This is a genomic window from Massilia sp. TWP1-3-3 (assembly GCF_049897805.1).
In the GTDB taxonomy this organism is placed as follows: Bacteria; Pseudomonadota; Gammaproteobacteria; order Burkholderiales; family Burkholderiaceae_D; genus Telluria_A.
In genome coordinates, this window is record NZ_JAFCWX010000025.1 from 1 (window position 1) to 55,807 (window position 55,807).

64 protein-coding genes and 2 pseudogenes (1 of these 66 cut by a window edge) are annotated in these 55,807 nt (G+C 56.9%); 28 read left to right on the forward strand and 38 right to left on the reverse strand.

The window, feature by feature from the left end; translation table 11 throughout:
* Positions 1-497: 497 nt before the first annotated feature.
* From ACP7D4_RS20685 to ACP7D4_RS20700, 4 genes are all read left to right on the forward strand, one after another.
* Positions 498-1,574, forward strand: a complete 1,077-nt coding sequence (locus ACP7D4_RS20685) for a PDDEXK nuclease domain-containing protein (RefSeq protein ID WP_426211048.1) — start codon at positions 498-500, stop codon at positions 1,572-1,574.
* Between the two features lie 76 nt (positions 1,575-1,650).
* Positions 1,651-2,613, forward strand: a complete 963-nt coding sequence (locus tag ACP7D4_RS20690; RefSeq protein WP_426211050.1) for a UPF0149 family protein — start codon at positions 1,651-1,653, stop codon at positions 2,611-2,613.
* A 12-nt stretch (positions 2,614-2,625) separates the two neighbouring features.
* Positions 2,626-2,811 carry a DUF7685 domain-containing protein gene (locus tag ACP7D4_RS20695; RefSeq protein WP_426211052.1) on the forward strand — a complete coding sequence of 62 codons (186 nt, stop codon included), beginning with the start codon at positions 2,626-2,628 and terminating at the stop codon, positions 2,809-2,811.
* Between the two features lie 9 nt (positions 2,812-2,820).
* Positions 2,821-3,207 (forward strand): DUF7713 domain-containing protein, encoded by a 387-nt coding sequence (locus ACP7D4_RS20700; protein WP_426211054.1) that lies wholly within the window; start codon positions 2,821-2,823, stop codon positions 3,205-3,207.
* Positions 3,208-3,351: 144 nt separating this feature from the next.
* On the opposite strand, the gene ACP7D4_RS20705 is transcribed toward ACP7D4_RS20700, so the two are convergent.
* The 6 genes and pseudogenes from ACP7D4_RS20705 to ACP7D4_RS20730 all read right to left on the reverse strand — a co-directional run bounded on the left by ACP7D4_RS20705 (position 3,352) and on the right by ACP7D4_RS20730 (position 8,351).
* Positions 3,352-3,918 (reverse strand): hypothetical protein, encoded by a 567-nt coding sequence (locus ACP7D4_RS20705; protein WP_426211056.1) that lies wholly within the window; start codon positions 3,916-3,918, stop codon positions 3,352-3,354.
* The gene (locus ACP7D4_RS20710; protein ID WP_426211058.1) at positions 3,878-4,201 is read right to left on the reverse strand and encodes a hypothetical protein; all 324 of its coding nucleotides are present in this window, start codon (positions 4,199-4,201) and stop codon (positions 3,878-3,880) included. The genes ACP7D4_RS20705 and ACP7D4_RS20710 overlap by 41 nt, the downstream gene beginning before the upstream one ends.
* Positions 4,198-5,346, reverse strand: coding sequence for a DUF2345 domain-containing protein (locus tag ACP7D4_RS20715; protein ID WP_426211060.1), 1,149 nt, complete (start codon positions 5,344-5,346; stop codon positions 4,198-4,200). Before ACP7D4_RS20715 ends, ACP7D4_RS20710 begins: the two co-directional genes overlap by 4 nt.
* Positions 5,347-5,544, reverse strand: coding sequence for a hypothetical protein (locus ACP7D4_RS20720; RefSeq protein WP_426105950.1), 198 nt, complete (start codon positions 5,542-5,544; stop codon positions 5,347-5,349). It abuts the gene before it with no gap.
* Positions 5,545-5,638: 94 nt separating this feature from the next.
* Positions 5,639-6,475: pseudogene (locus ACP7D4_RS20725) on the reverse strand (contractile injection system protein, VgrG/Pvc8 family); the annotation flags it as partial.
* 172 nt (positions 6,476-6,647) lie between these two features.
* Positions 6,648-8,351 (reverse strand): MFS transporter, encoded by a 1,704-nt coding sequence (locus ACP7D4_RS20730; RefSeq protein ID WP_426105953.1) that lies wholly within the window; start codon positions 8,349-8,351, stop codon positions 6,648-6,650.
* 285 nt (positions 8,352-8,636) lie between these two features.
* Between ACP7D4_RS20730 and ACP7D4_RS20735 the strand changes: the two genes are divergently transcribed.
* The 6 genes from ACP7D4_RS20735 to ACP7D4_RS20760 all read left to right on the forward strand — a co-directional run bounded on the left by ACP7D4_RS20735 (position 8,637) and on the right by ACP7D4_RS20760 (position 14,829).
* Entirely contained in the window at positions 8,637-9,815 is a 1,179-nt protein-coding gene (locus tag ACP7D4_RS20735) for an acetyl-CoA C-acyltransferase (RefSeq protein ID WP_426211061.1), read from the forward strand.
* A gap of 137 nt (positions 9,816-9,952) precedes the next feature.
* Positions 9,953-11,806, forward strand: a complete 1,854-nt coding sequence (locus ACP7D4_RS20740; RefSeq protein WP_426211063.1) for an acyl-CoA dehydrogenase — start codon at positions 9,953-9,955, stop codon at positions 11,804-11,806.
* Between the two features lie 9 nt (positions 11,807-11,815).
* Positions 11,816-12,118 carry a Dabb family protein gene (locus ACP7D4_RS20745; protein WP_426211064.1) on the forward strand — a complete coding sequence of 101 codons (303 nt, stop codon included), beginning with the start codon at positions 11,816-11,818 and terminating at the stop codon, positions 12,116-12,118.
* A gap of 15 nt (positions 12,119-12,133) precedes the next feature.
* Positions 12,134-12,916, forward strand: coding sequence for an SDR family oxidoreductase (locus ACP7D4_RS20750; protein ID WP_426105957.1), 783 nt, complete (start codon positions 12,134-12,136; stop codon positions 12,914-12,916).
* A gap of 2 nt (positions 12,917-12,918) precedes the next feature.
* Positions 12,919-13,914: an NADP-dependent oxidoreductase gene (locus ACP7D4_RS20755; RefSeq protein ID WP_426211066.1), complete on the forward strand. Its 996-nt coding sequence runs from the start codon at positions 12,919-12,921 to the stop codon at positions 13,912-13,914.
* A complete protein-coding gene (locus ACP7D4_RS20760; protein WP_426211067.1) occupies positions 13,915-14,829 on the forward strand; it encodes an SDR family oxidoreductase in 915 nt (304 codons plus the stop codon).
* Between the two features lie 23 nt (positions 14,830-14,852).
* Here the strand turns inward: ACP7D4_RS20760 and lspA are convergent, their stop codons facing one another.
* From lspA to ACP7D4_RS20780, 4 genes are all read right to left on the reverse strand, one after another.
* Entirely contained in the window at positions 14,853-15,356 is a 504-nt protein-coding gene (lspA, locus tag ACP7D4_RS20765) for a signal peptidase II (RefSeq protein WP_426211069.1), read from the reverse strand.
* Between the two features lie 118 nt (positions 15,357-15,474).
* A complete protein-coding gene (locus tag ACP7D4_RS20770; protein ID WP_426105963.1) occupies positions 15,475-16,212 on the reverse strand; it encodes an NRDE family protein in 738 nt (245 codons plus the stop codon).
* Positions 16,203-16,493: a DUF4936 family protein gene (locus ACP7D4_RS20775; protein ID WP_426211071.1), complete on the reverse strand. Its 291-nt coding sequence runs from the start codon at positions 16,491-16,493 to the stop codon at positions 16,203-16,205. The genes ACP7D4_RS20770 and ACP7D4_RS20775 overlap by 10 nt, the downstream gene beginning before the upstream one ends.
* A 3-nt stretch (positions 16,494-16,496) precedes the next feature.
* Entirely contained in the window at positions 16,497-17,555 is a 1,059-nt protein-coding gene (locus ACP7D4_RS20780; protein WP_426211073.1) for a YgfZ/GcvT domain-containing protein, read from the reverse strand.
* Positions 17,556-17,656: 101 nt separating this feature from the next.
* Between ACP7D4_RS20780 and mltG the strand changes: the two genes are divergently transcribed.
* From mltG to ACP7D4_RS20835, 11 genes are all read left to right on the forward strand, one after another.
* The gene (gene mltG, locus ACP7D4_RS20785; RefSeq protein WP_426105967.1) at positions 17,657-18,643 is read left to right on the forward strand and encodes an endolytic transglycosylase MltG; all 987 of its coding nucleotides are present in this window, start codon (positions 17,657-17,659) and stop codon (positions 18,641-18,643) included.
* Positions 18,644-18,684: 41 nt separating this feature from the next.
* The gene (tmk, locus tag ACP7D4_RS20790) at positions 18,685-19,320 is read left to right on the forward strand and encodes a dTMP kinase (protein ID WP_426105968.1); all 636 of its coding nucleotides are present in this window, start codon (positions 18,685-18,687) and stop codon (positions 19,318-19,320) included.
* Between the two features lie 48 nt (positions 19,321-19,368).
* On the forward strand, positions 19,369-20,403 hold the full coding sequence (locus tag ACP7D4_RS20795) for a DNA polymerase III subunit delta' (RefSeq protein WP_426105969.1): 1,035 nt from the start codon (positions 19,369-19,371) through the stop codon (positions 20,401-20,403).
* 10 nt (positions 20,404-20,413) lie between these two features.
* Entirely contained in the window at positions 20,414-20,791 is a 378-nt protein-coding gene (locus ACP7D4_RS20800; protein ID WP_426105970.1) for a PilZ domain-containing protein, read from the forward strand.
* Positions 20,792-20,807: 16 nt separating this feature from the next.
* The gene (locus ACP7D4_RS20805; protein ID WP_426211075.1) at positions 20,808-21,326 is read left to right on the forward strand and encodes a GNAT family N-acetyltransferase; all 519 of its coding nucleotides are present in this window, start codon (positions 20,808-20,810) and stop codon (positions 21,324-21,326) included.
* Positions 21,327-21,342: 16 nt separating this feature from the next.
* Complete coding sequence (locus ACP7D4_RS20810; protein WP_426211077.1) at positions 21,343-22,125, forward strand: TatD family hydrolase; 783 nt, start codon at positions 21,343-21,345, stop codon at positions 22,123-22,125.
* Between the two features lie 4 nt (positions 22,126-22,129).
* Complete coding sequence (locus tag ACP7D4_RS20815) at positions 22,130-22,783, forward strand: ankyrin repeat domain-containing protein (RefSeq protein ID WP_426105972.1); 654 nt, start codon at positions 22,130-22,132, stop codon at positions 22,781-22,783.
* Positions 22,784-22,900: 117 nt separating this feature from the next.
* Positions 22,901-23,824, forward strand: coding sequence for a methyltransferase domain-containing protein (locus ACP7D4_RS20820; RefSeq protein WP_426105974.1), 924 nt, complete (start codon positions 22,901-22,903; stop codon positions 23,822-23,824).
* A gap of 68 nt (positions 23,825-23,892) precedes the next feature.
* Positions 23,893-24,141, forward strand: a complete 249-nt coding sequence (locus ACP7D4_RS20825; protein WP_426211079.1) for a hypothetical protein — start codon at positions 23,893-23,895, stop codon at positions 24,139-24,141.
* A gap of 153 nt (positions 24,142-24,294) precedes the next feature.
* Positions 24,295-24,495, forward strand: coding sequence for a hypothetical protein (locus ACP7D4_RS20830; RefSeq protein ID WP_426106030.1), 201 nt, complete (start codon positions 24,295-24,297; stop codon positions 24,493-24,495).
* A gap of 120 nt (positions 24,496-24,615) precedes the next feature.
* Positions 24,616-24,840, forward strand: a complete 225-nt coding sequence (locus ACP7D4_RS20835) for a DUF6139 family protein (RefSeq protein WP_426105976.1) — start codon at positions 24,616-24,618, stop codon at positions 24,838-24,840.
* Here the strand turns inward: ACP7D4_RS20835 and ACP7D4_RS20840 are convergent.
* The 7 genes from ACP7D4_RS20840 to ACP7D4_RS20870 form a co-directional block, all read right to left on the reverse strand.
* Positions 24,824-25,339: an arsinothricin resistance N-acetyltransferase ArsN1 family B gene (locus tag ACP7D4_RS20840; RefSeq protein WP_426211081.1), complete on the reverse strand. Its 516-nt coding sequence runs from the start codon at positions 25,337-25,339 to the stop codon at positions 24,824-24,826. The two genes, ACP7D4_RS20835 and ACP7D4_RS20840, sit on opposite strands and share 17 nt — an antisense overlap.
* An 82-nt stretch (positions 25,340-25,421) precedes the next feature.
* A complete protein-coding gene (locus ACP7D4_RS20845) occupies positions 25,422-26,306 on the reverse strand; it encodes a pre-peptidase C-terminal domain-containing protein (protein WP_426105979.1) in 885 nt (294 codons plus the stop codon).
* Positions 26,307-26,771: 465 nt separating this feature from the next.
* Complete coding sequence (locus ACP7D4_RS20850) at positions 26,772-26,948, reverse strand: hypothetical protein (RefSeq protein WP_426105981.1); 177 nt, start codon at positions 26,946-26,948, stop codon at positions 26,772-26,774.
* Between the two features lie 641 nt (positions 26,949-27,589).
* On the reverse strand, positions 27,590-28,645 hold the full coding sequence (locus ACP7D4_RS20855) for a DNA-binding protein (RefSeq protein ID WP_426211083.1): 1,056 nt from the start codon (positions 28,643-28,645) through the stop codon (positions 27,590-27,592).
* Positions 28,646-29,012: 367 nt separating this feature from the next.
* Complete coding sequence (locus ACP7D4_RS20860) at positions 29,013-29,198, reverse strand: hypothetical protein (RefSeq protein WP_426211085.1); 186 nt, start codon at positions 29,196-29,198, stop codon at positions 29,013-29,015.
* Between the two features lie 18 nt (positions 29,199-29,216).
* The gene (locus ACP7D4_RS20865) at positions 29,217-29,480 is read right to left on the reverse strand and encodes a hypothetical protein (RefSeq protein WP_426211086.1); all 264 of its coding nucleotides are present in this window, start codon (positions 29,478-29,480) and stop codon (positions 29,217-29,219) included.
* Between the two features lie 264 nt (positions 29,481-29,744).
* A complete protein-coding gene (locus ACP7D4_RS20870; RefSeq protein ID WP_426211087.1) occupies positions 29,745-32,777 on the reverse strand; it encodes an SIR2 family protein in 3,033 nt (1,010 codons plus the stop codon).
* Positions 32,778-33,133: 356 nt separating this feature from the next.
* Here ACP7D4_RS20870 and tnpA point away from each other — a divergent pair, with 356 nt between their 5' ends.
* From tnpA to istB, 5 genes and pseudogenes are all read left to right on the forward strand, one after another.
* Positions 33,134-33,439, forward strand: coding sequence for an IS66 family insertion sequence element accessory protein TnpA (gene tnpA, locus ACP7D4_RS20875; RefSeq protein WP_426211089.1), 306 nt, complete (start codon positions 33,134-33,136; stop codon positions 33,437-33,439).
* Positions 33,439-33,780, forward strand: coding sequence for an IS66 family insertion sequence element accessory protein TnpB (gene tnpB, locus ACP7D4_RS20880; RefSeq protein ID WP_426211091.1), 342 nt, complete (start codon positions 33,439-33,441; stop codon positions 33,778-33,780). The genes tnpA and tnpB overlap by 1 nt, the downstream gene beginning before the upstream one ends.
* Positions 33,781-33,833: 53 nt before the next feature.
* Positions 33,834-34,889, forward strand: a pseudogene (gene tnpC / locus ACP7D4_RS20885) (IS66 family transposase); the annotation flags it as partial.
* Between the two features lie 237 nt (positions 34,890-35,126).
* Positions 35,127-36,647 (forward strand): IS21 family transposase, encoded by a 1,521-nt coding sequence (istA, locus tag ACP7D4_RS20890; protein WP_426211092.1) that lies wholly within the window; start codon positions 35,127-35,129, stop codon positions 36,645-36,647.
* An 8-nt stretch (positions 36,648-36,655) separates the two neighbouring features.
* The gene (gene istB / locus ACP7D4_RS20895; RefSeq protein WP_426211093.1) at positions 36,656-37,444 is read left to right on the forward strand and encodes an IS21-like element helper ATPase IstB; all 789 of its coding nucleotides are present in this window, start codon (positions 36,656-36,658) and stop codon (positions 37,442-37,444) included.
* Positions 37,445-37,690: 246 nt separating this feature from the next.
* On the opposite strand, the gene ACP7D4_RS20900 is transcribed toward istB, so the two are convergent.
* The 9 genes from ACP7D4_RS20900 to ACP7D4_RS20940 all read right to left on the reverse strand — a co-directional run bounded on the left by ACP7D4_RS20900 (position 37,691) and on the right by ACP7D4_RS20940 (position 43,411).
* On the reverse strand, positions 37,691-38,413 hold the full coding sequence (locus ACP7D4_RS20900; RefSeq protein WP_426211094.1) for a YwqG family protein: 723 nt from the start codon (positions 38,411-38,413) through the stop codon (positions 37,691-37,693).
* A 462-nt stretch (positions 38,414-38,875) separates the two neighbouring features.
* Positions 38,876-39,268 (reverse strand): hypothetical protein, encoded by a 393-nt coding sequence (locus ACP7D4_RS20905; RefSeq protein WP_426211096.1) that lies wholly within the window; start codon positions 39,266-39,268, stop codon positions 38,876-38,878.
* Positions 39,269-39,360: 92 nt separating this feature from the next.
* Positions 39,361-39,540 carry a hypothetical protein gene (locus ACP7D4_RS20910; protein WP_426211098.1) on the reverse strand — a complete coding sequence of 60 codons (180 nt, stop codon included), beginning with the start codon at positions 39,538-39,540 and terminating at the stop codon, positions 39,361-39,363.
* Positions 39,541-39,748: 208 nt separating this feature from the next.
* Positions 39,749-41,319, reverse strand: a protein-coding gene (locus tag ACP7D4_RS20915; protein WP_426211099.1) for an IS3 family transposase whose coding sequence is annotated in 2 segments (ribosomal slippage) — positions 39,749-40,863 and positions 40,863-41,319 — 1,572 coding nt in all. Because the reading frame shifts where the segments join, the coding sequence is not laid out codon by codon here.
* Between the two features lie 240 nt (positions 41,320-41,559).
* On the reverse strand, positions 41,560-42,018 hold the full coding sequence (locus tag ACP7D4_RS20920) for a helix-turn-helix domain-containing protein (protein WP_426211100.1): 459 nt from the start codon (positions 42,016-42,018) through the stop codon (positions 41,560-41,562).
* A gap of 16 nt (positions 42,019-42,034) precedes the next feature.
* The gene (locus tag ACP7D4_RS20925) at positions 42,035-42,223 is read right to left on the reverse strand and encodes a hypothetical protein (RefSeq protein ID WP_426211101.1); all 189 of its coding nucleotides are present in this window, start codon (positions 42,221-42,223) and stop codon (positions 42,035-42,037) included.
* Between the two features lie 29 nt (positions 42,224-42,252).
* Positions 42,253-42,909 carry a YkgJ family cysteine cluster protein gene (locus ACP7D4_RS20930; protein ID WP_426211103.1) on the reverse strand — a complete coding sequence of 219 codons (657 nt, stop codon included), beginning with the start codon at positions 42,907-42,909 and terminating at the stop codon, positions 42,253-42,255.
* A 15-nt stretch (positions 42,910-42,924) separates the two neighbouring features.
* On the reverse strand, positions 42,925-43,134 hold the full coding sequence (locus ACP7D4_RS20935; protein ID WP_426211105.1) for a hypothetical protein: 210 nt from the start codon (positions 43,132-43,134) through the stop codon (positions 42,925-42,927).
* Positions 43,135-43,141: 7 nt separating this feature from the next.
* Positions 43,142-43,411: a hypothetical protein gene (locus ACP7D4_RS20940; protein ID WP_426211106.1), complete on the reverse strand. Its 270-nt coding sequence runs from the start codon at positions 43,409-43,411 to the stop codon at positions 43,142-43,144.
* 74 nt (positions 43,412-43,485) lie between these two features.
* On the opposite strand from ACP7D4_RS20940, the gene ACP7D4_RS20945 reads away from it, so the two are divergent.
* A protein-coding gene (locus ACP7D4_RS20945; RefSeq protein ID WP_426211108.1) for an IS3 family transposase occupies positions 43,486-44,666 on the forward strand; the annotation gives its coding sequence in 2 pieces (ribosomal slippage) (positions 43,486-43,738 and positions 43,738-44,666; 1,182 coding nt in all).
* A 48-nt stretch (positions 44,667-44,714) separates the two neighbouring features.
* Here ACP7D4_RS20945 and ACP7D4_RS20950 read toward each other — a convergent pair.
* From ACP7D4_RS20950 to ACP7D4_RS20990, 9 genes are all read right to left on the reverse strand, one after another.
* Entirely contained in the window at positions 44,715-45,122 is a 408-nt protein-coding gene (locus ACP7D4_RS20950; protein WP_426211109.1) for a hypothetical protein, read from the reverse strand.
* Positions 45,123-45,186: 64 nt separating this feature from the next.
* Positions 45,187-45,612 (reverse strand): hypothetical protein, encoded by a 426-nt coding sequence (locus ACP7D4_RS20955; protein WP_426211110.1) that lies wholly within the window; start codon positions 45,610-45,612, stop codon positions 45,187-45,189.
* A 12-nt stretch (positions 45,613-45,624) separates the two neighbouring features.
* On the reverse strand, positions 45,625-45,912 hold the full coding sequence (locus ACP7D4_RS20960) for a hypothetical protein (RefSeq protein ID WP_426211111.1): 288 nt from the start codon (positions 45,910-45,912) through the stop codon (positions 45,625-45,627).
* 47 nt (positions 45,913-45,959) lie between these two features.
* Complete coding sequence (locus ACP7D4_RS20965; RefSeq protein WP_426211113.1) at positions 45,960-46,646, reverse strand: helix-turn-helix domain-containing protein; 687 nt, start codon at positions 46,644-46,646, stop codon at positions 45,960-45,962.
* Positions 46,647-47,043: 397 nt separating this feature from the next.
* A complete protein-coding gene (locus ACP7D4_RS20970) occupies positions 47,044-47,271 on the reverse strand; it encodes a hypothetical protein (RefSeq protein WP_426211115.1) in 228 nt (75 codons plus the stop codon).
* A 25-nt stretch (positions 47,272-47,296) separates the two neighbouring features.
* Positions 47,297-47,479 (reverse strand): hypothetical protein, encoded by a 183-nt coding sequence (locus ACP7D4_RS20975; RefSeq protein WP_426211117.1) that lies wholly within the window; start codon positions 47,477-47,479, stop codon positions 47,297-47,299.
* Between the two features lie 239 nt (positions 47,480-47,718).
* On the reverse strand, positions 47,719-48,891 hold the full coding sequence (locus tag ACP7D4_RS20980) for a hypothetical protein (RefSeq protein WP_426211119.1): 1,173 nt from the start codon (positions 48,889-48,891) through the stop codon (positions 47,719-47,721).
* A 544-nt stretch (positions 48,892-49,435) separates the two neighbouring features.
* Positions 49,436-49,603 carry a contractile injection system protein, VgrG/Pvc8 family gene (locus tag ACP7D4_RS20985; RefSeq protein ID WP_426211121.1) on the reverse strand — a complete coding sequence of 56 codons (168 nt, stop codon included), beginning with the start codon at positions 49,601-49,603 and terminating at the stop codon, positions 49,436-49,438.
* Entirely contained in the window at positions 49,600-49,839 is a 240-nt protein-coding gene (locus ACP7D4_RS20990) for a hypothetical protein (protein WP_426211123.1), read from the reverse strand. The genes ACP7D4_RS20985 and ACP7D4_RS20990 overlap by 4 nt, the downstream gene beginning before the upstream one ends.
* Positions 49,840-50,023: 184 nt before the next feature.
* Between ACP7D4_RS20990 and ACP7D4_RS20995 the strand changes: the two genes are divergently transcribed.
* Positions 50,024-51,208 (forward strand): tyrosine-type recombinase/integrase, encoded by a 1,185-nt coding sequence (locus ACP7D4_RS20995; protein WP_426211124.1) that lies wholly within the window; start codon positions 50,024-50,026, stop codon positions 51,206-51,208.
* Positions 51,209-51,354: 146 nt separating this feature from the next.
* Here the strand turns inward: ACP7D4_RS20995 and ACP7D4_RS21000 are convergent, their stop codons facing one another.
* The 3 genes in view from ACP7D4_RS21000 to ACP7D4_RS21010 are tightly spaced (at most 9 nt apart) and all read right to left on the reverse strand, a layout consistent with a single transcriptional unit that may run on beyond the window.
* Entirely contained in the window at positions 51,355-52,881 is a 1,527-nt protein-coding gene (locus tag ACP7D4_RS21000; RefSeq protein WP_426211126.1) for a hypothetical protein, read from the reverse strand.
* Positions 52,878-53,873, reverse strand: a complete 996-nt coding sequence (locus ACP7D4_RS21005; RefSeq protein WP_426211127.1) for an ATP-binding protein — start codon at positions 53,871-53,873, stop codon at positions 52,878-52,880. The genes ACP7D4_RS21000 and ACP7D4_RS21005 overlap by 4 nt, the downstream gene beginning before the upstream one ends.
* A gap of 9 nt (positions 53,874-53,882) precedes the next feature.
* A protein-coding gene (locus ACP7D4_RS21010) for a hypothetical protein (RefSeq protein WP_426211128.1) crosses the window boundary here: on the reverse strand, positions 53,883-55,807 show its 3' portion. The gene runs 46 nt beyond the window's last position; only the last 1,925 of its 1,971 coding nucleotides appear in the window; its start codon lies off the right edge, out of view — the gene reads right to left on this strand; its stop codon occupies positions 53,883-53,885.

Here is a 55,807-nt window from a genome sequence, read left to right on the forward strand (position 1 = left end):
CATTGGTCGGCGCGCATGGTCATGACGACGGCGCGCTCTTGAGTAGTCAGATGTTTGTAGATTTTTGCCATGGCGGCACCTTACAGCAGAAGGTGTTGCACTTGGTCTTTGAGAACGCCACAGATAGGAAAATATGAGACATCCCGCCGACGTCCCGCCCTCTCCGCTGGCTGGCAGCAAGCAAGCGCTCCGAGATTCACTGCAAGAGCTGCAACAGGAACTGGATAAGCTTTCGCCGACGGCCAAAAAGCATAGCGCAATGAGGAACAACTATGAAAGGACGATTCGATTGACGCAACAACTGCTGGACGAACATGAGGCGCGAGAATTGGCCTGTACTTCTCCCCCCCCAGCGTTCGGTTGGAATTTTCTGAAGCTACTCGGCATCTCCGCGCTTGGCGGGATAGCAACGCTGTGCATACTGTGGCTTACGCAGCATTAAGCTCGGTCCCCGACCTTTCAATCACGACATTCGAACACCTAGGAAAACCACGCAAATGACTGAATCGAATCTTATGCCCGGTTCGGAACCAGATATCCCTGCACTGCTAGCTGAACTTGGGGAGCTGATCCGCGCGGCACGACAGCGCGCGCTACGCGCTGTCGATGTCATCCAAGTGCAAACTTGTTGGGAGCTGGGCCGGCATATCGTTGAGTTCGAGCAGGGCGGCGCGGCGCGCGCAGCCTACGGCAAGCGCCTACTGTCTGAACTGGCCACGGCATTGACTGCCGAATTCGGTAAGGGTTTTGATGCGTCCAACCTTCGGTACATGCGCCAGTTTTATCAGGCATTTCCAAAGTGTGACGCACTGCGTCACGAATTGAGCTGGACCCACTATCGGACGCTATTGCGGGTAGACAGTGACACGGCCCGGCAGTGGTACATGAGCGAAGCGGCAGCGCAGAACTGGAGTTCGCGCGCGTTAGGGTGTCAGATCGGCACACTGTACTACGAACGCCTGCTGGCCAGCCAGGACCGCGCCGCTGTCGAACGGGAAGCCAGCGGCCAACTGACGGCGCTGAGCGAGAGTCCACGCGAATTCGTACGCGATCCAGTGCTGCTGGAGTTCCTCGGCCTGCCGGGTGCCGGCGCGCTGTTGGAGAGCGAACTCGAACAGGCATTGATGGGCCAACTGCAGGCCTTCCTGCTGGAACTGGGCAAGGGCTTCGCCTTTGTCGCCCGCCAGCAGCGCATCAGTACCGAAAGCCGCGATTTTTATATCGACTTGGTGTTTTACAACTACTTGCTCAAGTGCTTCGTCATTTTCGATCTCAAGCGGAGCGAGCTGAGTCATCAGGACATCGGCCAAATGGACATGTATGTCCGCATGTACGACGAACTCAAGCGCGGCCCGGACGACAACCCAACCGTCGGCATCATCCTGTGCACGCACAAGAATGCCTCGGTGGTGCGCTATTCCGTCTTGCACGGCAACGAGCAACTGTTGGCCAGCAAATACAAACTAGTCCTGCCCAGCGAAGACGAACTGCGCGCCGAGCTCGACCGCGGGCGCGCCCAGCTTCAACAAGCACAACAACACACCTGGGAAGATAAACAATGGAAAAAACCTTAAGGTACCCTTTCCAGAGTTTCTCCTGTTTTCCCCTTTTAGCACGCACCAACAAGCAGCACGATCAGGATTGAAAAAAGTGACAAATATCGACGAAGACACGCCCATTATCTATTCCTCTCTGAATCAGACCGTAAGCCGTAGCGGAAGGAGCGTGCAGGTGGAAATTTATCGCGCGGAGAATGAGGATTGGATACTCGAGGTGGTCGACGAGCACGGTAACTCGACCGTTTGGGATGATCTGTTCCCGACCGACCACGCGGCGCTAGACGAGGCTATGCGTACTATTGATGAACAAGGCATCGATGCGGTGATCGGCCCGCCGTCCGGTCAGGACAATCGCAACGCAATGCACGGCTTGTCCGATGCCGAACTTTGCCAACTTGATGATTATCTTGCCCACGAATCGATAGAATCGACGTCGATGGATCTTGCGATGTTCGATGGCTACCTTGCCGCGATCGCCATCGGTCCCGAGCTGATTCCCCCGTCCGCATGGTTGCCATGGGTATGGGACCATGTCGATGGCCGGGCCGAGCCCGTGTTCGACAAGAGCTCGGATGCGAACCGTGTCCTCTTGCTGCTAATGCGGCATTACAACGCGGTCGTCGAGGCTTTCAACACCGACCCGGCCGGTTTCGAGCCCATGTTCTTGCGCGGCGCAGACTACGGCGCCGCTGAATGGTCAGACGGTTTCCTCTGCGGTTTCCAGTTCGACGAGCGCGCATGGAGCCTGCTCGCCGTCGGACGACCGACCTGGTTCGCGCCATTCATGCGCTTGGGGACCGAAGACGGCATGGCGATCACCGACAAGCAAGGCGATGCTGCCCGATGGATCGATGCCGTAGTGCCGTCGTTGGTGGAGATTGCCACCTACTGGAAATCGCGGCGAGCAATGCGCGGCCACGCCCCCATGCCGGCGATGCCCATCGTCCGGGCGACACCGAAGGTCGGGCGCAACGATCCTTGTCCTTGTGGCAGCGGTAAGAAAGTCAAAAAATGCTGTGGCGGTACGCCGACGGCGCCATCAACACTGCATTGAGGAGGGAGCAGCGTGTCTGAAATCGTCTGTGCAGGGTGTGGCGCCGTCACGGCGGGCTACGACACCGTCAACTACGGGTCAATCGATGTGGGCTATCGGGTGCTGTGTTCCCGTTGTTTCAACAGCGAGGTAGCCACGCGTGTTGGTCTCGATAAGTTCGAGCATGTCCGTCTTGAACCAGTCAAGCTATCCGATTGAAACGGAGTGATGCACGAGTTTCACCTGCGTACCCATCTGCTCGGTGACATCGTCTCGCTGGAGGCATTCGAGCTTCGCGACGGCGCGCCGGGCGGCTACGAATTCCAGATCATCGGCGATCCGCGCGAAGACTTATTTGCCCTGTGTGGGCGTCTCGTGGAAAAAATGCGCTGCGCCTTGGCGGTGATGCACGTTAGACGCGGAAGGCTCGGTCTGGAAATCATCGAGGAGACCGTCCGAGGGCGCATCGGCTCTGACGATGCCGCCGAGGACCGCTTGCCGCTCGTTACGATCGATGGGCAAGAGTTCTCCTGGGACGAGCTTGGACATGCGTTGATGTGTTTCGAGGGATGGCAGTTCAAGCTTGAGGTTGCCGACCGCAGCGATGAGGTCTGATGTCGGCCGCAGCCGCCAACGTCGAAGTGACCTTGGCCGGCCGTGGTACCAGGCCGTGGTTCAATCGGTGGCTCCATGGCGGCACTTTTGCAGGAGAGGGTGCTGCACTTGGTCTATGAGATTGTCCACTAACGAATGTTGGTGCTATGTCCCGGAGCTCGATATCCAAAGGTATAGAAGCACCTTCCCTTGAGCCGCGCAAATAAATCCTTCCACGGGGTTTTTCGTTTTCGTAAAGGTCGTGGAGTAGTCCTTGCACGCAATAGCTGGCCGATAATCGTTTCTCGGCATGGACTTTTTCATCTCGGCTTTAAACGGTTCGGACAACCAGGGACGCGCAGATTCCGGTACCACCCGCATGATGAATTCACTCGTCGGCTCAGGCTTAAACCAGTTGGACTCGCTAGTCTGCATCTCTGCAACAAGGATGACGTTATCGGTTGGGCCTAGTGCCCCCGCGCCGAGGTATTCGGGTGATCCGAATTCCTGCCATTGCACGCTCTTGATCGGAATCTGAATATCTATCCGCTTGCGAAGCTCGGCGATGCTGGTCTCGATCGGCGGCGCAGGATCGGTGGGCGCAGGTGTTCGTGTCAGCAGATACATGATCGACAGAGCGAGCAGCGCCACGAAAATCAAAAATGCCCATTTCCCGATCCGGACTGCTTTTTCAAGGAGCGATCGGGAATTTGTTGCCTGTTGTGTTTTCATGAGCGCCTTGGTCGCGTTGTTGACAGAGTGCCGTCGGTTTTCGCAGCGGCTGCTTTGGCATGCCACGATCCCCCAGGTGCCCGTTGTCGTGTTCGAATACGGGGCGCTGCGCCGGTCCTAATTTATACGTGTCGGTTTCTTGCCTTCGGAATAGTTTTCCCTTGGCCAGTTTGTCCTTTTCCTGAGCCGGTGTCAGCTTCAGCCGCTCAGGGTTGCCCACGGCGCGCTTGCCGAGCGCGACGCCATTAACATCAGTCTTCAGTATGTTAAATGGCGAGCTCATGCTTTTGCCTTAAAATTTGCGATTAGTTTCATTGCCTCATGGCCGAAATCGACCTTCCCTTGGAGCGCGGCCTGGTCTTGGGCCAGGTCGGTAAGCCCATCCGAATCGGTTCGGCCGTGGTACACAACGCCATCGTCCAATCGAATGAAATAAGGAGTCTCAGCCAGGATTTCGCCAGTGTCCAGCGCACTGAGCTGCATTTGGCGATTGAACAGGCTCAATTTTGAAGATGGGAGCGGTGCCGACGACGCTTCGGCGCGCGCGCCCCCGTCAAACACATGTTGTCCGCCCTTGACAGAAAAGTTACCGGGACATGCAAACGTAATATTCCCGCCTTCCAACGTGATCGATGACTGTCCTGCTTGCAACGTAATTCGTTCGCTGCCCTTGATCTCGATACTGCCGTTCACCGAAACAATCGTGATGGCCTTGTCCGCCAAAATCTCCAGTTGGTCGGTATGCGCCTGCAGCGACACCGGTCCGTTGCCGGCGATGGCCTGAATGCCCCCGGCATGCGTGAACAGGTTGACCGCGTTCGCAGCCACCGACGACACCGTGTGCGCCGCAGCAAGGTGCAGGTCGGACTGCGTGGTCCACTGCATGTGCTGTCCCGCGAAGATGACGGTCGAGGCGGGCGTCGCCCAGTTGATATTGGTCGGCGACTCCATCAACACGAGCGGCGCCGCAAATTTCTCCACTGGTTGCTCGGTGTCGAGTTCGCGCTCGCCGGCTTGCGCCTTGGCCGCTTCCTGACCGTTGACCGGTCCGGCGTGCTTGCCTTTCGCCTTTGGATCGATCTGGGCGATGAAGTCCTGCTGCGCGTTGTCCGCGTCCTTGCTGAATAAGGCCTTTTGCTGCACGGCCGCGTCGCCCAGGTGCTTGCCCAGGTCGGCAGCCCCGGTGGACCGCGAAACCGCCTCGGCTACATCGAGCTGGGTCGAGGCCACGCCGCTGCCTTGCTGGTAGCGGCCAGTGGTCGAGAGCAGCACGCCTTCGCCGCCGCGCACCACGCCCCAGGCATCGGTGCGCAGCTCGAAGCCTCTGCCGCGATACTCGCCGCGCTGCGCGGAGGAGGGCGCCTGCGCGATCAGGTAGCCCAGACTGAGTTGCGTGGCCGCTGTGCTGGTTGCCAGGCGCGTGCGCACCTAGCCCGGCGTGTCGTCCAGCTGCCACTGGTTAAAGCCGCTGCCGTCGAAGTTATGGCTGTGGATCCCGGACAGCACGCCGGCATGGTTGACACCGGAATCGATGCCGGCCGCGAAGGGCGGCGCATCCGATCCGGTGTACAGCTGCGCGACGACGACGGGGCGGTCCATGTCGCCTTCGATGAAATCGACCAGCACTTCCGTGCCGATGCGCGGTGTGAACTGCGAGCCCCCGCCGGACAGCGCCGGCGCCGACAAAGACTTTGTTATCCAGTTCCAGTGCCTGCAGCATCAATGCGCTGTGCGAATCGGCCACACCGCTGTCGCTGGCGATGCGCTCGCCGCTGCCGTCGTAAATGGCCAGCGCCGGCAGTTCGCCCGCCTCCAGGCTGGACTCGTGCTCGGCCGCAGGCGCAACGAGTTGAAACGGATCCCAGCTGCTGATGCTGACCGCGTTGGCCTGCACTTGGCGCCGCGCGCGAAATTCGTCGATCGCGTCGTCCGTATCGGTGGCGCGTACGCCGTGGAAACGGATTGTGTCGCCGCCCGGCATTGCGGGCGCTTGCGCCTTGCTGTCGAATAGGACCAGCTTGTGCTTGGGCTGCAGCAGTGCAACGGTCAGCTCTTCGCCAATGAACAGGTCCACGTCGAGGTCGGTCGACACGCTCAAAGCATCGACATCGAAGGCAAACAATTCGTTGACGGCCTCGCGGCCGCTGAATTTTTCAGCCATCAGCGACTCGGGCAAAGCCCGGTCTTCGGCGCTGGCCAGGGCTACGAGTCGTGAATGCTGGCTGAGCCCGGTGCCGAACAGGCCCAGGGCAGATACTTCGGCGAGGATGCCCATCTGTTCGGTGTGGACTGTGCGGTGGGTCACGGTTGGCGCGCGCTTGACCATAGTGCGGCGGCGACCAGGCGCAGGCCGCGCCAACGCGGCACAAAGCCATCCTGCTCGGCGCGTGCAATCGGCCAGTCGTTGAGTCCCGCAATAGTAACCAGGGACAGTTTGGCGCGCGCCTGCGCGAAGGCCTGTTCGGATACCTCGTGGACCAGATGCGCCTGCAGACGCAGATGCGCAAAAAAAAGTGTCCAGTTCGGCCTGAACGCGCATGCGCATGCCGGTCAGCATGATAGCGACCAAGGTCACCAGCAGCAGTTTGCGGCAGCGGGAGAACGCATAATTTACTGAAGTGCACGCCCATCGCTAACTTGGGTGGATTGCGAACTGACCCCGGGAGTGGGGTGCACTGACGAAAAAAATGCCGCTATTGCTAGCGGCATTTATGGGGAGTGCTGCCGGCTTAGTCGGCGGCGTAGATGTCGTTGTCCTTGGTTTCCTTGACGAAGATGGCGCCAATCACGAAGGTGATCAGGGCAATGATGATCGGATACCACAGGCCGTAGTAGATGTCGCCCTTCAATGCCACCAGTGCGAATGCAGTGGTTGGCAGCAAGCCGCCGAACCAGCCGTTACCGATGTGGTAAGGCAGTGACATCGAGGTGTAGCGGATCTTGGTCGGGAACATTTCAACCAGCATCGCAGCGATCGGGCCATATACCATCGTGACGTACAGCACCAGGATGAACAGCAGTACAACGGTCATCGGCTTGTTGATCTGCTCAGGATCGGCCTTGGATGGGTAGCCGGCTGCCTTGATGATGCCGCCAACTTCCTTCTTCATGGCCGCTTCCTTGGCCTTGCTGTCGGCATCGAAATTCAAGCCGTCAGCCGTCATGACGGCGTCAAACGAGCTTACTTCCTTGTCGCCCACTTTGATCCGGGCAACCGAACCCGGTGCGCCGGCTTCAGCCGTGTAGCTGACCGATGCACCAGTCAAGATGCCTTTGGCAACGTCGCACGACGATGGGAATTTCTCGGTGCCGGTCAGCTTGAACTGGAAGTGGCAGGTGGCTGGATCGGCAATCACCGTCACTGGCGAATTGGTCAACGCCGTTTCGAGCGCCGGGTTGGCGAAGTGCGTTAAGCCCTTGAAGATCGGGAAGAACGTCAGCGCTGCAATCAGGCAGCCGCCCAAAATGATCCACTTGCGTCCGATACGATCCGACAGGATGCCGAAGACGATGAAGAACGGCGTTGCCAGCAGCAGTGCCACACCAACCAGGATGTTGGCCGTGAGCAGGTCCACCTTCAGCGTTTGCGTCAGGAAGAACAGCGCGTAAAACTGGCCCGTGTACCATACCACTGCCTGGCCCATCGTCAAGCCGATCAGCGCCAGCAGGACGATCTTGGCGTTCTTGCCTTTCAGGAAGGACTCGGTCAGCGGCGCCTTCGACGTCTTGCCTTCGGCTTTCATTTTGGCGAAAGCCGGCGACTCGTGCATCGACATGCGAATCCATACCGACACGCCCAGCAACAGCACCGACACCAGGAACGGCACGCGCCAGCCCCAGGCTTCAAATTCGGCTTCGCCCAGCGCAGTGCGGGTGCCGGTGATCACCAGCAGCGACAGGAACAAGCCCATCGTGGCCGTGGTCTGGATCCATGAGGTGAAGTAGCCGCGCTTGCCTTCCGGAGCGTGCTCAGCCACGTAGGTAGCCGCGCCGCCGTATTCGCCGCCCAGCGCCAGGCCCTGCAAAATGCGCAGCGTGACCAGGATGATTGGGGCAGCAATGCCGATCGTCGCGTAATTCGGCAATAGGCCGACGACGAAGGTCGAGGCGCCCATGATCAGGATGGTGATCAGGAAGGTGTATTTACGCCCGATCATGTCGCCCAGGCGACCGAACACGAGCGCGCCGAAAGGACGCACGATGAAGCCGGCCGCAAAGGCGAGCAGCGCGAAAATAAAGGTGGTGGTTGGGTCGCCGACAAAAAACTGCTTGGCGATAATAGCTGCGAGCGAGCCGTACAGGTAGAAATCGTACCATTCGAAGACGGTACCAAGTGAAGAAGCGAAAATGACTTTCTTTTCTTCCTTGGTCAGGTTCTTGGACGCAGGAACCGCCTTCATTCCGTTGGCCGTGGTGCCAGAGGATATTGCCATAATGTGTCTCCGTCTATTTGAGTTATGTGCTTCATCGGATCAGCCGGTAATTGTTCAGCTGCATGCAGTTTGTTCCGATAACCTTACGTCATCCTTGCTTGAAACTTACGCGAAACTGACGCCACCGCGACCCTACTTCGCCGGACGTTTTCAAGCGCACGCCGCGCGCCGAAATTTGAATCGCAAAATTTGCGAACGACCGTACTAAAATGTGCTATTCTCGTATCAATCAACAGGGCCCAGCGCCTCACTAACTAACATGTCCACATACATCAGGAGACACAAATGATAGATGCCGTCATCGTATCGACCGCCCGCACCGGTTTGGCCAAATCATGGAAGGGCGCCTTCAACATGACCCATGGCGCCACGCTAGGCGGCCACGCGCTGCAGGCGGCCATTGCGCGCGCCGGCATCGAAGCGGGCGAGATCGAAGACGTCATCATCGGCTGCGCCAATCCCGAAGGCGCCACGGGTGCCAACATCGCGCGCCAGATCGCCTTGCGCGGCGGCTGCCCGGTCACCACCGGCGGCATGACCATCAACCGCTTTTGCTCGTCCGGGCTACAAACCATTGCCACCGCGGCCCAGCGCATTTTGGCCGGCGAAGGCGATATTTACGCGGCCGGCGGCGTCGAGTCGATTTCCTGCGTACAGCAGGAAATGAATACCCACATGCTGGCCGATCCATGGCTCAAGGAACACAAGCCGGCACTGTACTGGCCGATGCTGCAAACGGCCGAAACGGTCGCCAAGCGCTACAACATCGGACGCGACCGCCAGGATGAATACGGCGTGCAAAGCCAGCAGCGCGCCGCCAATGCCCAGGCCGCAGGCAAGTTCGACGCCGAAATCGCGCCGATGACCACGGTCATGGGCGTGGCCGACAAGGAATCTGGCTTGTTGACAACGCGCGAAGTGACCATTTCAGCGGACGAAGGCATTCGCGCCGACACCACCATCGAGGCGGTGTCCAAGATCCGCAGCGCGCTGCCGGGCGGCGTGATCAGCGCCGGCAATGCCAGCCAGTTTTCGGACGGCGCCTCGGTCGCCGTGGTCATGAGCAGCCGCATGGCCCAGGTCAAGGGCCTCACGCCTTTGGGCATTTTCCGCGGCTTTGCCGTGGCCGGCTGCGAACCGGACGAAATGGGCATTGGCCCCGTGTTCGCCATTCCCAAGCTGCTGAAAAAAGCGGGTCTGACGGTTGCCGACATTGGCCTGTGGGAACTGAACGAAGCGTTCGCCGTCCAAGTACTGTACTGCGCCGATGTGCTGGGCATCCCGATGGATCGCCTCAACGTCAATGGCGGCGCCATCGCCGTGGGCCACCCGTACGGCGTGTCCGGCGCGCGCCTGGTTGGGCATGCGCTGATCGAAGGCAAGCGCCGCGGCGTCAAGTACGTGGTTGCTACCATGTGCATTGGCGGCGGGCAGGGCGCCGCCGGCCTGTTCGAAGTCGTTTGAACCAAACCGGGGGGCAGGCAATTGGCGCCGTGTACCGCGCCCCTGCGTAGCGAGCCTGCCTTGCAAGGCAGGTTTCCTTAGCCCGTTATGACAGGGCACCGCCGGCCCGGTGGTGCCCGCACTCGCCAGGACACCCAATGCAATCGAAAATTCTGTCGCGCCGCGACATCGACTTCCTGTTGTATGAATGGCTGGATGTGGAAACGCTGACCAGCCGTCCCCGTTTCCAGGACCATAGCCGCGAAACCTTCAACGCCGCGCTCGATACGGCCGAACAGATCGCCACCGACCTGTTCGCGCCTCACAACAAAAAGAACGACAGCAACGAACCCCATTTCGATGGCGAAAAAGTCACCATCATTCCCGAAGTAAAGGTCGCGCTCGACGCCTTTTCCGCCGCCGGACTGATGGCGGCAAGCCAGGACTATGCATTTGACGGCATGCAGTTGCCGTGCGTGGTAGGCAAGGCGCTGTCGGCTTACTTTACGGCCGCCAACATCGCCACCTCGGCGTATATCTTTTTGACGGTCGGCAACGCTAACACCTTGCTCAAGTGCGCAACGGCGCAGCAAGTCGAACGCTTTGTGCGGCCTATGCTTGCCGGAAAATTCTTTGGCACCATGTGCCTGTCGGAACCACAGGCCGGCTCCAGCCTGTCCGACATCAGCACCCGCGCAGAACCGGATTTTACTGCGGCGCCGGAAGGCGAACGCCAGTACCGGCTAAGCGGCAACAAGATGTGGATTTCCGCTGGCGAACACGACTTGGGGGGCAACATTGTCCACCTGGTCCTGGCCAAGATTCCGGGGCCGGATGGGCGCGTGATTCCAGGCGTCAAGGGCATCTCGCTCTTCATCGTGCCCAAGTTCCTGGTGGGCGACGATGGCGCGATCGGCGAGCGCAACGACGTCGTGCTCGCCGGCCTGAACCACAAGATGGGCAACCGCGGCACCACCAATTGCCTGCTCAATTTTGGCGAAGGGCGCCACCGGCCAGGCGGGCGCGCAGGCGCGATCGGCTACCTGGTGGGCGAGCCGCACCAGGGCTTGATGAATATGTTCCACATGATGAATGAAGCGCGCATCGGCGTGGGCATGTGCGCGGCGGTGCTGGGCGTCACCGGCTACCTGCACGCGCTCGACTATGCGCGCAACCGGCCGCAAGGTCGCCCGCCCGCCGAAAAAGATCCGGTCAAGCCGCAGGTGCCGATCATTGAACACACCGATGTGCGGCGCATGCTGCTGGCACAAAAAGCGTACGCCGAAGGCGCAATGGCGCTGGTCATGTATTCGGCCCGGCTGGTGGATGAACAGCAGAGCGCCCCCGCGCCCGAAGCGCGCGCACGCGCCGGCATGCTGCTCGACTTCCTGACGCCGATTACCAAGTCGTGGCCATCGCAATGGTGCGTGGAAGCGAACAGCCTGGCAATTCAGGTGCACGGCGGCTACGGCTACACGCGTGAATACAATGTAGAACAGTTTTACCGCGACAATCGCTTAAATGCCATTCATGAAGGCACGCATGGCATTCACGGGCTCGATTTGCTGGGCCGTAAAGTGTCGATGCAGAATGGCGCTCTGTTCAAAGCCATCAGTGCCGAGCTTGCCGCCAGCATCGCCAAGGTGCGCGCGGCCGATGTGCCGGACGAGCTGCATGCCAGCGCCGACTTGCTGGAACAAGCGTGGGGACGCATCGGCCGCGTTACCACCACGCTGTATGGCGCTGGCGACATGAACAAGACCTTGGCCAACGCCAGCCTGTACCTGGAAGCGGTCGGCCATACGATCGTCGCCTGGATGTGGCTGGAGCAAGCCCTGGTGGCGGCGCATGCCTTGCCGGGGGCCAGTCGCGACGACACCAACTTTTACCTGGGCAAGCTGCAAGCGTGCCGCTATTTCTTCCATTGGGAGCTGCCGAAGGTTCAGCAACAGCTGGAGCTGCTGGCCAGCATCGACACGACCACGCTGGACATGCAGGATGCGTGGTTTTAAAAGGACAACATGATCAAACATATTGTGATGTGGAAGCTGAAAGACTTTGCCGAAGGGGCCGACCGCGCCGCCAATGCCGTCAAGATGAAGCAAAAGCTCGACGCCTGCGCCAAGCTCTCGCCAGGTACGCTCAAGTTCGAAGTGGCGCTGGCGCAACCCGGACTGGAAGCGACTTACGACGTGATTCTGTACGCTGAATTTGCCAACAAGGAAGCGCTGGCCGAATACGCCGCCCATCCAACCCACAAAGCCATCATTCCATTCATTGGCGCTGTGCGCGACGAGCGCCAATGCATGGACTACGACATTTGACCTGAAGGAAACCCTATGCGTACTACCCAAGAATTGTTTTCGCTGGTCGGCAAGACGGCCCTGATCACCGGCGGTTCGCGCGGGCTGGGCCTGCAAATGGCCGAAGCGCTTGGCGAAGCTGGCGCCACGCTGGTGCTGTCGTCGCGCAAGCAGGCCGACCTCGACGAAGCGGTCGCCCACCTGAAGGAAAAAGGCATCACGGCAACGGCAATCGCAGCCGACCTGTCGCAGGACGCGCACATCGGACCGATGGTCGACGAAGCCATCAAGCGCCTCGGCCACATCGATATCCTGATCAACAATGCCGGCGCCAGCTGGGGCGCGCCGGCCGAAGACCATCCCATTGAAGCGTGGGACAAGGTCATGAATTTGAACATCCGCAGCATTTTTCTGGTGTCGCAGGCGGTCGGCAAGCTGTCGATGATTCCCCGTAAGTACGGCCGCATCATCAATATTGCATCCATCGCGGGCCTGGCCGGTAACCCGCCGGGTACCATGAAAACCCTGGCCTACAACACCTCCAAGGGCGCCCTGATCAACTTTACGCGCACCTTGGCGGGCGAATGGGGCGAATACGGCATCACCGTCAACGCCATCGCGCCGGGCTTTTTCCCGTCCAGGATGACGCGCGGCGTGCTGGCCAGCATTGGCGAGGAAGCGCTGGCCAAGGATGCGCCGCTGGGGCGCATTGGCGACGACGAAGACATGAAGGGCGCCGCGCTGCTGTTCGCCTCCGACGCCAGCAAGCACATCACCGGCCAGACCCTCGCGGTCGACGGCGGCGTGACGGCGGTTTGAACATGACCACGTTTCAACGCATCGTCCTGGCTTCGCGCCCGCGCGGGGCAGTTAGGCTTGACAACTTCCGCTTGGAACAAGTGGAAGTGCCGCAAGTGGGCGATGGACAGGTGCTGGTTCGCAACGAGTACTTGTCGCTCGACCCTTACATGCGCGGGCGCATGAGCGAAGCGAAAAGCTATGCTGCGGCGCAAGCGCTGGACGAGACCATGCTCGGCGGCACCGCTGGCGTGGTGGTGGCGTCCAGGCATCCGCGCTTTGCGGTGGGCGAGAGCGTGGTGGGCATGCTCGGCTGGGCCGAGATGGGGGTGGCGCATGGCGACACGCTGCGCAAGGTCGATGCCAGCGGCGTTGCCCTGTCGGCTTACCTGGGCCTGCTTGGCATGCCGGGCATGACCGCATGGTACGGGCTGAACAAGATCATGCGGCCCATCAAGGGCGAGACGGTGCTGGTGTCGGCCGCCAGCGGCGCGGTAGGCAGCGCGGTGGGGCAACTTGCCAAACTACAAGGCTGCCGCGTTGTCGGCATTGCGGGCGGCCCTGAAAAGTGCGCCTACGTCGTCGGGCAACTGGGCTTTGATGCCTGCATCGATTACAAGGCCGGCAACCTGGCGGCCGACCTGGCTGCCGCAGTTCCGGACGGCATCGACGCCCTGTTCGAAAATGTGGGCGGGGCCGGCTTCGATGCGGCCTTGCCGCTGATGAACGCGTTTGGGCGCATCGCGCTGTGCGGCTTGATCGCCGGGTACAACGGCGACGACCTGGCGGTGCGCAATATGCGCTTCATGCTGACCAGCCGGCTGTCGGTGCGCGGCTTTATCGTCACCGAACATCTTGACCTATGGCCGCAGGGCTTGGGCGAACTGGGCGCGCTGGTTGCTGCCGGCAAGCTCACTTACCGCGAAACGGTGGCGCCGGGACTGGCTGCCGCTCCAGAAGCATTCATCGGCCTATTGCAAGGCCGCAATTTTGGCAAACAACTGGTAAAGCTGACTTAAATGAAAAATTTCCAAGACAAGGTCGCCGTCATCACCGGCGGCGCGAGCGGCCTCGGCCGTGAATTCGCGATCACCGCACACAAGCTCGGCATGAAACTGGTGCTGGCCGATGTGCAGCAAGATATGCTGGACCAAACCCGCGCCGAACTGGAAGGGCAGGGCGCCACGGTACTGGCGATGATCTGCGACGTGCGCAAGGGCGAGCAGGTGCAGGCGCTGGCGGATGCGACGATGGCAAAGTTTGGCGCCGTGCATTTGCTGTTCAATAACGCGGGCGTCGGTTCCGGCGGCCTGATCTGGGAGAACTCGGTCGCGGACTGGGAATGGGTGCTGGGCGTTAATGTCTGGGGCGTAGTGCATGGCGTGCGCATCTTTACCAAGCTGATGCTCGACTGCGCAAAAAAAGACCCTGCTTACGAAGGCCACATCGTCAATACGGCGTCCATGGCCGGCCTATTGAACGCGCCGACGATGGGCGTGTACAACGTTTCCAAGCATGCGGTGGTATCGCTGTCGGAAACGCTGTATCACGACTTGCAACTGATCGAGGCGCCCATCGGCGCGTCGGTGCTGTGCCCGTATTTTGTGCCGACCGGCATCAGCCAATCGCACCGCAACCGTCCGGCCGACGTGGCCATGACGGAAGGCGCCACGGCAAGCCAGAAGGCGGCGCAAGCCATGACGGTCAAGGCCGTGGAGTCGGGCAAGGTCACGGCGGCGGACGTGTCGCAAATCACTTTTGACGCCATTCGCGATGGACAGTTCTATATTTATTCGCACCCGGGCGCGCTGGCCGGCGTCGCCGCGCGCATGGATGAGATTGTCCACCAGAAAAATCCTGGTGATCCGTACAAGGCAACGCCGCATGTGCGGGACATGCTGCGCGCCAAGATGCAGGCTGAACAGAAGAACTGATCCGCCGAGGCGCCCCGCGAGGATTATTTTTCGGGACTCGGGGGTGACTCATTGCCGATGACAATGAACACCATGCCACAGGCGATCAATACATCAGCAATATTAAATGAGTATGGGTTGTTGATGCTGCAGCAGCTCATATTCAGAAAGTCCACCACGGCGCCGTAGAGGATGCGATCGGCAGCGTTGCCAAGCGCACCGCCGACAACGGCGCCGGTTGCCAGCGGCAGCAGCCATCCGCGCTTGTTGCTGACCCATGCTGTCAGTCCGATTGAGATCAGGACGCTGAACGCAACGAGCAGCCAGTGGGCGTCGTAGTTGCTCAGAAAGCCGAAATTGATGCCTGTATTCCAGGCCATCATCAAATTCAGATAGGGCGGCCATACATGGATCGTGTGCACCGACGCCAGATTGAGCCAGTCGAGAACGAAAAACTTGGAAAGCTGGTCGATTGCGAAGCCGAGAACTGCTGCGAAAGCCATCCGCAGCATGGGTGTGGCTAAAAGTGTCGTGCGCTGTATTGCCATCAAATTCGCAAGCCTGTCAGTTTAATCAAAGATTCCCGTTGCGATATTATAGGGGCAACTGCCGTGGCAACTGCCGCGGCAACTGTCGTGGCAACTGTCGTGGCAAATGCTGGCGGCGCTACTGCAGAACGCGCTCGTGCAGTTCTGCCGGCGCGTCGTTATACAGCTTGACGACGGTCGAGGTGCGCGTGCCGTAGCCAGCCGTTTCAATGCATACCGCCGACAATACCCGCTCCATTTCCAGCGCGATGCCGGTATCGGGCAAGCGCAGGTCCGGCGCGCGCGTGGTGTCGGCGAGCATTTCGAAAAACGCGTCTTCCGGTGCGCCCTGGCACAGCAGGCTGGCGAACTCGGCTTTTGCCCGCAACACTTTTGGCCACGGAGAATCCAGCAAGCTGTTGGAAATGCCATAAATGCCAGGCGCGAGTTCCTTGCCGTTGCGCGCATCTTCGCCGCCGCGGTTGGAATACCAGAACAGCCGCTCCCGGTCGCCGAGCACCAGGTTGAAACCATTGTAGGCGTCGCTGCCCCCGTCGATACTGGCGATATAGTGCTCGGCACTCATCTCGCCGGACAGAAAGTCCGCCACCAGCGCCCCGCGCGAAGGAGCGTCGACGCGCCGCTCTTGCGGGCCGCGAATGTTGGTCAGCGCCGCAAAACGGGGCCCGTGCACGCCGTCCTGGGTGATGCCCATCCAGCTGCCGCCGCCTTTCAGGTCGCGCCCGCCAAACACCTTGGGGTTGTTCGGCCAGGCGCCGGCGGCTGCGGCCGGGCGGTCATAGAATTCGTCGCGGTTGGCAGCGGCAATCAGTGGCGCGCCAGGAACAACCTGCCACGCAAAAACAATCAGGCACATGTGCTTAAGTCCATAAAAACTTCGGTATGGCGTTTGCCGTCGATTAATGCAGAGAGTGCGGCGTCCTGCGCGGCGGCGGCAAGCGCGGCGTCAAAGCCGGCTGCCGTATCGGGGTAGACTTCCATCCAGGTTTGCACGCCGTCTGGCGAGCCGGGCCGGCGTTTGAGCTGCCCGGCGACGCCGTGAGCGACGGCAAGCCGCTCTTGCATGGCGCGTACGCGTGGGGCCAGCAATGCGGCGTGCGCGTCAGGCACCCGGTAATAGATGTACAGGTCGGTCATTACTTACAGTACGAGCGCGTCCAGCGAATAGGGCATGGCCAGGAAACGCAGCGGCGCGCCGCCGGCCGAGCCAAGCCGCACTGCGCCGTCGTCGAGCGCGGCCAGCTTGATTTCGATCAGCGCATCGACGCCGCCCGCGCCGTTGTCCGCGGCATTGACCACCATGCCGCACGGCTGCTCGGGATCGGCGACGGAAAATACTTCATCGCCGGGGCTGGCGCTGGCATCGATGGTGGCCAGCACGGTGCGCCGCTTGAGCTTGCCAAGGTACTGGCTGCGCGCCACGATCTCCTGGCCCGGATAGCAGCCCTTCTTGAAATTGACGCCGCCGATCAGTTCAAAATTGACCATTTGCGGCACGAACTGTTCCTGCGTCTTGAGCGTCACTTGCGGCACGCCCGCGTGAATGTCGGCCAGGCGCCAGGCGTCATTGCCAGCTGCCGTCAAGGCAAGCGAGAGCGCCGGCCAGGCCGCCTGGGCCGCCTCGGTAGAGGCGATCCATTCATAGCGTGGTGCGCCGAACGCGTCGGCCAGTCTGATGAGCGTGCCCAGCGCGTGCTCTTGCTTGCCGTACGGCTGGTCGGGGATGCTGCCGAACATTTGCTCGAGCACTTGCTGCGCGCGCGCGCCGCCAAAGCCCAGCATGACCTGGTTGGCGCTTGCGCCCGAAGCATCGGATAATGTTGCCTTTGCGCGCATGACGAACATCGACAGGCGCTTTTGCAGCGGCATTTGTAGTTCGCGCGGCAATTGCAGCACGATGGCGGCGTCGTTGCGCCACATGAGAAACGTTGCCTGCAGACGGCCCTTGGGCGTGCAGTAGCCGGCCAGGCGCGCTTCGGTGGCGCCCAGATGGAGGACGTCGCTGGTGAGCTGGTTATGCAAAAACGTGGCGGCGTCGTCGCCGCTGACGGCGATCAAGCCCTGGTCGCCAATGACGGCGACAAAGCCTTCGGCCAACTCGGCACAGCTCAGTTCGCGACCAAAATCGCGCACATGGGCCGGCTCTGTGGCACTATGGCGCGCAGCTTGGGTCAGTAGATAGTCATTCCAGTCGGTCATAATATTTTATTGTTTCCTGATTAAAGCTTTATCATTACGGACTCATTATAGAGATGTCGAGAAAATCGCGCCGGACACCGCGCAAAACCAACCAGCCAAGTATGCGATCCATAAAAAAACTAATCAGCTTCGCGATCCTCTTTACGATCATCTCCACGGTCTATTTTTTCTATTGGGCAGGGCAGCCGATCACCAGCAGCGGCGAACCGATCGCCTTTGCCATCACGCCAGGCAGCGGGGTCGGTGTTGCCTCGCAGCAGATCGCCAAGGCGGGCGTGCCCGTCAACCCCTTCATGTTTTCGATGCTCGCGCGCATCACGCGCAATGCTTCCAAGATCAAGGCCGGCGCCTACGAACTGAAACCGGGCGCCACGCCGCGCTCGCTGATCGCTCAACTCGTGCGCGGCGAGTTTGCGCAAGAATCGCTGACGATCATTGAAGGCTGGACGTTTCGGCAAATGCGCGCCGCCGTTGCCGCCAACAAGAGCCTGAACCATGACACGGCAGAATTGTCTGACAAGGAATTGATGGCCAAGATTTCGACGGAGTACAAGGCACCCGAGGGCTTGTTTTTCCCAGATACTTATCTGTTTGCCAAAGGATCGAGCGACCTGAAAATTTACAAACAGTCGCATGCCCTGCTGATGGAGCGCCTGGCCGCTGCCTGGGCCAAGCGCGATGCCAGCCTGCCTTACAAGACACCGTATGAAGCGCTGATCATGGCGTCCATTGTCGAGAAGGAAACCGGACAAAAGTCGGAACGGGCGATGATCGCCGGCGTCTTCGTCAACCGCCTCAAGCAGGGCATGATGCTGCAGACCGACCCGACCGTCATCTATGGCATGGGCGAGAGCTATTCCGGCAATATCCGCAAAAAGGACCTGGAAGCGGACACCCCGTACAATACTTACGCGCACGTCGGCTTGCCGCCCACGCCGATTTCGCTGCCGGGCGTGCAATCGCTGGCGGCGGCGCTGGGCCCGGCCAAGACCGAGGCGCTGTACTTCGTCTCGCGTGGCGATGGCAGCAGCAAGTTTTCGGACAACCTGCCGGACCATAATAAAGCAGTCAATCAGTACCAACGATAAGTAGCGCGAGTTTTATGACCGATAGCAGCACAGAAAAAGACATGTTCGTAGGCACGCTCGCGGGCAAACCGGCAGGCAAATTTATCAGCTTCGAGGGGATCGATGGCGCGGGCAAATCCACGCACATCGGCTTCGTTGCCGACCTGCTGGCCGCGCGCGGCAAGACGGTTGTGTCGTCGCGCGAACCGGGCGGCACCGCCGTGGGCGAACAGTTACGCGCCTTGCTGTTGCACGAAAAGATGCATCTGGAAACGGAAGCCTTGCTGATGTTCGCCAGCCGGCGCGAGCACATCGCCCAGGTCATCGAACCGGCGCTGAGGCGGGGCGATTGGGTCATCTCCGACCGCTTCACCGATGCCAGCTTCGCCTACCAGGGCGGCGGGCGCGGACTGGACCGCAGCAAGATGGAAGCGCTGGAAAACTGGGTGCATCCCCATCTGCAGCCCGACCTGACCTTGCTGTTCGACGTCCCGCTCGCCGTGGCACGGGCGCGCCTGGACGCAACCCGCACCCTTGACAAGTTCGAACAGGAACAGGCCGACTTCTTTTCTGCCTGCCGCAACGAATACTTGCGCCGCGCAGCCCAGTTCCCGCAGCGCATCGTCGTCATCGATTCGACGCAGACCATCGCCGCCATTCGCGAGCAGATCGGCGCCATACTTGAGAAGCTGCTTTAACATGTTGCCAGACACCACTTTAACAAGAAGCGCCAAGTCGTTGAATGTATGAATAAATCGATTTATCCGTGGCAGGCGCATTCGTGGGAGCAACTGCAATTGCTGCGCCCGCGCATGCCGCATGCAATCCTGTTTCATGGCGCTGCCGGAACCGGCAAGGCAGACTTTATCGAGCGTTTTGCCCAGGCATTGCTGTGCGAGAACGTGCGACCCGACGGGCATGCCTGCGACACGTGCATTTCGTGCGGCTGGTTCACTCAGCACAATCATCCTGACTACCGCCGGGTGCGCCCTGAAGCGCTGGAGGACGAAGCGCCCGAAGGCGAGGAGGGCGCGGACGCCGACGCCGGCAAAAAGGCCAAGCCGATCAAGGGGCCGTCGAAAGAGATCAAGATCGAGCAGATCCGCGCACTGGCGCACTTCATGAACATTTCCACGCACCGGCAGGGTTTGCGCGTGGTGGCGCTGTATCCGGCCGAGGCGCTGAACACCCCGGCCTCGAACGCCTTGCTCAAGACGCTCGAAGAGCCGCCGCCGGGCACGGTATTTTTGCTCGCATCGAACAGCCTGGACCGCCTGCTGCCGACCATTTTGTCGCGCTGCCGCAAGTTTGCGCTGCCGATGCCCGACCACGCGCAGGCAACGGCCTGGCTGAATGCGCAAGGCTTGCCCGACGCCGACAGCTGGCTGCGCGAGCAGGGCGGCGCGCCACTGGCCGCGTTGGCGCAGTCCGAGGCCGGCAACCGCGAAGACATGGAACTGTTGCTGCAGGTATTGGCGAACCCCAGCATTGATGGCGCGCTGAAAACAGCCGACAAATTGAGCAAATCGCCGCTCAGTCCGCTAGTTTCTTGGCAGCAACGATGGCTTTACGATGTGTTTTCCTACAAACTGTCGGGAAGCATCAGATATTTCCCCCGATATCAGAAGGAACTTGCAGCCCTTGCCAGTAAAGTGCACACTTCCAACTTAATGCGGGCTATCAAGAGCGCCAATGAAAGGCGCGCGACTGCGGACCATCCCTTGTCGCCAAGGTTGTTCCTGGAAGATATGTTGCTCGATTACACCGCATGCTGTACTTGAAAGGAAATAGATGAACGGCAAACCAGCTGACCCCAATCTTGCGCAACCCGCACGGCCGTCGGTACTGTCCCTTGCCATCAAGGAAAAGGCAGCACTGTATGCGGCCTATATGCCATTTTTAAAATACGGCGGCATGTTCGTGCCCAGCACCAAGCCCTACAAGCTCGGCGATGAAATTTACCTGATTCTTGCCCTGATGGACGATCCGAACAAGTACCCGATAGCCGGCAAGGTCGCGTGGATCACGCCGGCCGGCGCCAACAATAACAAGGCGCAGGGCATCGGCGTGCATTTTCCTGACGATGAAACCGGCCAGCGCGCCAAGCTGCGCATCGAGGAAATCCTCGGCGCGGCCCTGCGTTCGTCGCGTGCAACCCACACTTTGTAACTTTATTTTTAGCCCTATGCCGTCCTTTATCCATCGTATTGCCCGCTCTGAAGACTTGCCTGTCATCGTCGACATCTACAATTCGACCATCGCTTCCCGTGAAGTTACCGCCGATACCGAACCTGTTTCGGTCGCGTCGCGCCAGCAATGGTTCGATGACCACAACCCCGAGCGCCGGCCACTGTGGGTGATTCATCGGTCTGATGACCAGTCCGCCTCGCCCGAGGTGGTGGGCTGGATGTCGTACTCCAACTTTTACGGCCGTCCCGCTTATTCCGGCACTGCCGAAGTGTCGATTTACATTGCAGAAGCTTGGCGCGGCAAGGGCATCGGGCGTTATTGCTTGGCTGAAGCGATCGCCTTTGCCCCCAACGTTGCCGTGCACACCTTGCTAGGCTTTATCTTTGGCCACAACTTGCCCAGCCTGGCCCTGTTCGAAAAGTTTGGCTTTGCGACCTGGGCCAATTTGCCGGGCGTGGCAAACCTCGACGGCATAGAGCGCGACTTGATTATCCTCGGCAGGCGCGTCGCCTAATTGTTACAATTGTGGGATGTACATCGATTCCCACTGCCATATCAATTTCCCGGAACTTGCAGCCCGGATGCCGGAAATCCTGGCCAAAATGGCCGAGAATAAAGTCACGCACGCCCTGTGCGTGTCGGTCGACCTGCCCGATTTTCCGCAAGTGCTCGCGCTGGCCGAACAATATCCCCATATTTATGCGTCGGTCGGCGTGCATCCCGACTACGTCGACACGCCCGAGCCGAGCGTCGAGCAGCTCGTTGCCCTCTCCGACCATCCCAAGATTGTCGCCATCGGCGAAACGGGTCTCGATTATTTCAGGCTGGAAGGGGACCTGGAGTGGCAGCGCGAACGTTTCAGAACTCACATCAAAGCTTCAAGAATCACCTGCAAGCCGTTGATTATTCACACAAGATCGTCCAGTGCGGACACCATTCGCATCATGCAGGAGGAGGGTGCCGGCACCGACAATGGTGGCGTGGCCGGCGTCATGCATTGCTTCACCGAGTCGCTGGAGGTGGCTGAAGCTGCCATTGCCATGGGCTTTTACATTTCCTTCTCGGGTATCGTGACCTTTAAAAGCGCCAAGGACTTGCAGGCAGTCGCCCGCCTCGTGCCCCTTGAACGCATTCTGATCGAGACCGACTCGCCTTACCTTGCGCCCATGCCGCACCGCGGCAAGATGAACGAGCCCGGTTTTGTGCACCACGTGGCCGAGTACCTGGCAGACCTGAAAGGCGTGCCGCTAGCCCAGGTCGCCCAACAGACGACCGAAAATTTCTTCAATCTATTCAACATCGTACGCGATTAAGCTCATGTTCATTCTAACGCGCATTGTGGTGCTGGTAAGCATCTTGCTGGCGTCGCCGGCCTGGGCTGACCCGGTCCATGACCTGGTGCTTGCCGCGCAGATGGACAACTTTACCGAGGTCAAAAAACTGTTGGGCAAGGGTCTGAGTCCGAATACGATCGACCCCGTCAGCGGCGAGGCCGTGCTCATGCTCGCTTTGCGCGAAGGATCGGAAGGCGCGGTTGCGGAACTGATTGCCGACAAACGACTCCAACTGGAGCAGCTTGCCCCCAACGGCAACACGGCCCTGATGATGGCTGCGTTCAAGCACAACAAGACTGCCGTCCTGGCCTTGCTGGCGAGGGGCGCCGTCGTCACGCGCCCAGGCTGGACCGCCTTGCATTACGCGGCCGCGAGCGGCGACCGCGACATTGCCGCGATCCTGCTCGAGCACCACGCCTATATCGATGCAGAATCGCCCAGCCAGCTCACGCCACTGATGATTGCGGCCAGGGAAGGGCACTTGGACGTTGCCGAATTGCTGCTGCGCGAGGGCGCCGACGCGCGCCTGCGCAACAACGAGAAACTGACCGCGAGCCAGATCGCCTTGCGCGCCGGCTTTGACGGCATCGCAGCACTCATCGACAAGCATGTCGCGGCGTTGTCGAGCGGGCGGTGAACTTTTCGTCAAGCTAAGAACTGAGGCGTAAAAGCAATTTTCATCGTCGCTTCGATGCAGCTGCCCTTTACCCATAATAGGTAGGTCGAACTGACCCAAGTGCCTTAAAGGAAAACCATGTTGAACGAACGCGAAATCGAAAGCTGCTATCTGGGACAATTTATTCCTGTCCACTATCATCACAATATGCTGATGGACCAGAACCGAATGCACGGTTTCAAGTCCGCGATCAACTACGCGGTCAAGCCGGGTGCCAAGGTGCTCGAACTTGGCGGCGGCACCGGCGTGCTGTCGTGGTTCGCGGCAGGCAAGGCGGCCAAGGTGTATTGCGTCGAGTTCAATCCCGACATGGTCCAGGCGGCGCGCAAGATGCTGGCGATGAATCCAAACGGCCACAAGGTCGAGGTCGTGCATGCGGACGCCTTTGAATACCTGCCGCCTGAGCCGGTCGACGTTGTCATTTGCGAAATGATCCACGTTGCCATGGTCCGCGAGAAACAGGTGGAAGTGCTGGAATCGTTCAAACGCCGCTATCTGGCGCGCTTTGGCGGCCCGTTGCCCGTATTTTTGCCGGAAGCGGTCATCATGGCTGTGCAGCCATTGCAGCAAGATTATGATTTTGAAGGTTTCTACGCGCCGATTGTCCAGTTCCAGGAAACGGCTTCGCACGCGCCGGGTACAGTCGAACTGGCGCCGGCTGCGGTGTACAGCATTCTCGACTTCAGCCAGCCGAACGATACGCTGGTCGCTTGGGAAGGCACGTTCCGGATCGAAAAGGGCGGTTGCGTCAATGCGATGCGTTTCATTACCAAAAACATCCTGGCCGTCGTGCCAGAGGAAAACAGTACGATTGACTGGTTGAATCATTACATGAGCCTGCCCATGACCAAGCCGGTGCAGGTGCAGGCGGGTGATGTCATCCACGTTAGTTTCCAGTACCGCACGGGTGGTTCGATTCCCGCCCTGGAAGCAGCCATCAAGGTGGAAGTGCAGCGCGCCACGGTGGACGCCTCGGCCGCCGTGACGGCCGCGTACGCCTGATTTCCTGCCCGTTCGGGCGGCCCAGGCCTTAAAATGTGGGCTTCAACTCCCACTCTTAAGTATTGCACATGGAAACTATTGATCAGCGCTATCTCGTCCAACAGAACAAACTCAGCGACGAAGGCAAGAAGCCACCTGTTTTTGCCAAGGTGATGCGCAGCAAGGAAGGCAAGTTCGAAGGCGTGTCCTTTATCAAGAACAAGGAAAAGGCCACGATCATGACGGTTTCGGAAGCGCAGGAAGTCATCGACTGGGCGTCGAGCAAGAAAGTTGGCGCGCATGAGTATGCGACCAGGATCATTTGTGTCGGGCAGTAAAAGGCGCGCTTAATTGGGCGCCGGTGCGACCGCTTGTCGCAGCATTTTCCAGCTTCATCGCACCCAGTTGCAGTTGGTCGCACCACCATTGAACCGGTCGCAGGCCCGCGCTACAGTCACTTCACCTGAACGTTTTCCTGACTGGAGCAAATGATGTTAAGTTTCCTGCTGTGGCTTGTATTGCTGATCCTGTGCTGGCCGCTGGCACTGCTGGCCCTGATCCTTTATCCGCTTGTCTGGCTGCTGATGCTGCCGTTTCGCCTGGTCGGCATTGGCGTGGGGGCGGTCTTCGAACTGTTGCGCTCGATTGTAATGCTGCCGGCGCGCATCCTGCGCAGCAGCCCCGGCCGGTAAGATTGCCAGCCGTCTCTTCGTTCTAGGCATCAGTTCGGCAGCGAACCGCTAAGTGGGTCATTTAACAGACGTATTCCCGGGATACCGGTATGTTGGATTCTTTCTTTAACGGGATCCATCATGCGTCTTGATATCTATCGCAGAGCCGAAAGCGACGGCAAGTTTTCCTACCTGGCCGTACCTCAGGATCGTAATATTCCTAATGAGGCCATCAATACCGACTGGGAAGTGGAGGCGAGGGCGGTGGAAGTGGAAGACCAGGCCGACCGAATCACCGATTACGATATCGAGCACCTGTCGGACCAGATTGCCGAAAAAGGATATGCCGTCACGGCATTGCATTGATCAAAGGCGCTTGCAGCCGCAGTTGCCAATAGCCCACGTCCACCCAGCGACCGAATTTGAATCCGACTTCGCTGAAGTGGGCTACATTGTCAAACTTCATGGATTCATGCAGACCGATGCTGGCGTCATTCGGCAAGGCGATGCCGCCAATTACCAGGTGGCGGCCAGCATTGCGCAAACGCTCGAACAGCGCGCCGTACAGCGCCCGGCCCAAGCCGTGCCGCGCAGCTTCCGGCGCGACATACACACTGCTTTCCACTGAAAACCGATAGGCGGGACGCACTCGCCAGGGCGTGGCATACGCGTAGGCGGCAACTTTGCCATCGATTGTCGCGACCAGCCATGGAAGCGCTGCGCTGTGCACGGCGGCAATGCGCATTTGCATGTCGGCCTCGGACACGGGTTCTTCTTCGAAACTGATGGTCGTGGTACGGACAAAGTGATTGTAGATAGCCGCGATGGCGCAGGCATCGTCGGCGGTGGCGTCGCGCAAATGCAATTCGAAGCTCCTGTCAACGAGATAAGTTTCCAGCTTACCGCCGCCGGAACCGGCCCGTCAATGGGCCGGTCTTACACACTGCTTACGGGTTGGCGCTGGCACTCATTGTCACGCCTGCAATTGCCTTGTAGGCGAGGACGCCTATGTGCCAAATACCGGCGGCCGGGTCTGTTACCACGCAGCTTTCGGCGTTGGCCGTATTGGTTGAACGGCAGGTCGCATCGGCGCTTGTTGGCTTGGCGTTAAACCGGACGTACAGATCGGCGTCACCTGTGCCGCCGCTGGTTTTGACCGTCAGCGTGTTGGCGCATTCAGGAACGGTGATGGTGTAAAACAGCCACGCGCCGGCAGCAGCTGATTGGTTGGGCTGGTTCACGGTCATGGGAGCGCACGTTGTGGCGGTCACGCTGGGGAGCGAATTCATCAGTGTGGTCGTCACATCGCCATCTTGGCCGATAGCGATCTGGTACAGGCGGTCAAATTCGGTTTCCGGGATGGCGGGAACCACGTCGCCGCTCAACAGGCGCACCAATTCCGGCACGGTGTTGGAGTGACCCACGACCAGGGTGTTGCCGGGCAGCGCCTTCAGCTGCGCAACGAAGTTTGCCATCTGGCTATCGTCATAGATTTGAACCGGGACACTGGTTAGCGTGCTCAGCGGCTGGGCTGTTTGGCGGGTACGCGCAAAATTGGTGCTGTAGATGCTGGTGATGCCGGACTTTTTTAGCGATGCAGCGATATTGTTGGCACGGGTGACGCCTTCTGCGGTCAGGACGGGGTCGGTGCCGGTGGCTGACTTTTCGGCGTGGCGCGTCAGGTAAATGAACTTGGCGTCTGCCGAGGCGAATGAAGGTGCCAGTGCCGCCAGTACCAGTGCGATCGAACAGAGCAGTCGTGATTGAAATTTCATGCAGATATCCTTTTGGTTGAGATGGTCGAGCCGCCAGCGGTATGCCTGGTCAGCCATTTCTTAATCTTCCATTAACGTTGCAGCCTGAGGTTAGTAGATACAAATCCCGCTGTCGAAACATTTGTGTTGATGTGTGACATTTTTACATCACGCACAAACAAAAGTTTAATTAATGGTCATGACAAAGGTTTTTTTTCAATTTATTAACATTTTGACGTGCGGAATTTGGGTGCCGCTGCGATGTCTACCAGACTGCGCGGGTCAGTTCCGGTGGCTCACTTGCACCCTTGTCGGATCAGGCAATTCGAGTGGGAGTGATGAACGCGACGCGCGCAAGCGAACGTACAGGCGTCTGGCTACGAGAAGACGCGCAGGGATATGTATGGGCGGCAGTTGCCGCCGCTGACACCGAGCAAAAACCGCGGATCGGCAGAACGACGTGCATGACGCGGCTGTTACGCCGGTATTGAAAAGGTTGCTACAACCATCCCGGTCGGCTGGTCTGGGCAGCCGGTCATGGGATTATGCTGGTTTCAAGTTCTCAGGAGCTGCGAGCAGTACCCACGGTATGGCCATCGGGCCCAGCAGAGCCGCTGTCATTGTTCGGAGAGCCGTTTCTTTAACGTTGCGGTGTTTCGCAATGCCGAGGCAGATCACGTTCGACAGCAGCCAGACCAAAGCCGGTAAATATGCATTCATGGAATCTCCAGGTACTTGTCTGTTAGATGATCACGCATGCTGACATGAAAAAACTGACAACGCAACAGTTGATCGCGGACCGGTCATGCGACAGTCGCGGGCAAGTATTTACACCAGCAGTCCAGGGCACATTAACTTCGCATAATTTATATTATGTCAAATCAGAGAGAGTCATGGCATCGATGTCGTTGGTGTGAACGTCCCTCCGGCGAAGTAAAAATGTTCACTTTTGCGAACTAAATCTGGTACTCCCCGGAGATCGCGAAGTAAATCTGATACACCGGCCCAAGGCGACCGCCGTGACGGCATCATAAACCGTAATATCCAACCTTCGTTACCGCTCTTAGATTGGGGCTGCGTTTAAGATAGCGCATGACCACAGCCCACCTAAAATTGCGTTCGAGACCGATTCTGCTGTCCGCAGCCTCGAACCTGCCGTTCCTCCGCTGAATGGCCGCCAGGCCGGCGACCAGCGCTCTGACCGCTTTCCATTTGAGCAGACCCACGTAGAAAATGGGCCTTCCGGGAGAGCCCCGATCAATTTATCGGGGACTTACACCATAAAGTGAGATTTATGAATATTCTAGAGAAGGTTCGACCGCTGCGACTGCCCGACCCTGCAGCCGATGCCTCAAACCCGATCAGGGGTTTTTAGCCGTTTTCCGTCGCGATCGCGATCCGATACGTTTTTGAGGAGCGCCTTCTCCTGGAGAAGGCGCTGCCTCGTCGTTGTCCACAGCGCGCTGTTCCAGCTTCAGTTCGGCCCGAATGCACCTCTCTGTCACTTTGGAAAGCTCGAGATCTCGGGCTTTAAGGTCCGCCGCAGCTTCGACAAGGTTCTGATGAGCCGCTTTCAGCTGTCCTTCAAGCAGGCCGATCGACTGCCTTAGCGCTCCCGCTTCGCCGTGTAAACCTGCGGCCTCGCCGCGCAGTTTTTCGACTTCAAGCCGCCTGCTGGATTGGTCCAGTTTTCTCTGTTTTTGCACCTTTGCAGTCAGCGTCCGTTCGCGGTCGAGGTCCAGCATGAGCCGCTTTTCGCTGGCTATGAAGCTGTCCCTGGCCATGGCGGCGGCAGCGTGCGCAGCCTGGATCTCCTTGGCATGGATGCCGTACGCTTCCTCCAGCCGAGCTGACATGGCCGCGGTTTCGCGTCTGGACAACGCCAATTCGCCCTCAAGCCGTCCGAGGTCGTCCTTTTGAGCCGACAACTGTAGAGCTAAATCGCTATTGAAGTGCTTTTCGGCTTCCAGCTGAGCATCCTTTTGTTCAAGCAGATGGCCACGCGAAGTGGCCAGTTCATCGGCCGTGCTCAGCGCCATGCGGGCCTCGTCGACTTGGGCGTGGGCTTCATTGCGCAGGGCTGCGAATGCGTCCTCAGCGGCCTGTTGTGCACTTTTCCAGAAAGCCACCGCCAACTGGCCTGCTGCGTCGCGCAGGCCTTCCGGCACTTCCGGCGCCACGACCGAGACCCGGCTGGAATCGCGCAGCTGTTTCCAGAACGCGTTGAGCGCTTCGCCAGGCGCGGACATGCTCCCCTTTCTGACCAGCTGATAGAGACGATTGGTCGTCGGCGTAATCCCATAGCGGAAGAATAGCAGGACGCACACTTCACGATAGAGATCCTGAGTCTTGGGGTATTCGCCGCGCAGCCGTTCGATCTCGGCGGTGATTTCGGTTTCCTGGGACGAATTCTGCATGCTGATTTTTTGGTTTCAAGTGGAGATAGATATTATTACATATTACGTTAAAAATCCTAACCTCCTGGCACTAAATATGACATTATTCTTATAATGTCAGGTGAATGGGTAATACGCTGTGCGCGTGTTATTGGCGCTTGAAAAGCCCGGTGGATTGTTAAATCAGATCCGACAAAAAGTTACCGAAAATAAAAATCTAAGGCCTACTTGCAATTATCCAATGCACCACAAAGTTGTGCTGGTGTCAGCTCTCGCGATTATGAGGTTCTCACCTGCACTTTGGCACCAGGTGGCGACGATTTTCCTTGCGTCAGCGGCCGGCCAGTTGCCGGCGCTATCAAGCGCGATTTCCAAATTTAGAATTTAATTACTGCAGGTCAGACGGAACATCGTCGTCGTTCGGTCGAGTATGCTCCTCAAACCCATGCAGAAGATCTCCATCGTCATCGTCGCGGACTACCACCTTGCCGGACTCATCGTCGAAGGAACCAACTGTGCCTGCCACCTCAGTAAAACGGTCAACCAAAAAATATACACGGTCGTTGGCTTTCACAGTCTTTTCCTATTTGTTTTAGGTTGCACTAGGATTCACAAAATACTTGCCGAGGCCAGCATGCCGATGATAAGCGTCCTCAGCGAAGCTCGCGTCCCTCTTGTACTGATAGGTAGCAAGAATATAGATGGCGACCGAGGCAATGATGCCGATCCACCACGATCCGGTCAGCGCAACGAGGCTTGGCAGTCCTACCACGGCGCACGACCATCCGAGCCTTTCGGCGACGCTCAACTTAGCGTCAGCTAGTATTGATCGCATCTCGAACTCATTCTCAGGCATCGCTTTCCGTCCTTTAGTGATCGACCTGGTTGCGTTCCCTAGCGCGGATGGCGAGAACCATTGTTGTCGTCTGCCTGACCGATTTCGCGTCCGCAAACTTTTCCATGGTTTTCCTTAAGTGATAATCCTATTTATCACTTAAGGGCATGCTGGGCTCACAACTTCGTCCTGTTGTCTAAGATCAGCCTACATTTCCACGATCACAATGCTTAATCAGTTGCGCTAATTTAAAACCGCAATAGTTACACTAGGCAATAAAACTATTTATTTTTCATTAATCCACTGTGCAAATCGATTCTCGAATTTCCATTCAGGGGACTGAGCGACGAAAATAAGATCGGGAAACCGCTCCATCAACTTCGAGACCTCCGTAGATACTTCGACCATCATGGTCGGCGCCACCCTCCCCCATTTCGCCATCGCTGCTTTGAAGAAACAAAATGCATCCTCACGACGTCCTTTGCCCAGCATCGCCTGGCCGACCCAGAATCTTATATAGCCCTGATCTACAACAGACGAGTCACCGTTATCTAACTTCGAGGCGCTAACTTTATAAGCAGCAATGGCTTTATCAAGCGATTCGGCAAGATGGTAACAACGGCCAAGATTACCGAAAAACTGTCCTGCGCGTGACGCCGTTGAGCTGTCTGAGAAAATCTCCTCATCGCTAAGGCCATCGCGGAAATATTTAAACGCCTCATCCAGGAGCCCGGAATCGCGCTGGGCCAATGCAAGAGTATGTTCCGTTTGGAAAACCGTGTCAACGTTAGAACTTTTCTTTAAACTTTCACCGCGAGAAGCCCAGAGGATGGCGTCATCATAATCCTTCACAAACCAGAATTTGTAAGCCTGAATATCACATAAGTTTATGTATTGGGCACCCTTACCGGCAATGCTCTGCTCATATTTCACAAGCCAGTGCTCTGCTTCTGTGGGACCCTCAACCTCAATTACTGACCGCATACTGACATTAAATAATTTATCGAAATTGCCGTATATTGACACAGCTGCCAACCAGTCAATCGTACAAAATATTCGTTTTGCTAGCCTCGAAATTTCTTCATTTAATCCGTGGTTGTTGAGCTGCGTTTCGATCTCCATCAAGCTGTCCACTGCAGTAGGAATAGAACCGCTGTTTATTAACAGATCCACCTTGTGAATCCACATTTCTAAGACCAGATGGGGGAGTGGCGAATTCAGCGCACTGCGAAACTGGAAAATCCTCCGGTCCAAATACACTAAAACTTTCCCAATAAAACTTTCACGTTCTTGCTTTGCAAATTCGCCTCGCACAAACTGCCTGATCAACGGATGAAGATCGATAACTTCCTCCTTATCTTGTTTTACTTTCGTTTCAATAAGGCAGAGTGCTTTCAAACGAATAAGCGCCTTGTTCAAATTTTTAAAATTTAGGTCAGTTATTTCCTCTATCACCGCTACGGTTTCCGGCCGCTCTAATTCTGCGAGAGTTCTTAATATATGCTGTTGGTTCCCGTTTAAGAGCGCCCAAATCTGCCGTAACATTTGCTTTGGGAGATCAATGCCAATGTTCTGAAGATGAATATCTTCCATCATTGACTGAACCGTCTTACCCCTTCCATAACACTGCGCTGCCATGATGCTCAACCAAAGGGGGTGACCGGCTGTAAATTCATAGAGCTTTTGAAACTCATCTTGACTGAGGACGCCACCGAAACGATACTCAAAGAGGTTCTTAGCTGCAGTCCGGTCCAGACCATATAACCGCAACTCCAGAAATTCGGAATGTTCCACGCGAACGATTGGGCGAGCCGTGAACATAAATATAGTTTGCGAAGTGCTGTTAAGCACTTCCTCCATAACTATCTTTAAGGCACCGAGAGGCTCGCTAGTTTCAAGGTCGATATAATAATCAACGTTATCAAATACGATTATTCCGGCACGCGGTCCAATCTCGCGCAAAAGTATATTGATCAAGTCGACGACGTCATGTCGCGAAATTTCGTTTATCGATATTTTAGATCCAGACGCTTTTTCAATTGCGCTACACAAAGCCAGATTGATAGTATTTCCCTGCTCCCGACAATCCTTCCAATCAAAGAAATCCGTCGGCCGCTCTAGCTTCTCAGTCTCGAAAAAATGACTGGCGAGTGTCGACTTGCCTTGGCCGCCGATTCCGGTGATAGCTATCGCTTTCGAATTTGAAGTCGCCAGTTTGTCAAGCTCCTCGACACGACCGAACCATACATCCGTTTTAGGAACTGCGTTTATGGGCTCACTCTTTGGCTTTACGTCGTCTAGTATAGAGGCAAGCTTGGCCTGTTCTGGGGTCAACTCTGGTGCTACGGAAACCTGCCCGGACTTTGAGGGATAAAGGCGGTCATATAGCGACGGAAAAAAAATATTACAATCTACACCAGCGTACAAGGAAACTCTTCCGCGGTCGATACCGATCGTAAGCTTATTCAAGAGCGTATTGCTCTGAGCTTCTATATCTTCTGGCGACGAACTGTAGAATGCCCACGCGATGTCTGGAGATGAGGAATCATCTAAGACCAGTTCAGCCAACGTGGAGGTTAGAATATCATCCCAGCCTCCATATCCCACTGCCACGATAAGTGCTTCTCTGGCGATTGTCGACAAAGAAGATTTCAATTGGATTCGTTTTTGGGATAACTGTCGCGCTGTGTGCAATGTGTCGCTCCCGCGCCATGAGCCATGTAAATGGACAATATGCACTGCATCTGCTCGAGTCTGCAAGAGATTCCCTTCCCGATGCAGCATCGTCGTGAACGAATTTCCACCTGACCGTGCAATAGCAATTTGAATCAACGGATCGAAATTGGTTGTAAGGACTGTACTAAAAGATTTGCGAGGTAGTTGAGACAACAAAGCGCCTAGGCTAGCGACTCCAGGTGTTAAGTGCCATCGGGCCGTGTCATTCTCGGCCGATTCTAGTGCACTGGGATCTTGCGCGTCAATCGCCGGGCCTTCATATGCGCTTAAGACAGCTTTCCTTACAACAAAATTCGCATAATCCAGGCCGCGCCTCGATATCAAAAACTCGAAAGCGCTTTGATAGCTTTGCTGGCCAGCAGATTTAAGAAGCGTATCTAATTTTTCTGCGATAATAGGACTACCGGAAAATTCCGATTTTATTAAGTCAACCACTCCGTTTACGCCCAACACGCCTTTTCCGTCAGTCGCCTGTGGGGAAGTTATTGGGGCACCAACAATGAAAATTACGTTTTTTCCTTGTGCATGTGCAAAAGAAATGCGGTCGTATAGCGCATCGATGTCAGAAAATTCTTGTGGCATGTCTTTGGGGTTTAGGTTTCAATAGTCTCAGTATAGTCGAGTTCGTTGAATAAAAACCAGCCAGCATGGTGTGCTGCAAACGGCCCCTGAGACTGTGCATTACTAACGACGGGATCAAACATCGCATTAAATAGCAACGCAGTTGATTGTCGTGGGTTCCATCATATTTCTGCCTTCTCAGGCAGTAGAATTTTCCTCGAATTTTCAGCTGGCCCGCGATGCCGCGCTGATCACAGCGTACGATGCAAAAACACTGAGGGCGATCGCGGCTATAAGGTAAGCGTCCGGCCCACCCACCTATGATTCCCTGACCGACAGCGCCACACTGTTCTCCTTGGCTTTTTCAGGAGGGATAGTTGGACAACAAGGCAAACAAGGAACGTGAGCAGTTGTGGCAGGAGCGCGTCGCGCAGTTGAAGGCCAGTGGCATGTCGCAGCGCGCATATGCCATGGAGTGCGGTCTCTCCGAGCACCAGGTAAGCTACTGGGTGCGCCGAATCACTAGCCCGCAGGCCGTGCCCGCGCTGTTGCCAGTTCAGGTAGCGCCATCTGTACTCCCAGCGGTCGCTTCGATCAGCCTGCGCAGCGAATGCGGCTGGACGTTGACCTTGCCGAGCGATGTGCCCGCCAGCTGGCTGGCCGAATTGCTGGCGGCTCTCTGATGAAGCTGTCAGCCGATGCCATCTGGCTGGCGACAGCGGCGGTGGACATGCGCACTGGCATCGACGGTCTGTCGTTGCACGTTCAGCAGGCGCTGGGGCGCCCACCCTGTGACGGCACGGCTTACGTGTTCGCCAACCGCCGCCGCACGCGCCTCAAGCTCGTGTGCTGGGATGGTACTGGTGTCTGGATGTGCCAGCGACGTCTGCACCGTGGCCAGTTCGCCTGGCCCCAAGTTGACGATGTGTGCTGGCAGATGAGCGCTGAGCAATGGCAATGGTTGGTGACCGGTGTCGATTGGCAGCGCCTGTGCGCGCCCGCGCCGGCACAGTGGCGGCTATGACTATGTAAACTGTTTCACTTGTAAACAGGGGCCGCGCCCGGTAAACTACGGGAATGGATTTGCTCACCGAACTGACCCGCGCCAACCACGATCCAGACCTGATCGCGAAGGTGCGCGCGCTGATCGAGGAAAGTGCCAGCGTTGAACAAGTGCTGGCTAAAAATAAAGCCATCCTTGCAGAGAGAGACTTCAAGATCGCTGCATTAACGCTTGAATTGGCGTACTACCGCCGCATCAATTACGGCAAGAAGAGCGAGGCCTTCAACGGTGAGCAGCGCGAGCTGTTTGAAGAAACGATCGACGCAGACCTTGCCGCCATTCATGCCGAGCTGACGCCACCAGACACCGGTGACGCCGAAGCCGGCAAGCGCAAACGCAGCCGCGCCGGGCGCCAGCCGCTGCCGCCTGAACTGCCGCGCGTTGAGCACCGCCATGAGCCAGAGTCGTGCCAGTGCGCGGCCTGCGGCCAAGGCTTGGTCAAAATCGGTGAAGACATCAGCGAACAGCTCGACGTCGAGCCAGCGCGCTTCTTCGTGCATCGCCACATCCGTCCGCAGTACGCCTGCCGCGCCTGCGAAATCGTCACTGCTGCACCGGTCCCACCGGCGATCATCGACGGCGGCATGGCGGCACCTGGCCTGCTGGCCTGGGTGGCCGTTAGCAAATACACGGACCATCTGCCGCTGTACCGCATCGAGCAGATCGGTGCACGCCAGGGCGTACCGCTGGCGCGCTCAACGCTGGGCGAATGGATCGGCAAGATTGGCGTATCCCTGCAACCCTTGAGTGATCGCCTGGCCGAACTGCTCAAGGAGCGACCGTGTTTGCATGCCGACGAAACGCCGGTGCGGCAACTCGATCCAGGCGAAGGAAAAACCAGGCATGCCTATTTATGGGCCTACCGATCCAATGACTTGGACGAGGGGCCGCGCATCGTCGTGTTTGACTACCAAACCGGCCGTGCCGGTGCGCACGCGCGCGCTTTCCTGACAGGTTGGCAAGGCCAACTGATGGTTGACGATTACGCGGGCTACAAAGCCATGTTCACCGCTGGCATCACCGAGCTGGCGTGCATGGCCCACGTACGCCGAAAATTCTTCGATGTGAATTTCCGGCGTTAGGGAGCCATTTCGTTGTCGGCGTTAAGGCGCCACTAAATCGTCGCCGTAATGGCGCCACGAGATTGTCGGCGTTAAGGCGCCACTTCATCGGCGGCGTAATGGCGCCATTCGATTGTCGGCGTAAAGGCGCCACTTCGCCACCGTTTCAGAGGCTCGAACTTTCATTGATCGGCTAGACTCCCCGGCATTTCGCCTGGAGAAGCCGTGACCAAACGGAGGTTCGAGATGTATCAATACCGTCACATCCTGACGCGCATGCGTCAGGGAGATTCAGACCGGGAGATCGCCCGGTCGAAGACCATGGGGCGCAAGAAGATCGCCCAGGTTCGGGAGTTGGCGAGTGCGCGCGGCTGGCTTTCACCCAACACCGCACTGCCGGACGACGCAGTTCTGGCATCGGCGCTGGTGCGCAAGGAGCCGCTACCGAGTACCTGCATTTCCACGCTGGAGCCGTGGCGCGCGCAGATCGGCAACTGGTACGCCGCCGGCATTCAAGGCACGACCATTCACGCCACGCTGGTGCGCAATCACGGCTACACCGGCAGCTACTCGGCCGTGTACAGGTTCCTGCATCAGCTGGTCGTCGACGATAGAGCCGACGTGCCGCTGCGGCTGGAGTTCAAGCCGGGCGAAGCGGTGCAAGTCGACTTCGGCGCCGGCCCGCCCATTACTGACGTGCATACAGGCGAAATCTTCAAGACCTGGTTCTTCGTGATGACACTGGCGTGGTCGCGCCACCAATACGCCGAATTCGTGCGCGATCAAACCGTCGCCACCTGGCTCGGTTGCCATCGCCGTGCCTTTGAGTGGTTCGACGGCGTGCCCCTGCGCGTAACGATCGACAACGCCAAGTGCGCGATCACGCGGGCCTGCGTGTATGAACCCGAAGTGCAGCGCTCGTATGGCGAGTGCGCCGAGGGATATGGATTCAAAATCGATCCGTGTCCGCCCAGAGATCCCCAAAAGAAGGGGATCGTGGAATCGGGTGTCAAATACATCAAGGGCAGCTTCCTGCCGCTGCGCGAGTTCCGCGACCTGGCCGACGCCAACCGGCAACTTCACGAATGGGTACTCGGACAGGCCGGCAACCGCATTCACGGCACGACCCGCGAGGCCCCTCTCAAGCGCTTCGCCGACGTGGAGAAGAGCCTGCTGACGCCTTTGCCCGACGTGCCGCCGCAGCTGGCCACATGGCTCAAGGTCAAAGTCCACCGCGATACCCACGTCCAGTTTGAGTACAACTACTACTCCGTGCCGTTCCGCCTGGTCGGCCAGGCGCTCTGGCTCAAGGCCAGCGACACCGTGGTGACGATGTACCTCGAGCACGAACCGGTCGCCACCCACGTACGGCTCAAGCATACGGGCGAGCGCAAAACTGTGCCCGACCATATGCCGCCGGAGGCGCAGGCATGGCTCCTGAAGGACACCAAGTGGTGCATGGCCGAGGCCGAACGGGTGGGGCCGGCATGCGCCGCCATGGTCCGCGTCATGTTCGGCGACAAGGTACTGATCCGCATGCGTGCCGTCCAAGGCGTGCTTGGGCTGCAGAAGAAATACGGCGCCGTCAGGTTGGAAGCGGCCTGCTCGCGTGCGAACCACTACGGCACGCCCGGTCTCAACGTCGTCAAGCGCATCCTCGAGAAAGGACTCGACCAGCAAGATTTGCTGGCCGCTTTCGACGCGCTGGCCAGCACCTACACCGAGGGTGGCCGCTTCTACCGCGCCACCAACACCATCCTTCAATGAGAACGACCATGCATCCAATTCCAGAACTGACTTCCCTGCTCAAACAACTGCGCCTGTCAGGCATCCTCGACTCGCTGGAGGCGCGCAACCGCGAAGCTATCGACCGCAAACTGGCCTTCACCGAGTTCCTGAGCCTGCTCATTCATGACGAGGTCGCCCGCCGCGACCAGAAGAAGCTGGCGCAGCGTATGCGACGCGCCAACTTCCGCAACCAGAAGACGCTCGACGGGTTCGACTTCAACCGATTGCCCGGTCTGAACCGCGCCGCCGTCCATGACTTGGCCACCTGCCGTTTCATCGACGAGAAAGTGGCCGTGCTCATCGCCGGGCCCTGCGGCACAGGCAAGAGCCACCTTGCGCAGTCCTTGGGACACGCCGCCGCGCGCCAAGGCTATGACGTGCTGTTTATTACCCAGACCCAGCTGATGGCCAGCCTGCGCACCGCACAAGCGATGGGCACGTACGAACGGCGCCTGCAGTACCTCAGCAAGGTGGCGCTGCTCATCATTGATGACTTTGGGCTGAAACCGCTCCGTCCGCCCGAGGACGAGGACTTCCACGACCTGATAGCTGAGCGCTACGAGAGAACAGCCACGATCCTGACGTCGAACCTCCACTTTGACGAATGGGGTGCGGCCTTCGCCGCGAACAAGATGATCGGCGCGGCGACTTTGGACCGCTTACGCCACGGCGCATACAAACTCGTGCTCGACGGCGAAAGCTATCGCGCTCTGCCGCCAGCGTCGGAAGCGTCCAAACCACCAATCGAGAAAGCACGGAAGGTTTCGCCGAAATGAATATGCATTAACGATATAAATAGTTTATATCGTTAAAGTATGTGGGAGGGGAATTCGCTCGGGGCTAGTCCTGCGTGAGTTTCACCTCTTCACTTTGGCCGTTGTCGAGCCTGATCCAAGAAGGCCGCCTCAAAGGAGAAGTTTGCGCAAAGCGAGATCTAACGTTCGACGTCATGGACGGCTCGCGACATGCCGCACGACGCCCCCCCCCCTTTTGACGGATGGAGAAGTCCGACATCGGTGCCGTTAGCCTGCGTCACATTTGAGCATGCTGAAGTCCTTGCGCTGTAGATGCTCAGCTTGAATAAAGACCATAAGCCGGTCGCCATCGTGCCAGCACCATTCCAAGTCTGAACTCGAACGTAACGTCAGCAATGGGACCCAGTCCGGACCGGGCGTTGGGTCATATCCTAAAGTGCAATACGACGGGTATCCCAAGAGATAGTGATCTGTATTCACTTGCTGCGAAAGGTCCCAAGCAAAGTCTGCGGCTCCTTCAAATGGCCAGTCGTTGCGCAATTCTTCATGACGGGGAATATTTAGCCCTGGAAGAAGTGCCAATGAGGCTTCGGGACTGATCGGAATGCCGCTTGGCGTTTGCATGACCACATGATTCGAAAGGTCCTCCCAGTAGTAGCCAACGACATATCCTTCGTCCTGCCAAAACACCTCACCATCGTCGTCATCCGCGAAGAACAGCGAGAGTAGACCGGAGGTCGGTAGAGTCGTGGAGGGAGGCGATACCTGCTCAAAGTTGAACTGGCCCAAGAAGCGATATCGTCCAACTTTGTGCAACGGCCACGTGAAGTCCGCCGCGACGTAAGGGTCCCCACCGAACCGCGACGCGGCTGGCTGGGGATTCTGCGAGGTGATGTTGATGTCTATCGACGGCTTGGAGCAGTCAGAAAAAAAACGAGATGTGTTCCTCGGGCCATTCGATTTCCCTGGCGAGCGCCTGAATTTGATCAAGAGTCATATGGAGGTTTCGGTGCTAAAGGTTCAAGGCAACTGGCTGCCACAGTGCCGCCAAAAAGTCAGCAAAACAAGTACGCTCTATTGTCCGTTTGGCCGGTTGCCGTCGATTGTACTCCACGGCGCACTGCGTCTTTGCGCCTTATTAGCATCTTCCACCTGGAACGGACCGCCGCCGCAGCGACTACGCGCCCAGGAGAGAAGGACAAGCTCGGCATTCTGTCCGACCATTGATCGTCTGTACAACAGGATTTACATCGGAAAACGATGTTGCAAAAACGCTCTGAATCAAGCATCCTTGTACCCCTGTTTGAGCCCATGAAATACGTGGTTGAAGTGGCTCCATTACGCCGGAAACGAGTGGCGCCTTAATGCCGGAAATTGACAGCCCCGAAAGCCGTCCAGGTAGCGGGCGCCATGGCGCGGATTTTCCCTGGTCATTGCAGACGTCCCGCCCCACTACTTCGTTAGCGCCTTTATCCTGGCGACTGGTGGAGCACATTCGACTTTCCAGAATTGCGCCGATCGACCCGATCCTTCGATATCGACTGAATAGCGCGCCGCGTATTTCATGAAGTCGTCGTGGTCTCTTTCTACTTGAGGAAATTTCGCTCTAAAAGAATGTATTGTTGCAACCAACGTCGTTCCATCCCCCATTTTACCCAAGCTTTTGGCCAAGGCCATGCAGGTGTAAATCATACCGATGTGTGAAGAGTCAAACTGCTTCTGAGTCATACGTTTTGGCTTGAGCACTTCACCCAAAGAAACAGAGGGCGCAATCAAAAGCACAATCAGTGTACTTGATACCGTCACAAAATGTCCCACTCGTTGGTTAAAATTAATACGATTCACTCTTAGCATATATACTTTATCTGGTCACTTGACCCATACGTTATCGCGGGCTCAGTGGTAGCTCAATCGGCCACGATATTTTCCTCGAACGGTTACAACAAATCCCAGCGCTCGCGCAGCTGGCGGATGCGCAAGACTTTGCGCTCATACTCGGCGTCCGCCGATGGCTCAGGCTTAATGTCCGGCCTGGCCGCCAGGGTGGCACGGTACCCCGCCTCATCGCGCACCAGGTCGATTAATTCACACAGGTCAGGACGGAGATTGTTCAGCACGATTTTTCCTTCAATTCATGGTTGCTTCGAGAATGATTGCAAGCGCGCGCTGTTTTTCTGGCGACATCGCGGATATTCGCGATGCGAGCAGGCGCAGGCGCCCAGCATCGCCTTCCGGGATAGCCAGGACAGTGGATCGTTAGGTAGTAACTGTGAGACGGGGACGCCCACGGTAATTTGCAAGCTAGTTGTCGCCTAAATACGGTTTCTATGCTGCTTTTTTGAGTTCTAGATTTTTCTCCTTTTGGGTGACGGTCTCCGCGACCTTTTTTTCCGGATTGAGGTGCACGGTCGTAACTGGCGCCCAGCTTCGCGTGTCGCTACTCCAGCGCTCCGGATGCTCGGCCTTGGCCGCTTCATACACCTCTGCGCGTTTGCGCAGCAGCTCGCCGTCCAGGCCCGCGTGCCGCTGTGCAGGCGTAACGAATTGGATGGCACTGTGACGGTGCTCCTCGTTGTACCAGCGCACGAACGTGCCGACCCACTGCCTCGCGGCCATGAGGCTTTCAAATGAGCCCTGCGGGTAGGCTGGGCGGTACTTGAGCGTTTTAAAGAGGCTTTCGCTGAAGGGGTTGTCATTGCTGCACGCGGGCCGACTGAACGACGGGACCACGCCGAGCTTTTGCAGCGTTGCAAGCATGGTGGCGCCCTTCATCGGACTGCCGTTATCTGAGTGCAGCACTACTTGCTTTGGCGCGATGTTTTCGCGCATGCAAATATCGCGCATCACCTCGCTGGCCAGTTCGCTGCTTTCCGATTCGTAGACCTGCCAGCCGACTATCTTGCGGCTGTAGATATCCATGAAGAGGTACAAATAGAAATAGATGCCCATGACCGTCGTCGGCAGATAGGTGATGTCCCAGCTAAACAGCTGGCCCGGTGCCGTTGCCACCAGCGCACGGGGCTTGTGGCGCGGTTTCGCAGGCTTTTCGGCCCCACGGTGCTTGAGCTGGTTTGCCGCTTTCAGCAAGCGATAGAAGGTCGACTCCGAAGCGATGTACTCGCCCTGGTCAACCAGTCGTGGCACGATCTGGCTTGGCGGGAGGTGGCCGAATTCTGGCGAGTTGGCGATCTCCAACACGCGCAGGCGTTCCAGGTCGCTCAGCTGGTTCTTGGGCGTCTGCACCCGCGCCGGCCGTCGATCACAAGCCCCCTCGGCTTTGTCGTTCTGCCAGCGCTGCAAGGTCCGCTCGCTCAGCACAATCACCTCGCAGGCCCGCCACTGGCGCGCGCCAGCAACGACCGCCTCGGCCACCAAAGCCATCACCTGGTCGCGCTGCGGGAGGTCGGTCATCATTCCTCGTCCTCCCACAGCGCGCGGAACTTTTTTTGCAGGATCAGCAACGCGGCCGCCTCCGCCAACGCGCCATTTTTGCGCACAATCTCGCGCTCGAGCTTTGCAACCTTGTCCTTCAAAGTGCGCATTTCCCGCACGCCCGTTGCGGGCTCTCTTACCTCTCCGCAGAAGGCCGCCTCCCAGCTGGTCAGGTGATGGGGGAAGATGCCGTGCTCGCGGCACCATGCCTGCAAAGCCTCGTCGGAAAAACCATGGGTTGCCCGCAATGCGGCAAACTGCTCCGCGGCAGTCCAGTCCTGGGGGCGCTTCTCGCGCGCCGTCGGCGCGTCCTTATTGGTCACAACTTTATTCTTCATCCAATATTTTAACGTGTGATGATTCACATTCAGGTCTTCGGCGACCGATTTGACCGACCGCTGGCCTCGTGAATACACTTTGACCAGGGCTTGTTCGATGAATGCTTCGGGATATTTTGATGACATTGGTGCCTCTGTAGATTAAAAATCAAAGGCGATAACTAGTTCCGTCGCCGACCCGTGGGCCAAGCATCGGAGTCCGTCCTGCTCGAACAAAAAATCAAAAACCTGACGTCTTGAGGGAACGGGTTCCGCTGCGCTTCACCCGTAACACCAGTCCCCGCTCCCGGAAACGATGTTAGAAATAAAGTACAAAAACGAACCCCAAAACCCCACCACAATGATCAAGATCAGGTCATAGTTTGTTCAAAAACACACCCGACAAGTAGTCTGACACAGGGGGCCCAAGACGGATGCCAGACCATAAAGGCGACTGAACCGCGGCGAGCCGGCGCCAGACTCCCATTTCTGCACACCTTGGGGGCTTATGTTCATTCGAACGCCTAGCTCAGTCTGGGTCAACCCGGCCGCCTCGCGCGCCGCCTTCACTCGCCTGCCGAATTGCCGATCAACTTCAGGCACGGCGGATACGTGAACGTCAGTGCTCTCGGCCTCGATCCCCAATCCTTCATTGAGCCACTCGAATGACACACCGCAGGCGCGGGCCAGCTGCTTGACCGTTTCGGATTCCGGTCCCTTGCTTCCCACGCGGTTCAAAATTCGGTTGATCGTCGGCTGCTTCACGCCAGAAGCGCGTTCGAGCTCCATCTGCGATTGGAAGCCTGCCTCCTTCATGGCCTTTCTGAGTCGTTCGCTAATGCTCACTTCAATTTTCCTCGAATCAGATCGACCATTTTTCGCGCAGGTGCTTGGACAGAGGCTCCATGCGCTTGCGCTCATCGAACGCGGCCGGGCCAGGTTCAATCAGCATTCCGGCAGCGCGGGAAGCGCCCAGCGTGGCATCGAAGTTTTCCATCTTGCGCATCAGGTCGAGCAGCTTGCGGACGTCGGGTTGCAGTTCGTTCAACATGAATTTGCCTGGCGTAGTTCATGCGTACATCAACAGGCGCTGATAGGGAAGAACGCTCGAATGTCACCAATCATGTCGCGGCCACTTAAGCTACTATAGGCTTGCTCCAATGGGCCCGCACTAAGCAATGGAATGCCGGTGGATCGAGCGTCCTTAGCCTTGCTCAATTCCCAATTTTCAAAGCGGCACAACAAAGGGTCAACGTCCAAGTTAACTAGGTTACGGCAAGCAAAAGGACGATGTTCATAAATAGTACAGACATTATTGCTGAGAAACGTACAGGGCGTCTCGGAGCCGAATGTGTCAATTTCTGGCAAGACATAACTGGGCCTTAGCTGAACCGGCTTGCGGCTGATCTTGTGTCCGATTGCTTCGGCTTCAGTCTGCGACATCATCACCCGTTGAGTGCAACAAGCTGAACAGCCTGCCCCGCAAGCCGCGAATGTACTCGAAATGTCCCGTACATCAGAAAGTATTTCGTTGATCTTCACGAACTTGCCACGTCTAGAACCAGTGTCCGTTAAAGACTGCTTGAGCCTGGCCTCGACTATTGGTTTGAGTGGAGCAAAAGCCTGTTCAATTTTCTGCATGACAAGTGGAACTCGAACGGCTAGCAAAGCTTTTCGGTCGTCTATTTTACCGGCGATCGCATCGCTTACTGTCACCGTGTCTATAGCATTCAACATTATTTTTTCCTTGAATTAGTTGGCGCTGCTGCTTGGCAGGCGCTCCAACACCACGCCGCCGTCCCACTCCAGGTGAACAGCAGCCCCGCACACGCTGCATTGCGCTGACTCGCCTTCATGGCCGTCGCCAGCCTGGTGCGTTTCACCGTGGTGGACGCATTCAGGGCACTTGTACACGTAAAGCACCTGGATTTCTTCCGTGCCTTCAATGATTTTGGTAGACATGATTTTCCTATCCAAAATAGATCATGGCCGCCCCGACAATTGACGACCAGAAGAGCAACATCAATACGTTCTTCCAACGGAATGATTGAGCCGGAATCCCTCGGGGTGGTAGGGATTGAAGATCTCTCAGTCCCTTCTTCAATTCACGGATTTGAAATTCGTACTGCTCCTTGAATTCCTGATAGTGCGGTAGGTCTACTGGCAACTTGTCAATTTCTTGCTGTGTCTCTGCAATTCGCGCATTAGTTTGCTGCAGTAATTGCTGGTTGATTTCCATGATTTTCTGAGCTTCCCCTGAAATTTAGTCTTCCACAGGTGACGTAAAATAACGTTACTTTGGAAGAAACTGAAATGAAGAAAATACCAAAACCGGCATTCACAATCGAGTTCAGGGAGCTTGCCGTTAAGCGAGTCATGGACGGAGAGAATAACTCGACGGTCGCCAAGGAGCTCGGCTTGAGCGACCAGACGCTGCGCAACTGGGTCAAGGCGGCGGCAGCTGGCAAGCTCATTGGTGCCGGCAGCAAAGTGGTCACCCCGGAAGCGATGGAGCTGTCCCGGCTACGAGTCGAAGTCGCTCGCCTGAAGCGGGAGAACGAAATCATAAAAAAAGCAGCGGCGTACTTTGCGAGAGATGTTCTGTGAAGTACGCCTGGATTGATGCGCACGGAAAGGCATTTGCGCTCAACGAGATGTGCGCTGTTCTTGATGTCAGCATCAGCGGCTACCGGGCGTGGAAGACTGGCGGCACGCCTGACCGCAAGCGCCTGACGGATGCGCAGATGCTGGCGGTGATACGGTCCATTCATGCCGAACTCAAGGGTGCTTACGGGAGCCCGCGCATGGTGCGCGAACTGCGGCTGCGCGGTTTCACTGCAGGCAAGGAGCGCGTCGAAAGACTCATGCGCGAGAACGGTATCCGTGCCCGCCACAAGCGGCGCTACAAGGTCACCACGGACTCGAAACACGGCCTGCCGGTGGCGGAGAACCTGCTCGCCAGGGATTTCACACCGGCCGCGCCCAACAAAGTCTGGACCTCCGATATTACGTATCTGTGGACTGACGAGGGCTGGCTCTACTTGGCCATTGTGCTCGACCTGTTCAACCGCGAGGTGATCGGCTGGTCGCTTAAGCCGCGCATGACGAGTGACATCGTGACGGACGCGCTGACGATGGCATGGTTCCGCCGCCGACCAGCACCAGGCGTCATGCACCACTCGGATCGTGGCAGCCAGTACGCCAGCCACGCGTTTCAGGACAAACTCAAGGAATTCGGTATGACCTGCTCGATGAGCAGGAAAGGAAACTGCTGGGACAACGCACCGACAGAGAGCTGGTTCAACAGCTTCAAGAATGAGCGCTACCATGGCCTGCGTTACGCTACCCATGCCGATATGAAGGCCGCAAGCTTCGACTACATCGAAGTCTTTTATAATCGAAAGCGCCAGCATTCAACTCTCGGCTACCGGTCACCAATCCAGTATTTGGAACGCTGGGGACGTGAGCAAAATCAGGAAAAGCAGGCTGCATGAAATCCACCTGATGGAAGACGAAATATCGAGGGAACCTCAGAACTATTCCTATCGATCTTGCAGAGTCGACTTATCAATGCCAAATTGGCGAAATAGCCAAACCCAAATTGCTCCGAGAATACCAATGAACGTCAAGGCAATCGCCGCAGTACTCGCCTTTGTGAAAATGCGAAAAACAGGCGCTTCGCTCTCCCATTGGCTGAATGGTAAATATTGCCATTCTTTCTGGTCTGGACACCTCTTGACGACATCGATTTCAGCGACAACAGCACCGATCCCATCCTTGCGCGGATCTACTGGCTCTGGGCAAGATTCGATAGCATAGCGTGTGACAACCAGTTCTTTGTTCCTGTATCCATCGAAAGGAAAGTGGAGAAAAAGAACAATCATCATGCCTGTTGCGGTCGCGAAAATTCCTGCTCGTTGCGTCAAACTAATACGGTTTAATTTCAACATTCTTCTATCTTTCCCTCACGCTGGCGTCCGGGCATGTAGCGGGCGCCGAAGCCAATTTTCCTTCCTATTTTGCTTCGGCATGCGCCCACTCGGCGAAGATCTTGATACCGCACTTCCCGTTCATCCTGCCGGCGCGGTTCATCACGGTAAATCCGCTCGTGCTCCACGCTACAACTTTGCCGCCAGGCAGATCTTTCTGGATAGCGTCCGACTCGAAGCACGCAGCATCCTTTTTTACGCTGCACCACTTTTCCATACGCACACGGTTCACATAAGCTTCGCCACCGACCGAAAACTTACACAGCATCACGTTTTCGCCGCCCTTAATTTTCTTTTCTTCGATGCCGCAGCTAACGTCCCGTGTCAATGATCGTTCCACGGTAGATAATGATTTATAGAGGTTATCTGTAGCATTTTTGAACGGATCGTCTCCGTTCTTACAAGCAGACAGAGTGATTAATAAAGAGATAGCAAGCAAGATGTGCTTCACCGGTATTCCCCTCTATTCTGCGATGCAGAGGTCGTAGACAGTTTGTCGAACAACCGTCGGACTCATATTCGGAGCGACGTACACGCCATCAACAAACTCTCGAATTCCTGAGGCCTTAGGGCCAAGCTCTTTCAGAAGCTTTTTCAAGACATGTTCCTTGGGTGTACCCTTGTCGCGCTCTACTGCTATTGCAGCAACGAGATCTGCCCGGAAATCACAGGTTTTCTTCGGCAGAGCAAAAGCCAAATTAGCGACACCCATGCTCGCGATAAGACTAGTAGTAATTAAGAAGGATTTCACGGTGTGTCCTATAAACGGTTTATACGGTTTGTGACCGTGATTTTCCTCTACAGTTTGATACCCAGCACTACCCCAAGTGCATCGAGCCGCTCATCCGGCAATCCGGCTAAATGTTTCGCAATTCGGTCTACCCTACCAGCCGGAACCGGCTCATCATTTAGTGACGTCACGCTTCCTGCTCCCGTCATCAGCCACCGCGCGCTTACATGCAATGCATCGGCAAGCTTGAATACGTTTTCACCAGCGACGCTGTTGTGCCCCAGCTCGTACTGCGATATCGCTCCCTTGGTGAGGCCGCATAAATTAGCCAGGTACTCTTGGGTGAACCCGGCAGCCTTCCGTGCTTCGCTAAACCGATCGGCAAATGTCGTCACTTCGATTTTCCCAGAGTGCACTGCTTCATTCGAGCCCTCTGCCTGCTGGACACTTTGCCCCCTGCCCGGCGCGTCGATATCAAAATCATTGCTCAGCAAATCGATCAGATCGACACCAAAAAGTTTTGCCAGCTGGGGCGCAAAGGTGGAGTTCTTCGCGTTGCGCTTTTCCATTTGCGAGATAGTTTGAGGGTCTGTGCCGACTGCCTTAGCAACAGCATCGAAAGTTAATCCGCGCCGCTTGCGCAGGCGCTGTACATTTTGGCCTATTCCCATTGCCGCTCTTTTTCCGATCAGTCTTGCAAAGCATAGTAAAGGTGCCACCACCACCCAGTTCTGGTCTGTGTTTTCGCGATGCACACCATATCTGGTGGCATGCCTACTTGCGAGGCTGTGCACATACCCAGCGATAGTGCGTATCGCTGGTTTTCGACACGAACCAACGAAGCCGCGAGGACGATAGTGATGAGAAGCAGGGCACCGATGGCAAAATTTTTAAGCAACTGATTTTCCTTTAACGTAGCGCCGGCCCTGGCACACTCGAGAAAGCGATGTCTGCAACACTCGCGACGGTGACTATGATCGTGACAATGGCCATCCATTTGACTACTCGCTGGGTGTCGGGTTTTGCCATCAGCTCGACCATTCTTGTGATGATGTACGCACCAACCATCATGCTTATTGCAGGGATCATTCGTTTCCTTGTTGTGGCGGCACCGGCCGGATCGGGGCACCAGGTGGCGCCGGATATTCCGGTTTATCTAATGTTGAGGTATTCAACTGCCAATGCTTCAGCTGCTTCCTGCGTCTCAGCCAACGGGATCGACTCAACGATCTTGGCATCGAACGTAGCTGGCGTAGATACCATGAGCTTAGTCAGCTCATCATCCGAGATCGGCGTGCCATCCGGCCAATTAGTATAGGAGGTGTCGCTAAGCCTGTGGATTACGATGCCGTGTTTTTCACAGAGAATTTTGTTATTCATGACTTTTCCGTTGAACTGGTGAGTCTTACCACTTCGGTTGCAAGCGCTCCAACCTACACCGCTTGCAGCGTTCGGTTACTTCGTCGAGGCTGCTAGTTGGAGTGATACGAATGCTTTCCCAATCGGGACCATTCAAAGCGCAAGCCAGCTTGTTGAGTGGCTTAACAGCGAGGCAATCTTTTTTTTCGAAATGGATGTCTTTGGTCATCGTATTTTCCTTGAATTAAACTAACGGGTGCTGTCCGAAGATGAGGTTTGAATCGCTTCGGCAAACAAGGTCAGGGAAAACGGCTTGAACAAATACGCACCGCCCTCCAGGCGCCTATTGCAATGCTCATCGGCGAGCGCACAGACATCGCTCTCACTTAAGGCTAGTGGGAATTTTATGAAGTTCACGGGCGAGCCCCGCTATCGCGCTTCTGGTTTTGCCCTCCAATGCCGGGAGCACTATCGGACTAGGCCAATGTATCCGGCATAGCCACTGCAAGTACACGTCGTGCCTTCCGGCTCCGAGCGAACCATAGGACAAATTCCCACCCCAGGAATGTTACAGACCAGCCCTCGCTCGTATCTGTGCGGTGTCCCGTTAAAAATTTGCCCTGGGAGAGCGCCAGGACAATAGCATGAACTGGAAGTGAAGTTTGACGGAGGAAGGCCGCAAGCCCATGGAACGGGTCCACCAAGCCATGGTGAAGCATAAACGGTACACGCATTAGCTTGATGACGTTTTTTATAGATGGCTTTGAACCCTGCAATTATCAGTTGGCTTTCGTCGAAAAGCGCTACAGCATTTTTTGATAGACCATTTGTCTTAATGCGCTCGCCGTCAAATAGCCACAGCCAGTCTTCAGTGAACTGCCCGGCAGTCGCTCCAAACAATTTGGATGCAGCCGTTCCGACAACCTTGATAGTTCCGTCTTTAGTTAGCGATTGATCGGAAAAGATCGCACGCCGACGATCTATTTCTAACGATACATCACTGCTCCCACCATCATCAGAAGCAGGGTTTCTCAGGTAATAAGGCACGTTGCCTGGCTCCAGTTTGCTTTCCGACTCCTCCCGTAGACGTTGCTCATGCAGTCTTTTGAAGTAGTCGAAGAGTTTTTCCTTTCCAGGCCCGAGGTCCGAATAGTGGCTAATTTCTGAAGTGGGAGACAACTCACTAGGTTCCAAAATCGAATAAACCGTAAACAACCTCGAAATGACTTTCGGCCCCATCCATGCCACACTTTTCGACGCCCAGCCGGGCCCAGTAAAGTAAGACTTTAAAATATCAACGAAAGCGATAGTGGCTTTCTCTGCGGCTACGCTTTTGGTTTCGCCTGCAATAAACAAAGTCGTAGGGCGCCAAGCTTCGTTAACAAAACCATATGTCGCGAAGACAAAACTAACTGCGGAAGGGGATGATGTAGCATTTTCGGGTTTGGCTCCTGGAGGCTTCCCGCCAGACTCTGCATCGATACCACGACCGATGTTTTTCGGGCCAACAACTGGCTTATCCGGTGGTCCAGGTCTGGTGAACGGGTCGCGCAAATTATCATATTTCCCTTGAGCAAAACTAAAATTTGTACAGGTAACCATAAGCAAAAACAAGCTTCTGGAAAATATTTTGTTATACATGGCTTCCTATCCAATTTAGTATCGTACTCTTGCGCCGAGTTACGGAGTTGCTCGAATTTTCACCCACCCCAGTGTACCAAAATATAACTCGGTGCTCTACTGCGGACGACGACCAATAGCCGACAATTCGGGCAATTTCAAGCCTGATTCCTTGAGGCAACACATTATCTAGTTAACTTGGTGCTAGCTCGTAAGCCATTGATAACCGCAATAGATTTAAATTGTATTCAGAGTCAACGATTCAGAGAGTACGCCAAAATCCTCCTGCGAGCAAGGCGCTGAGGCAGTCCTCGGAAAAGCCTGTTCGAAGTGTTTCCACCACAGCTTGGGCCAGGGAACAAGTGAAAGACGCGATTACTCAAATTGAGTAACTACCCCCAAGCTGCGAATTAAGTCGCGACTTGTTGCTGTAAAAGCGATGCGACGTGAGGAGGCGTGCGCGCGACCCGACGCATGCTTTCCCGCCGCAGAGGACGGTTGAGGCCAAATCCCGGGAGGAACAATACTCAATTTGAGTAATCTTGCGGCCAGTATGGACTGAAAATTAGTCGTAGTTATCCTGCCAAACGCGCCTGTTGCGCACCTGACTCAAGCGCCACATCCATGGCGACAGGCGCAGGCGATAGCGCGCCAGGCCGCCTTCGCTGCCCAGCATCGCCACTTCGCTGATGTCGGCGGCAAAGCTGGTGCGGGTGCCGTCGGCCAGGCTCACTTCCAGGCTGGCTGGCCCAGCAAGGGCGCCAGCGCAACATGGGAATTGGTGGAGACGACAATCACATCGCGCCCGCCGATGTCTTGCACTGAGTCGTCGGCGGCGAATGCTTCCACCAGCAGCTCGTCCGATCCGATAGCGCCGCGCTCATCACCCAAGCGCAGGGCGTATAGCCTGGTGCCGCTGGCAAACTGGGCAAGCGCCGTAGCAATTCTTTCGGTCAGGGGAGCACTCATATTGCCCATTCGTGAACTTATCCGGATGCGTAGGTTTTCCGAGGTGGGGTGGAGCGCCAAGGAAAAGCCGGCAGCGGCGTTATGTTCGTTTCTGCGAAAATCACGAGCCGTGACATTATCGCTATAATGTTCACTTACATACATGCGACACCTCGTCACCTACCCGTATGTCAGGAATATACCTATGGCGCACCCGGTCGACAGCTTTCCTAATCTGGTGCCGCTGGAGCGGCTCATGGTGTCAAGCCCGTTAGATGGATCGCTGGGGACCAATCGGTCGATGGGAAGCCGACAAATTTCGGCCAACAACGACGTGGATGCCATTAAGGCTTGGCTAGCGCGCTTCATGGACAAGCAAACTACGTTCGACAACTACCGCAAGGAGGCCGAACGCCTGCTGCTATGGTCGACCATCCAGATGACGAAGCCCCTGTCCTCGCTCACGCACGAAGACTGGCTGGTATACAACGCATTCCTGCTGAACCCGCAGCCTCGGGAGCGCTGGGTGGCGAGCGAGGGACGCAAGTTTCCCCGTCCTCATCCCCAGTGGAAGCCGTTTGCGGGACCTTTGTCTGCGGCTAGCCAGCGGCAGGCTGGCGTAATCCTCAATTCCATGTTCTCCTGGCTGGTCAACGCAGGCTACCTGGCAGGCAATCCACTGTCGCTGTCGCGCGAGCGTAAACGGCGCGCCGCGCCGCGCATCACCCGCTACCTGGACGAAGCAATCTGGCCTGAGGTGAAGGCCACCGTCGACGCGCTGCCGCGTGAGACCAACAGAGAGCGGGAGCATTATTTCAGGCTGCGTTGGCTCATTTCGCTGTTCTACATTTGCGGCTTGCGCATTTCGGAAATTTCCGGCACAACGATGGGAGCTTTCTTTGCACGGCGTGATCGATCGGGCGAGGAGCGCTGGTGGCTAGAGGTAACCGGAAAAGGCGACAAGATTAGAATCGTCCCCGCCACCGCGGAACTTATGGTGGAACTGGCTCGCTACCGTCGAGAACTCGGGATGGCGCCCGATCCGGTCCAGGGCGAACCCACTCCCCTCCTTCTCCCGATCGGCGGCAAAATGCGCGCATTGAGCCGGGGTGGGATCCACGAGATCGTAAAAGGCGTCTTTGCTGCTACTGGCAAGCGGCTCCGGATACGCGGTCCCGCGTACGCCGGCGACGCGCTTCGGGTAGAGCGCGCGTCAGCGCACTGGCTGCGCCACACGGCCGGATCACACATGGCGAACAACGCTGTCGACCTGCGCCATGTGCGGGACAATCTGGGCCATGAATCGATCAGCACCACGAATACGTACCTTCATTCCTCGGATGATGCCCGGCACCTTGAAACCGAAGAAAAACACAAAATTGGATGGTGAGTGGCCGAGTGCCTCTGCAGGCAACAGTCCCAGCACCTGGCACCTGGCAACGTAGCAGCCAGAAGGACATCTTGCGCATTTGTCCTCGCTTCGGTCTTACCGGTGGATTTGATACGGGAACGCGCGTTGCAGGAAATGCGCTGGAGTCACCGGCAAATCGTGCTCAGGGCCGCCAGATGATTGAGACGGTGAAGCTTTCCATCGCCATCCTGCGGCTTGAGGAAAAAGGAAGGCATTGGACAGCGGACGTATACCGCCGTTGGGTGATTCAACGTATCGGCCCCAGCTACTGCCCAATAGGTATCGTAGCGCACAACTGGCGCATGCCTAACCCAACGCTGCTTCCCGCTGGCTTGATGTTTTTGTCCATCCACCAGCTTCTCACGGAAGCTTTCTATACATGCCGCGGCAAAGATATGGTCCAGCACCCAAAGCCTTGTGTTTTCCGACCAGTAATCGGGGCATGGCGATGGTCGCGCCGAAATCCAGCCGACGATACCATGCAGTTCGCCTTCCTGTTTTCCATAGAGATAGCGCGGAGTACCGCATCCTTCCCACATCATTCGCCAACGAATGAACGCATCCGCTACCGGGCAAAAACTGGAAGTGACCTCTCCTGCTACATTCCACCAAAGATGGCGACACGCGGACACAATGCAGCTACGGTGCTTACGTAGCTCGCGGCGCCAAAGTTGGCGCCTTATTGATCGGTAAATTTGACTGATTGAAAATAGATCGACCGGTACGCGCGGCTTGAGCAAGGGACTCGGTTCGCAAGGCCAGGACAATGACCGCCCATATTCTTCCTCATCGTCCTCCGACAGAATGCGGCGCGAGGTGCCGTGCACAGTATGTTCAATTCGCTCTATCGTCAAGGGCGCCTGTCTCTGTGGCCTGGGATGGCCCTGCATCTCCATCACCTGTGTCATGAAGCCAACGTACCGCGACAGATATCCCTGTTCGTCGGGCTTCGAAAAGATCAGGTCTCCTCGTCCGATCTGCCGTTGCAGTTTAAGAGATGTGCGCCGCGGCAGCGCTGCATCTTCCCGCTGAAAATGCTTCGCTAATTGCTCGATGAACCTCTTTTCGGAAAGACGAGGGATGAATGTGGCAGTGCGCTTTGCGCGGATCGCCGGCGCCATGTCGACTTTGCAGCTCGGACAGCAGAACGGCCGCGCGAATGTGGCAGCCGTTAACCGGTAGGGTATATGTGCCTGGCATTCAGGGCAGTTGGCGAATATAGGAGATTGATGAATCGGACAGTAAGCGGTCGCTGCTATCTGGAACAGGGACAAGTGGAAGCCCTGCTGCATGCAATGCGGGCACCATCGCAAGTACTCGCTCGAGTGAAGGCTACTCGTCGGTAATAGATCCAGCAAAAAGGCGGCCCGTAAGTGATCGGGCGAAATACGAAGCGTGCTCTCAAGCGCGCTGCGATCGAACACTGACGAATCCCGAAGGTCCACGTTGGGGCGTCCGCAAATCACTGAGCGCTTGCCGCAATCGTAGCTAACAAAGACCTTTGCGATTTCCTTTGCCGTGACCTGATTCAATAGGGCGAATTTCATCAGTAACGCGAAAGACGAGTCGAAACCGCTCGACCAGTCGTCGCGCCAGCACCACTGCAGTTCGATGCGCTCGCCTGGATCAAGGATAATCCGCGCAGGTATCATGCAGCCATATCCGAATCAGTATCGACATCGACCATCCCGTCATGAAGGGCCTGCTGTCCCGCAACGTACGAGCAGTCTGCGACAGCGGCGTCCCACATTGCCGCAGAAAATTCAAAATCGACGCCGTCATGCGCGCTGTTTTCCTCCAATGCGATTTCCACTGCATGCGCAAAAAACTGCATGGGTATTTCCATGTCAAAGCCGAATCCGGCTGCATTGTGGGCGGTTAAAAAAGCATCCCATAGAGCACCGGCCTGATGCTCAAGCCTCATCCCGTTGTCGACGGCATGCGGGTAATAAAATCGCATATATGTCCAATCCGTACCTTCGGGGTAGCATGCATAATCATAACCAGCAAGACATGTGGCCATGTCCTCAGGAGAGCGGATGCCATCAAAACGCATTTCATTGAGCATAAATCTCAGAACGATTTGAGTCTCGCCGGCCTGGATGAAAGAACTCTTCCGGTGAAGTAGCTGCGGCTGGCCTACGAGCATGGTGATCATCCGAATGCCCTTGAATTCCAGCTCGTTATGAATGTCGTGGAGCCAGTTGTACTCAAGCGATTCAAGGCGCTGGGCCTCGTCGGCAAAGAAGACGACCCAATTGTGCTCGGATCGATCCACCAGCTCCACGATCCGCTCGGTCAATCTGGCTCGCTTTTTTACCACCGAGCCAGGCGCGGTGCCACGATGGCCAGCGGCGGCCAGTAGGTTGGAGAAAAAGCCATCTTCCGAGGATGACTTCTTCTTCAGACACCGAAAGCTAATACAAACCACATCCGGGTATTCGGCGCGCAATTCGTTAATGACGTAGCGGATGCCATATGTCTTTCCAAAACGTGGCAGCGCGTAAATGATGGCGCCTGGAGTACGGAGTCTGACAATCTTCTTGACTCGTGAGACAAGCCCGTCAATCGATGGAGTCGGAACGATGTACGTCTTCTTGGCGATCGGATGCTCATTCATGCTGACTGGCCGCACATATTGCATTACTCTCTCCTAGAACTTGACGACTCTGCGAATTTGCAGGACTTTGGCCTTGACAGGTTCGCGCGTGCGCGACGGAGTTTCCTCTTGAGGTTGCCGGTTGGATGACTTAACTTCGCTCGAGGCCGCCACCGGGGTCTGCGCTGCGCTCGCTGGCTTGAATACGGAGAGTTGTCCTGCCTTGTGGGCCTTGGCCAGGTCGTTTGCCGCCTTCTTCGACGTTTTCACCTGCGACCACTTGTATTTCGCCCACAATTCGATCGGATTGTCTCCGTCACGCAGAGTGATTTTTCGTTCCGCCAGCAGCTTGAAGATTTCTTGTCTTACCCGCAGTGAATGTGGCGTGAAACACCAAGGTCGCGCAGCTGTAAGAATGCCGAGCTCGGAGCCATCTTCAAAATAGGCCTTCACCATGCGGACATCTCGCACGTCATAATAAATTCTGAGCTTTTTCCCGATCAACGCTGCATTGTCGCCGAGTATATCGCTCGAATATTTAACGTTGCTGAAATTGATGTGGGGACGCACACCTGATTTCGTCGAGCCCTTGACGGTGACGACGCGCGCCTCTTGCAAAAGGCACAGAGAAGACCGGAGTTGGCGCGGCAACGCTCGCAAGTAACCTTGACGCGCGACGGAAAGTGCCATTGCTTCCAACGGCGTTCGGTCGCCTACACCACCGTGGGCAGTGCCGTTGTAGTTGGCTATGACCACTTCGATCAATTCTTCAAGCTCGTCATACTCAACCAATAGTCTGATATCGCCGCCCGTGTCGCAAAGCGCTTTCTCGATCGAGTCGGGCGAACTGCCCAAACTGCCAGGCAGTTTGTGCGCGAAGTGCTTGGATATGAGGTGAAAAAAACGCTCGATGAATGGCCGCACGTTCGGTTCTCCCGCCGGGCCGTTATCCGTCCAGCAGCCCACGATTTCGCCGAGCCTCCTCAGGGTATCGCCGGCGTGATGTGCCTTGGCGCCATCGATCGCAAACCAGTCCCAGCACGCGTATGCGGTCCTTGGCACTGCTGAGGACGGAAAACCGCCGCCAGGCTGGATGGCGAGCAGAGGTATCTTGTACTCCCGTGCTCGGAATGGCGTCAGCGCAGACTGCAAGGCGAGTGCAATATCATCCTTGTTGTATTCCTTGCTTAGCGTAAGGGCGTAGCCGATAATCGCACGAGTATGAACATCGAGGAGCACCAGTATCCATATCCGGTTGATCTCAAGCAGGCGTTCGAATCCATGAGGATCGATCATCTTCACCGTGAGCCGGAGGTCGATTTTGTGTCCATCGAACTCGACTACTTCGAACGCGCGCGTCGCTGCCGGCGCTCGTTGTACGTCGCTGATTGCGCCGTTCGTCTTCAGTCCTCCAGCGCGGGCAACGGCCGACGGAAAGGACTTATCGGCCATCTTTTTGAAAAATCCTTGTATTGCACGAAATGCCAGGCGGGACTCGGAAAACGGATAGTGGGTTGCATCGATTCCCTCCTCTCGGCACACTCGCAAGAACTGCTGATGTATATCCACCATCGATTTTTTAAAGACTGCGGCGCCTTTGATTTTCTTATCCCTCTTCCGCGCATGCTTCATTAAAAGCTGCCCGAGTTTCGGGTATTGCAACAGAAGCTGTTCGAACGCGCCGGCAGCTCCGCCCCTCCCTTCTCGCGCCGCACGTACGGGTGCGGTGCGCGTATAGGTCTTGAATCGGGCATGGGGGATCGCTCCGCGAAAGCCGTAAATTTGTCCATCGGTATGCTTAGTCCAGCAACGTTTGAGGATCCGGTAGAGAGTCGCTCGCTGGATGCCCGTTACCGCCGTGATGGACGACAGCGGCATCGTAGTTTCATCCAGGAAGAGGCGTATCGCTTCGCACCTGCTTTTGAAATCGTCGCGGACATCGTCGCTCAATGCCGTATGGTCTACCGTAGGCCAGCTCT

Bases quoted from the DNA above. Each gene is read 5' to 3' on its own strand.
- ACP7D4_RS20685 (WP_426211048.1), top strand. From the start codon at position 498: ATGACTGAATCGAATCTTATGCCCGGTTCGGAACCAGATATCCCTGCA.
- ACP7D4_RS20700 (WP_426211054.1), top strand. From the start codon at position 2,821: ATGCACGAGTTTCACCTGCGTACCCATCTGCTCGGTGACATCGTCTCG.
- ACP7D4_RS20705 (WP_426211056.1), bottom strand. From the start codon at position 3,918: ATGAAAACACAACAGGCAACAAATTCCCGATCGCTCCTTGAAAAAGCA.
- ACP7D4_RS20710 (WP_426211058.1), bottom strand. From the start codon at position 4,201: ATGAGCTCGCCATTTAACATACTGAAGACTGATGTTAATGGCGTCGCG.
- ACP7D4_RS20730 (WP_426105953.1), bottom strand. From the start codon at position 8,351: ATGGCAATATCCTCTGGCACCACGGCCAACGGAATGAAGGCGGTTCCT.
- ACP7D4_RS20735 (WP_426211061.1), top strand. From the start codon at position 8,637: ATGATAGATGCCGTCATCGTATCGACCGCCCGCACCGGTTTGGCCAAA.
- ACP7D4_RS20740 (WP_426211063.1), top strand. From the start codon at position 9,953: ATGCAATCGAAAATTCTGTCGCGCCGCGACATCGACTTCCTGTTGTAT.
- ACP7D4_RS20745 (WP_426211064.1), top strand. From the start codon at position 11,816: ATGATCAAACATATTGTGATGTGGAAGCTGAAAGACTTTGCCGAAGGG.
- ACP7D4_RS20750 (WP_426105957.1), top strand. From the start codon at position 12,134: ATGCGTACTACCCAAGAATTGTTTTCGCTGGTCGGCAAGACGGCCCTG.
- ACP7D4_RS20755 (WP_426211066.1), top strand. From the start codon at position 12,919: ATGACCACGTTTCAACGCATCGTCCTGGCTTCGCGCCCGCGCGGGGCA.
- ACP7D4_RS20760 (WP_426211067.1), top strand. From the start codon at position 13,915: ATGAAAAATTTCCAAGACAAGGTCGCCGTCATCACCGGCGGCGCGAGC.
- lspA (WP_426211069.1), bottom strand. From the start codon at position 15,356: ATGGCAATACAGCGCACGACACTTTTAGCCACACCCATGCTGCGGATG.
- ACP7D4_RS20770 (WP_426105963.1), bottom strand. From the start codon at position 16,212: ATGTGCCTGATTGTTTTTGCGTGGCAGGTTGTTCCTGGCGCGCCACTG.
- ACP7D4_RS20775 (WP_426211071.1), bottom strand. From the start codon at position 16,493: ATGACCGACCTGTACATCTATTACCGGGTGCCTGACGCGCACGCCGCA.
- ACP7D4_RS20780 (WP_426211073.1), bottom strand. From the start codon at position 17,555: ATGACCGACTGGAATGACTATCTACTGACCCAAGCTGCGCGCCATAGT.
- mltG (WP_426105967.1), top strand. From the start codon at position 17,657: ATGCGATCCATAAAAAAACTAATCAGCTTCGCGATCCTCTTTACGATC.
- tmk (WP_426105968.1), top strand. From the start codon at position 18,685: ATGTTCGTAGGCACGCTCGCGGGCAAACCGGCAGGCAAATTTATCAGC.
- ACP7D4_RS20795 (WP_426105969.1), top strand. From the start codon at position 19,369: ATGAATAAATCGATTTATCCGTGGCAGGCGCATTCGTGGGAGCAACTG.
- ACP7D4_RS20800 (WP_426105970.1), top strand. From the start codon at position 20,414: ATGAACGGCAAACCAGCTGACCCCAATCTTGCGCAACCCGCACGGCCG.
- ACP7D4_RS20805 (WP_426211075.1), top strand. From the start codon at position 20,808: ATGCCGTCCTTTATCCATCGTATTGCCCGCTCTGAAGACTTGCCTGTC.
- ACP7D4_RS20810 (WP_426211077.1), top strand. From the start codon at position 21,343: ATGTACATCGATTCCCACTGCCATATCAATTTCCCGGAACTTGCAGCC.
- ACP7D4_RS20815 (WP_426105972.1), top strand. From the start codon at position 22,130: ATGTTCATTCTAACGCGCATTGTGGTGCTGGTAAGCATCTTGCTGGCG.
- ACP7D4_RS20820 (WP_426105974.1), top strand. From the start codon at position 22,901: ATGTTGAACGAACGCGAAATCGAAAGCTGCTATCTGGGACAATTTATT.
- ACP7D4_RS20825 (WP_426211079.1), top strand. From the start codon at position 23,893: ATGGAAACTATTGATCAGCGCTATCTCGTCCAACAGAACAAACTCAGC.
- ACP7D4_RS20830 (WP_426106030.1), top strand. From the start codon at position 24,295: ATGTTAAGTTTCCTGCTGTGGCTTGTATTGCTGATCCTGTGCTGGCCG.
- ACP7D4_RS20835 (WP_426105976.1), top strand. From the start codon at position 24,616: ATGCGTCTTGATATCTATCGCAGAGCCGAAAGCGACGGCAAGTTTTCC.
- ACP7D4_RS20845 (WP_426105979.1), bottom strand. From the start codon at position 26,306: ATGGCTGACCAGGCATACCGCTGGCGGCTCGACCATCTCAACCAAAAG.
- ACP7D4_RS20850 (WP_426105981.1), bottom strand. From the start codon at position 26,948: ATGAATGCATATTTACCGGCTTTGGTCTGGCTGCTGTCGAACGTGATC.
- ACP7D4_RS20855 (WP_426211083.1), bottom strand. From the start codon at position 28,645: ATGCAGAATTCGTCCCAGGAAACCGAAATCACCGCCGAGATCGAACGG.
- ACP7D4_RS20865 (WP_426211086.1), bottom strand. From the start codon at position 29,480: ATGCCTGAGAATGAGTTCGAGATGCGATCAATACTAGCTGACGCTAAG.
- ACP7D4_RS20870 (WP_426211087.1), bottom strand. From the start codon at position 32,777: ATGCCACAAGAATTTTCTGACATCGATGCGCTATACGACCGCATTTCT.
- tnpB (WP_426211091.1), top strand. From the start codon at position 33,439: ATGAAGCTGTCAGCCGATGCCATCTGGCTGGCGACAGCGGCGGTGGAC.
- istA (WP_426211092.1), top strand. From the start codon at position 35,127: ATGTATCAATACCGTCACATCCTGACGCGCATGCGTCAGGGAGATTCA.
- istB (WP_426211093.1), top strand. From the start codon at position 36,656: ATGCATCCAATTCCAGAACTGACTTCCCTGCTCAAACAACTGCGCCTG.
- ACP7D4_RS20925 (WP_426211101.1), bottom strand. From the start codon at position 42,223: ATGTTGAACGAACTGCAACCCGACGTCCGCAAGCTGCTCGACCTGATG.
- ACP7D4_RS20930 (WP_426211103.1), bottom strand. From the start codon at position 42,909: ATGTTGAATGCTATAGACACGGTGACAGTAAGCGATGCGATCGCCGGT.
- ACP7D4_RS20935 (WP_426211105.1), bottom strand. From the start codon at position 43,134: ATGTCTACCAAAATCATTGAAGGCACGGAAGAAATCCAGGTGCTTTAC.
- ACP7D4_RS20940 (WP_426211106.1), bottom strand. From the start codon at position 43,411: ATGGAAATCAACCAGCAATTACTGCAGCAAACTAATGCGCGAATTGCA.
- ACP7D4_RS20950 (WP_426211109.1), bottom strand. From the start codon at position 45,122: ATGTTGAAATTAAACCGTATTAGTTTGACGCAACGAGCAGGAATTTTC.
- ACP7D4_RS20970 (WP_426211115.1), bottom strand. From the start codon at position 47,271: ATGAATAACAAAATTCTCTGTGAAAAACACGGCATCGTAATCCACAGG.
- ACP7D4_RS20975 (WP_426211117.1), bottom strand. From the start codon at position 47,479: ATGACCAAAGACATCCATTTCGAAAAAAAAGATTGCCTCGCTGTTAAG.
- ACP7D4_RS20980 (WP_426211119.1), bottom strand. From the start codon at position 48,891: ATGTATAACAAAATATTTTCCAGAAGCTTGTTTTTGCTTATGGTTACC.
- ACP7D4_RS20990 (WP_426211123.1), bottom strand. From the start codon at position 49,839: ATGAGTGCTCCCCTGACCGAAAGAATTGCTACGGCGCTTGCCCAGTTT.
- ACP7D4_RS20995 (WP_426211124.1), top strand. From the start codon at position 50,024: ATGGCGCACCCGGTCGACAGCTTTCCTAATCTGGTGCCGCTGGAGCGG.
- ACP7D4_RS21000 (WP_426211126.1), bottom strand. From the start codon at position 52,881: ATGATACCTGCGCGGATTATCCTTGATCCAGGCGAGCGCATCGAACTG.
- ACP7D4_RS21005 (WP_426211127.1), bottom strand. From the start codon at position 53,873: ATGCAATATGTGCGGCCAGTCAGCATGAATGAGCATCCGATCGCCAAG.